Here is a 56,858-nt window from a genome sequence, read left to right on the forward strand (position 1 = left end):
CACTAAGCGCTCATGCGTTATGGTCATCGATGAAGCCAGCATGCTGACATCATCTCACTGTACAAGCTCGTGCACCTGCTGCCCCAGCACGCGCGCGTAGGCGATGAAGCAGCCGCGCGTGAATCGGTGGTGAAGGTGCAGAGAGCCAAGCGCAGAATGGCTGGGTTGCTCCCGATCTTAGAGGCCAAGATTGATGCCTTGGCCTTCAAGTAACAGCGGTATTTATCAGCGCCCGGTGGGAGGAGGAGCTGGAGGGTTCGTAGGGTTGTCACCCTGACTAGTGGGCTGATATCCAGCCCCAGGTTCGGGGCGATTGAACGGTACGCTCTCGACAGGCTGATAGCCTTTATTGAGCGGCCCAGGCTGATATCCTTCGTTACCCGTAACCTGCTTTGGATCAGTCATGCTAGTACCCTCAAAAATGGCATTGGCGAAATTCGATGTGAACTATCTCGGAACCACTGACCAGTACACCTGCGCTGGATTCTACAGCACGCACCAGAGCACCATTCTCGATTATCCATTCCTGCTCAAGGTAAATCTGCTCTGGCGCCGGAGCACTTGAGGCGAACGAGCGCCTCCCATACAGCCCACCCAGCTTACCGCCACCTTTGAGATGCACGATGATCCAGTAGGGTTTGCGCTGCTGGAAGACGAAATCCCAAGGTTTCGCAGTCGGGTGCGGAGCATTCTTCTGAAAGACCTGCCACGATCGCATCCACTTCCACACCAACGCCCAGATCACAGGGCCCACCAGCAGTACCATTACGTAGAACATGCCGTAAAGGAACGGGTGTACCGTCCGCAGCGTGCTTGCCTCTACCGCAAAGATCAACCACAAAAAAAGTGCGTAATTGATGCAGCTATAGGCGATGGCATCGACGACCTGATCCGCTGCATTGCGCACTACCCCTGGAATGAAGAGCTGGTAGCACTTGATGCTGATGAAGCCTGGTATCACGAATGCGATGAACAGAAACAGTTTGTCGGCTTGCCAGATATCCATTATTTCCCCGGTCGAGGTTGTCGATATCTCGTTAGTGTGCCATTACGTAACATCAGCCACAAAGCCGGCTTACGGGGCCCCACGCCCCGCTAACCAATTGACCACACGGGCCACTGAACGAGCCGCCCCGTTGCTCGTCCAGCACCACCAGAGGCAGCCCATGCCACTTGCACGTTGATCCCTTGTATCCTGCCCGATCATTGGCACAGCGAAGCCCTATCAGTGATCAAGTCCCTCCCGCATGATGTCTGTTTAATTCGTAATGTTCGACGCCTTCAGCAGTCCTCACCTGCCCTGCCCCAGGTTCGCCTCACTCATGTCCAGCTCGCCCAGCACCTTGCGTACCACTTCATCACCGACTAGGTGCTTGCGGTGCAGGTTATAGAGTTCCAGGCGCTGGGCACGCAAAGCCTTCAGCCGCAAGCGTCGCTCAAGCTGATCCATCTGCTGTGCAAGAGCACGCGCTTCATCGGTATCGTTGTAGCTCTCAAGCTCCTCACGATACTCGGCCATCAATCGCCCCTTCAGCTCAGTAGCCATAGCAGCTTGGGCAGCATCCGGGGCCGTGCCTGCCTCAACAACCTCCTCCGATTCCAACGCATGAATGGCTGCCTCTGCGGTGCGCTTCCAGGCCTCCTGGGCCTCCTGCTGCAGAGTTTCATCCGGACTCTTGTCCACCCCGCGCAGCAATACAGGCAACGCGATACAGGCCGAAATCAGCGACAGCAGGATTACCCCCGCCGCGATGAAGATCAGCAGATCACGCTCCGGGAACGAGGCACCAGGCGCGATCAGCAGTGGCACCGACATAACACCAGCCAAGGTCACCGCTCCTCGCACACCGCCCAGTGTCAGCAACCAACATGAGCGGGCGGTTGGTACGAGTACCAGTTCGGGTTTGCCCCGCCAGCGGCGAACCACTCCGATTCCTCTCCAAATGCTTTGCACCCAAACGAAGCGCAGCAAGATCAACACTGCGAAGATCGCCAGTACATCCAAGCAGCGATACGCCAGTGTCGGCCACAAGGAAGTCTCGAGACTGACAACCGCCTTGATGATGTCTGGCAACTGCAATCCGAGCAGTAGAAATATGAGTCCGTTAAATGCAAATTCGAGGAGCGACCAGACGCTACGGTTGAGCAGTCGAGTGCTAGTTTGGCGGGGCAGCAGATCGAGCCAGCTCTGCATCATCCCAGCGGCCACCGCCGAGAGTATGCCAGACACGCCAAGGCGTTCAGCCAGGACATAGGCTGCGAACGGCAGCAGAAGCATGAATACTACGTGCGTCGCCGGGTCATCCCATCCCCGTGTGATCATCCACATGCGCAGACGACCAAGCAGCCAGCTTAAAGTAACCCCAACCGCAAGGCCGCCTAGTGCAACCATGACAAATGTCAGGCTCGCATCGGTAAGGGAGAACACGCCAGTAATCGCTGCGGCCAAGGCAAACTTAAACGTGACCAGACCCGATGCATCGTTGAGCAGCGCTTCGCCTTGCAGCATGTTCATGAGAGGCGTTGGCAACCGCCCTTGGGTGATGGCCGACACCGCCACGGCATCCGTCGGAGAAAGTACTGCCGCCAGCGCGAAGGCAACTGGCAGTGGAATGCTCGGCAGAATCCAGTGAATGAAGTACCCGGCGCCGACCACGATGAACAAAACGAGGCCCACAGCCAAGGCCACCACGGGGCCGCGAATGCGCCAGAGCGCGCGCTTGGGAATTCGCCAGCCATCTGCAAAAAGAAGCGGTGGGAGAAAGAGGAATAGGAACAGCTCAGGGTTCAAGGCAACGTGAAAACCCAGGGTCGGCCAGGCCAACAGCGCACCAGCGCCGATCTGTACCAGTGGCAATGGAATGGGGAGCACCCGCCCGACTAGCTTGGAGACGCTCACGAGCATCAGCAGGATTAGGACGGTATAGGCAGACTGCATAGGACAGGGTTCCTCGAATCCGAGTGAAGCGCAGCGAGGTCTTACAGGAAGACATCGCCATTTGAAACAATATGTTAAGGCGTAATCGGGCGAGCTGGCCGCCGCACCATGGTCGGAGCTGGCCACAAGATCTGTAACATTATGTTGCTAGCACTGGCTCAAGATATTGGTGCACCCAAGTACCTAGGCTGTAAGCGCCTTTAGAGCAAAATTTTGCTCGTTGGCAGGTATAACCTGAGAAGGAGCTGTAAAACTCATCTCCGCGTACTTTATAGTCTATGGCGGGTTGACTGGCACCGGGCCATTAATGGCAAGCTGCGACTGCAGTAAAGCGGATCGGCAGCCCAGATCCTGGATGAACCATCACGCCTCACGATCATTGCTAACAGCAGCGCCCAGCGCAGGAATTGCTTTGGTAGCAGGCGTACAAAGGCCCTCCTTCCTACAGTGTTACACCGCTTTTAACCCCGTAAAATCGGGGTTTAACGGCATAGCCTGTCCCTTTGAAAGACGCTATCCTGCCAATGGCAAAAACGGCCCTATTCGAGCCCACTCCGCAGGCCATTAATATAGGCATACTGGTGCGGATTGACGCCCAACGCCCATTCAAAAGGATTTCCGGGTGGATAAGACTCAAGCGAAAATACTCAGTGACAGCCTGCAAGGTATACACGTCGGTGGCTGGCTAGTCGAAGGCTTCTACGGCAACGGTAAGTCGGCGGTTGTGCTTCCTGCAACCAAGGGTAACCAGGCTGGAGCTATCAAGGTCTTTCACCCCGAGCTCATCGAGCGTTACGGCGAAGCAACGCAGCTCGAACGGATCATGCGAGAGCAGGGGCTGGTCAATGCGAGCCATGAAAACCTTGTGCGCATCTACGATGGTGGCAAGTGTCTAGATACGGGACATCTCTACGTGGTCATGGAAAGCCTACCGTTCAAAAACCTACACGACCAGAACGCCAACATTCCGCTCTCCGCCATACCGAACATCATCTCCCAGATCGCGTCAGCTGCGCGGTTTCTGGAAGATCGCGGCCTGGCGCATCGGGACATCAAGCCAGAGAACATCGCGATCTCCGATGACTTTACCCGCGCGGTGCTCCTCGACCTCGGCGTACTGTTGCCGATCGGCTTGTCTGATTTGACTGACGTTGACCAACGATTCTTCATCGGCACCCTTCGGTATAGTTCCCCAGAGTTCCTAATGCGGGAGGAAGAAGACACCATCGAAGGCTGGCGTGCTGTCACCTTCTACCAGATAGGCGCGGTCTTACATGATCTGCTGATGAGGAAAGTGCTTTTCGATGAGCACAGCGAACCGTTCTCGAAGCTAGTAGAGGCCGTAGGTAAAATCACCCCTGAGATCGTTTCCGACGACCCCAAACTCGCCTTTTTGGCCAAATGCTGCCTCACCAAGAGGCCATCCACCCGTCTAGAGCTAGTCGATTGGAACGACTTCACCCCTCAGCAGGAAAACATTGACGAATTGACCGCAGCGATACAACGAATCAGCCACCGGCAGCGGTATCATCAAGAAGCCAAAGTTGCCGAATACGTCGAATCAGAACCGCGTGAACGGGACATCAGGCACTTCCTTGATGATCTGAGTAACAGCTTTCAAACGAGAATTGTCATCTTACTGAACGGCTTGAATGCTTTCCCAGTTCGGGCAACATATTCTGACAAGTGTATGGCGGAGCGTTGCGTTAGAATTTGCCTGCAGTTCGCTCAAGACGACGACCTCGGCCTGACCCACCGGCTGAGCGTTGGCTATCTCATTGAGCTCCTTGACTTCAACAATGGCTCACCCGTGATCAGAGCGAGTGCAGCAGCCGCTCTTTCAATTGACCCGATCACAGCAAACGACCTGAAGCCGTTCAAAAAATTCTACGCCGGAGATGTGGCAGGTCTGCTGGACAGCCCCAACCTGCAGAAAACCTTGGTGGGATTTTTGGAAGCCGCCTACATGTCAATCGAGATGGGTCATGAACCCTCTGTTAAACAACCCATAAAATTGGCCGTTGAATAAAGGAAGTTCAAGGAATGTCTAGCACTTGGTGGAAAGACGCGGACGAGCTGATCGAAGAGCAGTCTAATTTGCTCGACATACCTCCTGAAGCGCACCTTATGATCCAAGGCCCACCTGGTTGCGGCAAAACCAACCTTCTGTTACTGCGTGCCAACCAGCTTTTCTTGGGCGATTATCCAAACTTGTATGTGGTGGTATTCGGATCGCTTCTGAGAACTTTCATTCAGATGGGCGGAACCCAATACAAATTTCCGGCAGATAAGGTAGTCACTCATACCGCCCTGTTCAAAATGATTCTGCAGTCCGAAGAAGCAGACATTGATGATACGGATTTAAGTTTGATGGACGCTCGCCAGAAACGTGCCGACGCCTTGGAACTGCTTATCGCTGATGGCAAGATTGGCGTACAATTCGACGCTCTCCTCCTCGACGAAGCGCAAGATTACACCCCCCAAGAAGTTCGCTTATTGTCAAAATTGTCGAAAATTCTTGTGGCGACAGCTGACAGCCGTCAGAAAATTTATGAAATCGAAGATTGCCTTGAAACACTGGAGAGTTGCATCGAGAGGAAACACATCCTGACCTATCACTTCCGAAACGGTAGGGATATATGCCGTTTGGCTGACGGTATCTACAGCGGATACCCCCAGTATTCACCGATGCAGCCGCACTCCAACTATAACGAAAAAGACTACCCCTCCAAAACCACAACTAGGTCAGGGCTGACATTAGATCAACAGATCGAGGCGATGGCAGATCAGATTGTGGGGCAACAATTCGCATACCCCGATGATCTGATCGGAATTCTGGCCCCGCGAAATGATGAGTTGAACATCATAGAAGCCAGGCTGACAGAAGCGGGGCTTGGTGAATTCCTCACCAGGGCGAATGCCTCCAACCGGTTCGACCCATCACGTAAAATCTGGCTATCAACCCTTACTGCAGCCAAAGGCCTAGAGTTCCGCGCACTGCACATCGCAGGTCTGGATCACCTCCATAAAACAGGCAAGCTGCAAAAACGCCTTATCTTCACTGGCGTAACAAGAGCTAAGACAGCATTGACCCTTTATTGGCATGAAGGAATCCCAGGCTACCTTCAGTCGGCATGTCTTCCATTTGCTACCGACAGAAAGGTCGTGGAAACTAAACAGCTATTTGGGAAATGAATATGTGGAACCTGAGTTTAAACAGAAAAGATTTTATCGAGCTATGGCTTGGCGGGAGTCGCAATACGGTCGCACTAGCAACTGTACAACCAAGCGGCACCGAGCCCGATAATGGTCTAATTAACCTGCAATGGGACTCACGCCCCTCTGCTGAGTTTCATTTTCCAGATCGCCTCATTGCATCTGATGAAGATTTAAAACATATTTTCACAGCCTTGAATTCGACACCTGCTGCTGCAACGCCTGTCAGCGCCTACACCCGCGTGCTCAGCCTTAGAGAACATCGACTCCATGCGTACAAGCGAAAGAGCGCGCCTTTAGAGCTAGCGCCATTCATTGCTATGACAATGGCTGAAGCCGCCCTCCATATCGAAGATAAGTCCAACTGGAGGAACATTAGCCTCTCAAAATGCACCAAAACGCTTTCTTACGCATGGACTTCTGCGCTAGATATATGTGAACCAAATATAATTTCGGACGAGATACCTGTTAAATGGTATCAAACATATATGGCTGTTAATAGTTCAGCCCCCCGCGAATCACTGCGCAAAATTATAACAGCTGCCACCGAAGCTCTTAATAGCTACCTGAGACTCACCAACGGTTCGCGCCCTTCGGGATATCCAGAGACCCTGGCAGAAGCGCTGTACAGGAAGGACAAAAAATCGCTTAACAGCACCTGGCTTGATCTGACCAAACAATATGGGATTGATATTAGCCTCGAAAATTTGATGCTAGCTACCCGCGAAGAGCGAGCATCTTACCTGCAGCAAGCCATTAAGTATTCCATAACCTCTGAAAGCAATAGCTCTACATCTGCACTCTGTGCCTTTATCGCCACTCAAGTAGCACCCGGTTCCTTGGAGCATCTCGATCTACTAAGAAACACTGGCAGACCGGAAATCGTTTTCTGGTACGCAATGTACGCTGCACTGCTTACTCCAGAGGAAATTCTGGGCGCCATGGAAGGCTTGGGCTACAGAATCTATAGACTTATAAAGGCGGCAAATCCCACGAACCATAGCAACATTGCCGATATATGTTATGCAGAACTGAAAGTACTTGAGCGAGGTGGAATGGACGCTTTCTTGAAAAAGACCAGCGCTGCCCGCGAACTGAAAGTCGAGCTAGTCCCCTATGTATGTGTGAATTTTGACTACAGCAGTGCTCAGCAACAAGAATCCCCCTACGAAAGAGGAAGACGCGATCACCTTGAATATGAATATCGCCAGGCTAACCGACTGATAAACGAATATAGAGCTCGGATCGATCAGGCGATGTCCATGCTAAGCGGCAGTACTAACGAAGTACCAGATGGCTATCCAGATCCTTATGGTGGTCGACGCGGGTATCCCAAGAAAAAATCTATCGACCAGTAGCGTATCAGTTTAGCAATCAAGGGTCACAGCCTTCTTCGAAGGCTTGGCCCGAGGTCGTTCATACCGAAACCGACCTGATTGAATAGACTCAAAGGTGAGCCTAAACCTCCACAGCTACTGCGCGTATCAATTAGACTTCACTTTCTGAAAGAAATCAGTTACAAACTTACCGAACGCCACTTTAGACTCACTTTCCAACTTGGCTTTCTCAAGTTCGACTGTAGTCTGATCCTTAGTAAGCACATGATTGCGCTCGGTGTCAGCAAGCTTGGCTACAACCACTCCAACCATCGCGCAGTCCCCAGCTTCTCTTGCCACATTCACCGCTATCTGTTTAGCCTCTATGTTTGTGAGCTCGTTTTGGAAATATTTAACTTCAGCAAGACTAGCCTTGTAGAGGCGCAAGAAAAAATACGCCAAAACTTCAATCAATACAATCAAAGACAATCTTGGCAAATAATGAGAAATTAGAGCCATTAAGTCTGTGCTTCCGACCACCTCAAAGACCAGAGTAGCACCCAGCAAAAGAATGCCTATGGCTGAAATAGCCGCACCAATAGAAAGATTGATACTACCCTTTCGATTTAGATCTCTAATTTCTTGCAGCAGTCTCATTCGGCACTCTTCGAACAACTTCTGAGTCATGTCATTCTTCAAGAGCTTCATTACCTGCGAACTCAGTATCGCATTTGCTTTTTCGGCAACTTCTGCCGCCGAATCACTGAGAAAGTTTCGGCGATACTCACCATCCTCTTTGCTCACACGCATGAAGGCATCAACATCAACCAAACCTTTGACACTTTCAAAGTCTTCGCGCAAGCTCTTCAATTCTTCAACAAGCACAGCCGGAGCTTTCAACTTATACGTCGCCATCTCTGGCCCCAGCATTCCCTTTATAGATAGTGGATTTCGAAGCCTAGTAAGCTCGACCTCTACCTCATCATCTTTAGATAGCTCAAATCCTGTCTGAAGATAATTTATTACTACGAAACCCGCCGCTCCTCCAATCAAAATAATGGCCAGAAAACTAATCGGCAACACAAGAGCGTTTGCTTTGAGCACATCATAAAAATACGTAATTACTGGAATAAGCATAGTGCCCACTAAAGCGGGAAGAAACATACTCACTATACGTCCACGCCGTTTGCGCTCGACGGTGTGTTTTGCCTTCGTCAACAACAAATCAGGTTCTGATGAACTCACTGGTTTCCCATCCAAAATTCATTTATCGATCGCCAAGCATCCAGGCTCAAGCGGCCCCGAATGATAGCGTAATGAGATTACTGGCGACAAATGGCGGCAGCCTTCTGTGCAGATGTCATCCAAGCACGGAGGGGGTAGGAAATTAGTCGTCGCTTGGAGGCAAATGGCCTCGTTAGCCAGGCCATGAGCGCCTCATGCCAGCCAGAGGCTCAGCCAGCGACTGCACAAATTAGTGGCTTAGGTTATCCGGGACGAGCAGCATATAAACCTTGGAGCCCACCGATTTCGCCGCTTATCAAGGGTGCGTACAACAAGATCGACTCCATCACGTTCACCCTCCGCTTAGCACGAAGCCCCCCAGATCATCACAGTTGAGCCCATCCACCTTTCGTCAGTATTGAAGAATGCTTTGTCCAACCCAGTAGCTAGGCCTTTACCGCTACTTCTCGGTTCTTTAAAACAAGGAGTTCCTGAAATAGGGCCTTAAATCTTAGTTTTTCAGGGGTAAACGGGGTTAAGTTCTAACCCCCTCTGTCGTACTCAGCCACAGCTCCAGCAGACACGGCTCGATCTCTAAGCAAATCTAAATGTTCGCCAGACAGCTCTGCCACCCAGCGGCGCCTGCCCTGATGTCATACTGTAAAGAACGAGATCAAGAGGCTGGCTCATGGCGGCACAGAAAATATACTTGCTGACCAAAACCCTCCCCATGCATCATGTCGCCACTTTTACTACCTCAGTCGACGAACTGCGCAGCTATGAGCTTATTCCATTACACAGATGCCCACGGATTGATGGGTATTGTTAAGCATCAGGGCCTATGGGCCACGGACGTTCGTTTTCTAAACGACTCAATGGAGATGCATGCAGGTCTTGAGTTAGTCGAAAGACGCTGCTCAGAAATCAGCGCACAGGTTCGAAACAGCCCTGAACGTGAAGTCAGACTGACTGAAGCTCTATACTGCCTTCTTCCAGAATTCATGTATAAAAATCTAGAGCTAAGGAATGTTTACATAGTTTCGTTTTCCGAAGCCCGTGACAACTTAAGGCAATGGATGTCCTACTGCCCAAAAAACGCCGGTTATGCGATTGAGTTTTCTCGTGAAGCGTTACTAGTTGACAGCTTTTTCGAAGAACAAAAAATGTTGTATGCCGACTAGAAAAAGTGGATTACCACGAGCAAGAGATTGACAAGATAATCTCACCAACAGCAATAATCGATCAAATAAGAAAATCGAAATATGACGTAGAACATGCCACGATCACGACTGTCAGCAATCTTATATTTCATATCTGCGCGGTAAAAGCCCCAGAATTTTATGACGAACGCGAAACCAGACTCATCATTCAATCACAAACAACGAAAGAGCATCCGATTGAGTTCCGTAGCCGCGCGGGACTGATAATCCCATACTTTGAATATCCAGCTCCACGCTCGCTTATCCAGGAAATAACCATTGGGCCAAACGTGAACATGAAACTAGCACGCCAAGGGCTGGAGGACTTCCTCGATGCCCACGCCTTGAAATGCCATATCAAAGAAAGCGATTGCTCACTGCGGGTTTTTTGACCTGTATAGAAGGCCCGGACTGGTGGGGCCTAGGGGCGCGCTCATCCATGTGGGGAGTCTGGAGCTGTGAAGAAGCGATGAGCGATTGTGTCAGCTGTGGGCTTGGATACGTGAAATGCCCGGTGAAGAGTACGCCCACCACTCATTACATTGGCCAAAGCCAGACACTCACTTGCTCACTACTAGTACCTTTTTTTGGGGGGCATAATTCTCGTTTGCATCATTCCCGCTGCCACCGCTGACAAAATGCCCGATGCACCCAGGCGCTCTGCCAAAACGTAGGCCACAAACAGATGAAGTTGCGTAAAGACGTGACCGACAACTGATAACCCCAGTAAATCTCAGCACCTTCCCGATTAATCGCTAAGCCCCAGGCTTAAGCGATCGGGAAGGTGTTCGCCAGGCCGCTACTGCTGTAACCGAGATGTCGGTCGCCATCGAGCAGGTTGCTCGCAACGCCGCCTTCACCTTGGAGCTCACTCAAACTTCTCAACAAAATGCGGTCAATGGCCAACGCTCCATGGAGGAAACGTTGGCATCGCTTTGCAGTTTGGCGAATGAGGTGCTGTCTAGCGCCCAGGAGGTCGAAGGGCTAGCTGATCAGGCGCAGGGTATTGGAGGTCATCAGGACCATTGCCGAGCAAACCAATCTCCTAGCGCTTAACGCGGCTATTGAAGCCGCCCGAGCTGGTGATGCGGGAAGGGGCTTTGCTGTCGTCGCCGATGAAGTCCGTGCACTCGCGCACCGCACATCCCAATCGACAAGAGAAATCGAGGAGATGATAGGAAGTATCCAGATGGGCACCGAGAAGACCGTCAAATCCATGCAGCTCAGTAACGCCCGCTCCCAAGAGGTGCTGATCAAAGCAGAACAGGCAAGCACTGCCTTGGAAAGCATCGTCGAAAACAGCAGTGAGATCAGTCGTCAGAACCTTCAGATCACGACAGCAACCGAAGAGCAGGCTCGTGTCGCACGCGCGGTAGACCAGAACATTCTGACCATACGTAACGTCTCTGTTCAGACCTCGGAGGGGGCGAAGCAGGTCACCGTCGCCCGCCTCCCAATCCCTTGCTGAATTAGCTACGGATTTGCACGCTATGGTTAAGAAATTCCGCACGGACTAGCCACCTAGACTGGCTATCAGTAGCGCGACGCGAAGGAACGACAGATGCGCAATTTTGACTTGAACCTGCTTCGTGCACTGAGGGCTCTCCTGGAAAAGCGGGATGTCCAAGCGGCAGCCATGCACATTGGAGTGCCTTCAACCGCCATGGATGCCATGTTGACCAGATTACGGGAGGCCTTGTGTGACCCCCTGTTGGTTCAAGGTACGCATGGCATTGTGGTGACCGAACGCGCCATCAAAATAGCCGAAGGCGTGGAGCGGATTTTTGGGGAGCTCGACAGGATCATCATGCCTCCACGGCCATAAAGTAAGGTGGCCAGTGAGGCCCTTAATCGGCTTGCTGCAGTCTTAGCCGCCCTCCTTCTTCCGTGCTCTACGGTCAGCAGCATTTCGCAAATGACAGTCTTTGCACACGGCCTGGAGAGCGGCGCCCTGATGGGCTTGTAGCGTGTAGGCGAGAGCGGAATTATCTGCAGGTAAAGTGAAGGGTTCTTCACTCCACCAATCGAAGCTTCGAAATGCCTCTTCGAACTCTGATACCGTCATCCTGAGCATCGCCTGACAGGCTATTTCCTGAAACTCAGGATTCACGTGATCCACTTCGGTTGAAGCAAGCAACCCGCAACGCTCGCAGATCGGAAATGAATGCCTTCGAGCTGCCAAAAAGGGGGCTGATGCCAAACGCAGGGCCGATTCGATCCAGTCGTTCTCATCTCGGGGGGCTAAGCACTGAGTCCAGGAAACCTTATGCCAACCATTCGGATCAAAATTGCCGTAAAAGTCATATCCACCGCCGGGACGGTATGTCATCCGGAATTGGCTTGGACGCAGGTTGTGGACTGAACAGTAGTAATGTTTTTCTGCGATCAAGTCTGAGATGAGGCCATCTTCAAAAACCTCCTCAAGCCTCCGGTCCCTCAGTCTCGAACGGATGTGGTTTCGCAGCTGAGTTTTAGCCATCCCTGCAAAATAGACTGCACCTCGCGGCATTACCTTTCTCCTTCTCCTGATGAATGACTGTAACCGCCACGCCGTTTCCGAAGCACGTGTATAGCACGCGTGAAGTCGCCCTTCGTTATGTCTGCCGCCGGTTAAGCAATGAGACGGTCGGGCTAGTTACGTTGCGTGCTGGAGGTATACATTCCTGATTGGTGAGTCGCAGCATTTGGCTCAGCCCACCCAGTCGGCGGGTACCTTGTCCCCTCCTCCCTTCCAAACCATGCGGCAGATCAACATGGACGATTATTTCACCTTCGCGAAATTTTGGCGCTGTGCATTACAAGTCAATCCGTTCAGCTACCAGAGTGCTTACCGCGGCTCTGAGCATGGCTTTGAGGAAGAGCAATACAACACCGCCGTGCTGGAAAAATGTCTGGCCCTTGATATCAAGGTCGTCGGAATCGCCGACCACGGCAGCGTTAGCAGCGTGGATAGCCTGAGAAAGGTGCTTGAGCCTTGTGGCATCGTCGTATTTCCGGGCTTTGAAATCGCTGCAAATGACAAAACCCACTTTGTATGCCTATTCCCTGAGGGCACGGGTACACAACTGCTTGAACGATACCTTGGAAACCTCGATTTGCTTGATCCGGCGGATGGAGTTCGGCCATCCCGCTTAAGCTCGGAACAACTGGTCGATAAGGTGGATCAGCTTGGTGGCTTTATCTACGCCGCACACTGCACCCAGGACAGCGGATTGCTGAAAAACCGACTAAACCACGTCTGGATGCTTCCAAAACTGCGAGCTGCACAGATACCAGGATCATTAGAAGATCTGGCAGGTGTGGAAAGCGACTTTTACCGTCGGGTACTGAAAAACAAGGATGACGCCTACAAGCGCGAACGTCTGGTAGCTTTAATCAACGCGAAGGACGTTGCCAAACCAGTAGACCTTGAGCAACCGGGAGCTACATGCCTGATCAAGATGACGCGCCCCACATTCGCGGCCTTCAAGGTGGCCTTTCTAGATCCAGCTTCTAGGATCCGGTTGAATTCCGACACGGCGAAGTACCCGGTCGGAAGGGTCCTGAGCATGGCGGTTACAGGCGGCTATCTGGACGGTCTGAAGGTAAATTTCTCTGACCACCTCAATACTGTAATTGGCGGAAGGGGCACCGGAAAATCGACCCTTCTGGAATGCCTCCGCTTCGCTTTGGACTTGGCGCCAAAAGGCAAGCAGGCCTTGAAGCTGCATCAGGAGATCATCAAGGAGAACATTGGACGGTCGGCGGGCCGAGTGGAAGTGGTTGTGGTGTCTTCTGCTCAGAACGGTAAGCAGTACACCGTGTCACGCCGTCACGGCGAGCTACCAGTGGTTCGCGATATCACTGGTGATGTGTCAACCATGATTCCCAGAGAACTGTTGCCGGGCCTGGACATCTACGGACAAAATGAAATCTATGAGCTGGCTCAGGATGAAGCTAGCCGGTTGCAACTGCTTGACCGATTTCTGCCTGAAGATCGCGACTATGAGCAAAAGAGAGCCGACGCACAAAAACGCTTGAAGGAAAATAGGCTTAAAGTTGTGAAGTCTCATTCCGAGGTAGACGACGTCGAATCAGAGCTCAAACGGCTTCCGAATTTGGAGGAGCAGCTACGCGACTACGAGACACTCGGAGTAGCGGAAAAGTTGGCCACGACGTCCTTGCTCGCCAGGGAGCGGGTGATAGTCAACACAGCCAAGGAATCATTGCAAAGCTTCGAAAATGCACTCGCCGATCTCCGTCGAGCCATTCCGGATCTCTCATTTATCGGTGATGAGGCAATTGAAGGAGTGCCCGATAGGGAGGCCTTGGTCACAATGCGGGTAGCCCTGGACTCACTCAAAGGGATCTTTGAAACCCGCATAACCGAAATGGAAAGCGTAGCTGAGGCCACTCAACAACTATTTAAAGCTGAACACGATGCTTGGCTGCTTGCGGTACAGGAGCATGACAAGGAGTTGGAGAAAGAGCTCCGAACACTTCCCGACACAGCGGGGAAATCAGGCCAGGAAATCGGCGCAGCGTACCAGAAGTTGCAACAGGACATCGAAAGTATACGGCCACTTGAAGCCAAGCTTCCAGGGCACCAGCAACAACATGAGGCGCTGGTGCAAGAGCGAAGAAACATCCTGGCGGAGCTTTCTGATTTGCGAACGCTTCGGTTAGCTGCGCTGCAGAAAGCGGCCAAACGGCTAACCCGAAAGCTGGAAGGCAAAATGAAGGTCGAGGTGGTGCCTGAGGCCGACCGCTCACCACTGGTGGCGTACCTTTTGGGATGCAAGCTGGACGGGATTGGAGAGAAACGACTGGCGTGGATTGAGGAGGCTGAAATCATCAGCCCAACCTTACTGGTTGCATCGATCCGAGAAGGCAGCGGATCGCTACAACTGGATTGGGGTCTGACGCCAATGGTCGCTGATGCTCTCGCGAAGCTTCAATCATCTCAAATCATGGAGCTTGAAGCGTTAGAGTTGGAACATCGCGTAGACATCTCACTGAACGTTGCCCACGGAGATGCTGAGCCTGTTTTCCGTCCGCTGAATAAGCTGTCAACCGGTCAGCAGTGCACGGCGATCCTGCATATGTTGCTTCTGGACAACATCGACCCGCTGTTTATGGACCAGCCGGAAGACAACCTTGATAACGCATTCATTGCTGAGAGGATTGTGACAGAGCTAAGGGACGCCAAAACCAACCGGCAATTTCTCTTCGCGACACATAATGCGAATATCCCCGTGTTCGGCGACGCCGAGTGGATCGGAGTGTTCAGCACTGAGGACAACCGCGGGCGCCTTGAACTGGAGGCGCAGGGATCTATTGACGTGGCATACATCCGCGATCAGGTAGCAAGGATATTGGAGGGTGGCCGAGAGGCCTTCATCCAACGCATGGAAAAATACGAGTTTTAGCGGGCGCATAGCTCAGAGATTTCGATAGAAATTCTCCCGGCCTTTAATGGCCGGGAGACGTTTGTTCGATTTCCTCGCCACTTCTGCAGATGGGATCTCGCAGCAGCAAATCAAAGTTCTCGGAATCGCATATGCCATATTTGCAGCAGAAAGCATCAGCCTGGCTGCTGAGTCCACCCGTCACCAAGCGATACCATCAAGCCAATAGATGCCTCTACCTGCTTGGTCTGTAGACCTTGAAGATCCTGCTTCGTCTGGAGTGCATCACGTACATGGGCCACCTGGCCGATGGTGATCTGTGCGCCGTCGACGACCTTGACCGGCAGTTCATTGAGCTGGTCGATGGCGGTTGGGCTGTTGTTCAGTAGCACGGTGAATTCGTTGCGGCCAATTTTCGCCGTGCCCACCGGAATGATCTGGTTCTGCGCGGCCAGCGCATTGGCCACATCCTGAGCGGACAAGCCTTTGGCCGCTAAGGCCTGCGGGTCGAGGTCGAGGGTGATCTGGCGCTCCTTGCCACCCATCGGGGTCGGCATCGACAGGCCGGGCACCGAGGTAAGAGGCAAGCGGATGCTGTTCTGCACCAGGTTCCTCGCGGCCGTAATGCGGGAGCAGCCTATACCGGGATTTCGTCGAGCGACGACTTGCCGAGGGTTTCGTCCGAGGCGCGTTACTAGCCAGCGGACAAACAGACGTCAGCGCACCTCGCTGAGGTCGATAGCCTGCAGGTGCGTCTCGCCTGCTTCAAACCGTGATAACTGAGGTAATAAGCAAGATGGCTAAGGCCGCCGATGTCGTTGTGCAATGCCTGGAAAACGAAGGTGTCGAGTATGTGTTCGGCATTCCTGGTGAGGAAAACCTCGACCTGCTGGAATCCCTGCGCAAGTCGAAGATCAAGCTGGTATTGACCCGCCACGAGCAGTCCGCGGGCTTCATGGCCGCCACCTATGGCCGCCTGACCGGCAAGACCGGCGTCAGCCTGTCGACCCTGGGCCCTGGCGCGACCAACCTGGTGACCGCCAGTGCGTACGCCTAGCTAGCCATCACTTCGCCTGATACCTCGGGTAGCGAGAGAGCTCTATACCCATTCAGAGGAACTAGGGCTGTAGCCGGCGAAATATCTTTAGCAATAACGTCATTGCAGCCGATTATCACGATCATATCTTCGTGGCTCGGGGTTATGCGGGGCGGGCCATCGAGGCCCTCTTGAAACTGTCGCGCAATGGAATAAAATTATGTTATCAAAAGATCCAGAGTGCCCGTGAAGCTATCATGTGAACCAATGACGGGCACCACAAAGAAACATTGCTAGGTAAGATTTCAGCGGTGCCTCCATCTGTCTTTGTTATCGTATCGAAGGTGGGAGCCGCCTAAAAAAGCAGCGAGTCGTCTTGCTGGGCCGGTTGCGGCGCAAGGATTGATCTGAACGCATCTACTCCCGCCTGATAGGTGCAAACTGACCCATCCTCGGAAATGTTCCTCGCCTCCCATGGTGTCGACCTGCAGATCTCCGGGTTCCCAGCCCTATGTTCTACCGTACATGCACCACTGAATGGGCACTGTGTGGACCTGAGAGGGGCTTGTGTCTCAAGATGCGTTTCCTTTAGGTGTTGCTGCACGTAATGAATACACGACTGCAGTACCGCGAACGCCTCGTGCATATCGGCAGACATGGTCACGACGCTCCCTTCGGCGCCCTCCCAACGTATTTCAAGCTCAGCCCCTATTTTTCTTTGAAAAACCACGCGTTCTAACAGATTCGCCGCAATGTTGTTGAAGTTCTTAACGGTCATAGGTTCGTGGAGGAAGGCCAGTTCCAAAAACTGGCGCTGACTGCGTGAATTCAACCCTTTAAGTATCAATTGTTCATAGACTTGCATTCCTTTGGACAGGATTTCCGAACCCGCAAAAATCTTATAGAACAGTGGAATATACCAGTCCCGGAACAGCTTGGAATAGTTCGAAAAACCTTGCAGGATGTCGTTTACGATAGTCGTAAAAAATACAGCGCCAGAGGTGCCTTCTTCATAGCCCTGAAGCTCGCTAAGGGATGTGAGCGCGACCGATGGACTCGGTGCAAGCAAAGCCAGAGTTCCAAGAATCACGCGTTGTTCCGCTGGGACTTCTCCGCCGGCCAGGAATTCAAGAAGAGGCCCAAAGGCCAGATAGGGAAACGCAGGGGTATTTGCATCGACCACAAAGCGTGAAACTCCAGCGCGCATCCTTATATCCCGATCAATCTCATACGCGATGCCTTCGGTAATGAACTCCAGACCGGGTGAGAAGCTAAACTGCAACTCACCGCCATCATCAAAAATCGCTGTCACATCGAATTCGACTTGCTGCTCAGGATCTATAACCACTGCGGGCACTCGCAGTTGGCCGGGATTGACCTGAGAAAACTCCCATCGTGTCACCCTGCGCCATTTATACTCTGGGGGGATATGCTTCACGTAGCCTTTTAATCTGCGCAAGCTATCGAATGTCGCCCGGAGTTTGACGCCTTGTGTACAATGAGTGTCAGATCCCGTGTTATCCTCGACTTTCTGGGCTTGAAGAGGCAGCACCAACAGCAATATGTCTGTCAGGCAGCCCAGACCTACTCTGGTCGTGAGGTTATGAAGGTAGTGGATATATTCGTGCGCATGTAGCGCGACTACCAAGGGCAAAGCCGACTCATCGTCAAGATCCGCGCCTTCTGGAGACAGTTCGTTTAGCGACTCGATATTCAATATAAGTGAATGAAGCCTGAATACCCCGGCGGTACCTGAACGTAAAACTTCTTCTTCATGAAAGTTAAGCATGGGCCCTCCCAGGTCTTTTCTGGTCGCTTAGTCCAAATACGAAAAGACACTACCAGACCCCACATTAATTAGCAAAGGCATCTACCCTATCTCGACCATCCACCGGTGCAGAGAGTCGATAAACCCCTATCTAGGATCACTCCCTAAGAACGCCACTTTTTCGATTGCTTGACCTTGATAAGTGCGCTACGTTTGCCCCAGAACTTTGTAAGTGCTGCCTCGCGTAGCGATCTGCCAGGTCATGGGTCGCCCTTAATGTTCTGGACTTTTTCACGCCAGTGTAACCCGCATCGGCACAGATGACGGTCTCTGTGCCATGCGCCTATAGCTCTGCGTTTTGCGTCGGACTGCTTATAAGCCTTAAGTGGTAAATCCAACCCACTCCCGATTCATATTGAATATATTGAAGTTCCCTTCTCCTGTTTCACACCAAAAACCAACCCAGTTTTTTGATAGATCAAACTGATTAAATGCTCCATCCCCAGTTGCAACCAAAAAACCAACCCATTCCGATGCTGTGTCAAAGATCAGGATTACTTCTTCATCTGCCTTTACGGTGAAGCCTACGGGCTGACAACTTACTGAGAAAATGTATAGCCCTGGGATATTTGAGGTTCTATTCGGGTCTACGCTTGATGTCCTTTTAGGGTCTATAGCCGACCTCAGCTTTGGGTTGATATGTGATCTTCGGAATGGATCAATGTGTGACCTTCTATGAGGATCAATATGGGATCTCTTATTGGGATTGATATGAGATCTCCGGTGAGGATCAATATGACTCCTTCTATTGGGATCAATATGAGACCGCCTCCTAGGATCAATGTGGGATCTCATGTTTGGATTGATATGAGATCGCGAAGCCGGGTCTCGTGCTGAGGGTATTTTCATTTGATTCCTTATCATCCGCCAAGCCTAACTGCAAATAGACACCAACTGGTGTATAACTCCCCGGAAGCTGTGGTGTCTAACATTCCTTGCTCCTCTTGCTATCCGTTTTTATGCTGAAATTTCCAGCGTTCCGATGACCGTATAAGGGAGTTATGCACCATGTATGGACAGCTTCGTTTGCTCCACCAGGTGCGGGAGCAAATTCTCTCACGACACTACTCGATCAGTACGGAGCATGTCTATTGCTAGCGGGTTACGCCGCACGGTAGAAATAGGTCTGCTGAGGTTGCAACATGACGTGCAGATCTCGAAGTGTATGGCAGCGCATTTACCATTACTCAGCGCTAGGCTCCATCTGCGTGGCAGTCCAAAAACGTCCGTTCTTGGCCGTTAGCTGCCCTTCTTGGAAAGCAGCAGTGGGTCGACTCCTGCCGGTCAAGACGTAACCGTGCGCTGGTCACATCCGATGCAAATGGCTGGTCAAGTCGAATGCAAACAGGTGGTCAAATCAGTGCAATTAACCACGAAAGCGCTCGAAAAGGCCTTCGTCAATCATCGCCTTCGCGGCAGAGGTGCCATTGAAGTTGCGTGTCGCGGCCAGTCGCGAGCCCCACGCCTCGGGCAGATTGCAGACCTGCACTGCGTACCATGCGGTTAGTTTTTCTGTCGAACATCTAGCCGATGAATGCTTGCCTCCTGGGCCCTTGCAGCTTGAGCATGTCTACCAGGATGTCTTCGAACTCGAACTGGCTCAGTTCGGAAGCCTCACCGTAATGCCCGCTCATCATCCCTATGGCAGATCGAATAGATCTGAAGGCGACTTGGGGAGAATTGGCCAATTTGCTAGGGGCCCGAGGCTTGAGATGAGCCCCTTGTAAACCACTTTTTTTAACTGTAAACCATAGTGGTTTACAGTTAAAAAAAGTGGTTTACAAGGGGCTCCCCTGAGCTGGTCGCCCGTCATGATCGAGCACATACCATCGCGCTTTTGGATCGGCGTGTAGGGTCTACTGATGCGCAAAATAAAAGGCAGCTCTGAGAGCTGCCATATGGCCTACTCCCCCTTTTTGTCCTTACGGGGTTTAAGGTCCGGATGATCCTTCTGCTTTTCAGGCGTGACTCTCTGCCTTTTGTCCGGTTTGCCATCTACGTTGGTTCGTTTAGGGCCTGACTTGAAGCTGTAGGCGGTCTCTTTTGCGCGTCGGAGCTCTGCAACACCATTGAGCCCCATTACTGATTGCAGCAAATCATCGCTCATGAAGAGACGGCTCGATAGATCACCTTCGCGTAATCGTACTGGCTTTTGGGAATTGGATCGGGATAGTAGAAGGCCCTTCCATCTTGCAGTAGGAACCTCACCCTTCCTTCCTGCTCACTCTGCGCCACCTCTACTAACAGATCCATTGCCCAGTCTTCATTCCCGCTCAACCACGCTGGCGAAACAAGCTGGAGGCTCTCCAACAACGTCCCTTCTACCCCCATTTCCACCCAAGAAGTGAAGGCTGACAAAGAACCTATGAACACCACAGTGCGGGTCTCAAAACCTTCCCCACACTGGATCAAAGTAGCGTGAAACCACGGAGACATCTGAGGCTTCAGCATGACGTGCCACCCACGCTGGCCCGGCTCAAGAAGCGCCGCCAGACCTTTGACTTCCGCCTTGCTGTCGGAAACGAACATAAAAATGCCTCAAAATGAACAGTATACTGTGTAGTGATATACTGTTCAAAACGGCTTCATCGTTCCTTTTGCGGATTGAGCAAATGGAACTGAAAAAGGCTTTTGGGAAGGTATTTCGCTGGTTCCGAACCAGGAGTGCCCTCAGCCAGGATGATTTTTCTGAGGTTAGTGGTAGAACCTACATCAGTACACTGGAACGTGGCATGTACTCTCCTACCATTGAGAGGCTTGAGGCCTTGGCGCCTCTGATGAACATCCATCCAATCACCTTACTGGTATGCACCTACGCTGAAAGAGACGGTATTTCAGCAGAGGATCTCTTAGAGAGGGTACGTGAAGAGGTGGCGGAGGCGCCTTGGACCACTGCAAGAAAGTGCTAACACACGCGTGTCTCAGGCATCGAACGTAGGTGCAAAGCGATGATGCGACCTTTAGATAGCCACCTGAGTTGTTAAGGCTTGCAGCGACACGCTGCATTGGCTCAGATGTCATGCGAGGCTTTTATCGATGCTGTATGGACCCATCCATACAGGATGCGTAAGAGAAGCCGATTTGATGCAGCGCTTCTAATGGAGGCGCAGCCCTTCAGTGTGACCACTGACAGACCTCACCCGAGTGCTTGGATTATCAAGGGTCCGCAGAGGGAGCTAGATGGCAGTTCACCGGGTAAGTCAACAAAGGTAAACCTCAAAATCCTGTGAATCCGTAAGGTTGTTTACCTCCTTGCCCGACCAAGCACCCTTCTGCCGGAAAATTCAGGTAATTAGGTTTACATTTCGGTCAGGCAAATCGCAAATCGAGGCTGTTTACACTCTCCTGAAATGATAGCCCCTCGCCCCATCGGCCGATGGACCAGAATTAAGCTAGCAACCCCATGATCTTGCAGGATTTTTTAGGAAACTTGAGGTGGGCATAGGATGAGCAGGACGAGGTTTACCTGAAAAGCAAGTAAAAACTAAGACGATATTGAAGGCGAATTCCAGTAGCGACCAGACGCTACGGTTGAGCAGGCGGGTGCTGGTCTGGCGCGGCAGCAGGTCGAGCCAGCTCTGCATCATGCCGGCGGCCACCGCCGAGAGGATGCCCGACACCCCAAGGCGCTCGGCCAGCACATAGGCGGCAAACGGCAGCAAGAGCATGAAAACCACGTGGGTGGCCGGGTCATCCCAGCCACGAGCGATCATCCAGGCCCGCAGCCTGCCAATCAGCCAGCTCAGGGCAACACCGACCGCCAGCCCGCCGATGGCAACCAGGACAAAGCTGAAGCTGGCATCGGCCAGTGAAAATACGCCGGTGATTGCCGCTGCCAGCGCGAACTTGAAGGTCACCAGGCCAGAGGCGTCATTCATCAGCGCCTCCCCCTGAAGCATGCGCATCAGCGGAGTGGGAAGGCGGTCCTGGGTGATGGCCGACACTGCCACGGCGTCGGTAGGCGACAACACGGCCGCCAGGGCAAAGGCCACCGCCAGCGGGATGCTAGGCAGCAGCCAATGGATGAAGTAGCCGGCGCCGACCACCGTGAACAGCACCAGCCCCACGGCAAGTGCCACCACCGGCCCGCGGATGCGCCACAGTTCGCGTTTGGGGATGCGCCAGCCGTCGGCAAACAGCAACGGCGGCAGGAACAGGAAAAGGAACAGCTCAGGATCCAGGGCCACATGCAGCCCCAGGGTCGGCCAGGCCAACAGCGCACCGGCACCGATCTGCACCAGCGGCAACGGCAAGGGGATCACCCGCCCGACCAGTTTCGACACGCTTACCAGCGTCAGCAGGATGAGGACGGTATAGGCTGACTGCATCCGTTAAAGCTTCCTTTGTGAACCGAAGTCAATCCAGGGCGAAAAATCGCCACAGAAGCACTATGTTAGCGGGGTGGGGCAATCATGGGCCGCTGCACCAAAGTCGCAGGAGGCGGATGAATATGTAACATGATGATACTGGAGTTGGGCTGGCAGGGCATGGCGTGAGCCTTAACAGGGCCACTGGGACGCCCCCTCCCCCCGAGTGCGCCCATTTAGCCCCACCCGTGGCGCTCAAAGAGTCGTTCCCGCATAATCGCGCGACTGACATTCGGCAATGGAGAGATTGGGGCAGCCTGTGGCCCCAATGCACACAATGACCTACACGCTCTACGGCATCAAAGCCTGCGACACCATGAAAAAAGCGCGCACCTGGCTCGAAGATCAAGCCATCGCCTACGAATTCCACGACTACAAGACTCAAGGCATCGACCGTGACAGCCTGAACCGCTGGTGCGACGAGCACGGCTGGGAGGTGATCCTCAACCGTGCCGGCACCACGTTCCGCAAGCTCGACGATGCCAGCAAGGCCGACCTCGACCAGGCCAAGGCCGTCGAGCTGATGCTGGCCCAGCCGTCGATGATCAAACGCCCGGTGCTCGACCTTGGCGCACGCACCCTGGTCGGTTTCAAACCTGACCTGTACGCCGCTGCGCTGGCCTGAGTCCATCTACGCATCGCACCCTATTTCGCACGAGGTAATCACATGTCCAATACCCTGTTCAGCCTGGCCTTTGGTGTCGGCTCCCAGAACCGCCAGGGCACCTGGCTGGAAGTGTTCTACGCACAGCCACTGCTCAAGCCGAGCGCCGAGCTGGTCGCCGCCGTCGCGCCGATCCTCGGTTATGAAGGTGGCAACCAGGCCATCACCTTCAGCAATGCCCAGGCCGCGCAACTGGCCGAAGCCGTCAAAGGCATCGATGCCGCCCAGGCTGCCCTGCTGACCCGCCTGGCCGAAAGCCACAAGCCGCTGGTCGCCACCCTGCTGGCCGAAGACGCTGCCCTGGCTTCGACCCCAGAGGCCTACCTCAAGCTGCACCTGCTGTCGCACCGCCTGGTCAAGCCGCACGGCGTGAGCCTGGCAGGCATCTTCCCGCTGCTGCCGAACGTCGCCTGGACCAACCGGGGCGCCGTCGACCTGGCCGAGCTGGCCGAGCTGCAACTGGAAGCGCGCCTCAAAGGCGAGCTGCTGGAAGTGTTCTCGGTGGACAAGTTCCCGAAGATGACCGACTACGTGGTCCCGACCGGCGTGCGTATCGCCGACACCGCCCGTGTGCGCCTGGGCGCCTACATCGGCGAAGGCACCACCATCATGCACGAAGGCTTCGTCAACTTTAATGCCGGCACCGAAGGCCCGGGCATGATCGAAGGCCGTGTCTCGGCCGGCGTATTCGTTGGCAAGGGCTCGGACCTAGGCGGCGGCTGCTCGACCATGGGCACCCTGTCCGGTGGCGGCAATATCGTCATCAAGGTCGGTGAAGGCTGCCTGATCGGCGCCAACGCCGGCATCGGTATCCCGCTGGGCGACCGCAACACCGTCGAAGCCGGCCTGTACATCACTGCCGGCACCAAGGTCAACCTGCTCGACGAGAACAATGAGCTGGTCAAAGTGGTCAAGGCGCGCGACCTGGCTGGCCAGACCGACCTGCTGTTCCGCCGCAACTCGCTCAACGGCGCCGTAGAGTGCAAGACGCACAAATCGGCGATCGAACTGAACGAGGCGCTGCACGCCCACAACTGAGAACTCCCGAAGGGTTCGAAGTGTTAAGATCGGGTCTGGCGCACTCACGCCAGACCCGATTTTCATTCCAGGCCCCGTGATCATGTTCCAGCCCTCCCCCTGGCGTGCCGATTTCCCCGCCATCGCCGCCCTGCAACGGCAGCACCAGACCTACCTGGACAGCGCCGCCACCACCCAGAAGCCCCAGGCCCTGCTCGATGCCCTGAGCCACTATTACGGCCACGGCGCAGCCAACGTGCACCGTGCCCAGCACCTGCCCGGCGCGCTGGCGACACAAGCGTTTGAAACCAGCCGCGACAAGGTCGCCGCCTGGCTCAACGCCGCCGAATCGCGGCAGGTCATCTTTACCCACGGCGCCACCTCGGCCCTGAACCTGTTGGCCTATGGCCTGGAACACCGCTTCGAGGCAGGCGACGAAATCGCCGTGAGCGCGCTGGAGCACCACGCCAACCTGCTGCCCTGGCAACAACTGGCGCGGCGGCGCAACCTGCGCCTGGTGGTACTGCCACTGGATGAGCATTGCCGCATCGACCTTGACCAGGCGCTGCAGTTGGTTGGCCCACGTACTCGCGTGCTTGCGGTCAGCCAGTTGTCCAATGTGCTCGGCACCTGGCAGCCGCTGCCAGCGTTACTCGCCCATGCCCGCGCCCAAGGGGCGCTGACTGTGGTCGATGGCGCTCAGGGCGTGGTGCATGGCCGCCACGATGTGCAGCAGCTGGGCTGTGATTTTTATGTATTCTCCAGCCACAAGCTGTATGGCCCGGAAGGCGTCGGCGTACTGTATGGCCGTGCGCAGGCGCTGGAACTGCTGCGCCACTGGCAGTTCGGCGGTGAAATGGTGCAACTGGCTGACTACCAGAGTGCCAGCTTCCGCCCGGCACCGCTGGGCTTCGAGGCAGGCACACCACCGATCGCCGGGGTGATCGGCCTGGGGGCAACGCTCGATTACCTGGCCAGCCTCGATGGCCAGGCCGTCGAGCACCACGAGACCCACCTTCACCATCACCTGCTGCGCGGGCTTGCCGACCGTGAGGGGGTGCGGGTACTGGGCACACCACAGGCTGCCTTGGCCAGCTTTGTCATCGAAGGCGTGCACAATGCCGACATCGCCCACCTGCTGACAGAGCAGGGCATTGCCGTACGTGCCGGCCATCACTGCGCCATGCCACTGCTCAAAGGGCTGGGGCTCGAAGGTGCTATTCGGGTATCACTGGGCCTGTATAACGACAGCGATGATCTGCAACGCTTCTTCGATGCCCTCGATCAAGGCCTGGAGCTGCTGCGATGAACCTGCCAGCACCCGCCCAGGAAGCATTGGAGCGCTTCGGGCACGCCCGCGGCTGGGAGCAGCGTGCACGGCTTCTGATGCAGATGGGTGAGCAACTGGAACCGCTGAGCGATACGCAGAAGTGCGAGCACAACCGCGTTCACGGCTGTGAAAGCCTGGTATGGCTGGTAGCTGAACAGCACGACGGCCAATGGCAGTTCAAGGCAAGCAGTGATGCGCGGTTGTTGCGTGGCCTGCTGGCATTGCTGCTGGTGCGGGTGCAAGGGCTCGACAGCCGCGAGCTGGCGGCGCTTGACCTGCGCGAGTGGTTTACCCGGTTGGGGTTGGAGCGGCAATTGTCGCCCTCGCGCAGCAATGGCTTGCATGCGGTGCTACTGCGGATGACCGAGCTGGTTTCAGCCAACTGAACCCAGCACCGACCGCGCGCCTTACTCGGCCTTGACCCGCTCCGACGGCCGCCGGGCGCCAGCCACCAGCTTTTCCACCGCCTTGCTCGCTGCCACCATGCCAAAGGTCGCGGTCACCATCATCACCGCGCCAAAGCCCCCGGCGCAGTCCAGGCGCACACCCTCACCGACAAAGCTCTTCTGCAGGCACACACTGCCATCGCCCTTGGGGTAGCGCAGTTGTTCGCTGGAGAACACGCATGGCACCCCATAATTGCGGCTGACGTTGCGCGAAAAGTTGTAGTCGCGCCGCAGGGTTGAACGCACCCGCGATGCCAACGGGTCGTTGAAGGTTTTGTTGAGGTCGCCGATCTGAATCTGTGTGGGGTCGATTTGCCCACCTGCTCCGCCGGTAGTAACGATCGCGATCTTGCGCCGCCGGCACCAGGCAATGAGCGCCGCCTTGGCCATCACGCTGTCAATGCAGTCGACAACGCAATCGAGCTGCTCGGTGATGTACTCAGCCATGGTGTCGCGGGTGACGAAGTCAGCCACCGCATGCACCGTACAGGCCGGGTTGATCGCCCGCAGGCGCTCGGCCATCACCTCGACCTTGGGGCGCCCCACCTGCCCTTCCAAGGCATGGGCCTGGCGGTTGGTGTTGCTGACACAGACATCATCCAGGTCGAACAAGGTGATCTCACCCACGCCACTGCGCGCCAGCGCCTCGGCCACCCAGGAGCCCACCCCGCCGATACCGACGACCGCCACATGGGCCTGGTTAAGGCGTTGCAGCCCTTCGTCGCCGTACAGCCGGGCAACGCCTGCAAAGCGTGGATCTTCTGTGCTCATGTTCGTACCCCGAGGCTCATACCGCTAAAACGGCGCGCATTATAGGCCAGCAGCGCGGATGACCTCCATCGTTAGGAAAACACCTACTGATCCTGCTTTAATGTCCTACTACTTCGACAGATATGGACGACAATGTCATCTCGCAAATTCGGCTTGAACCTGGTGATTGTCCTGGCCATCGCCGCACTGTTCACCGGGTTCTGGGCGCTGATCAATCGGCCGGTTTCCGCGCCAGCCTGGCCTGAGCAGATATCAGGTTTCTCGTACTCGCCATTCCGTCTGGGGGAGAGCCCGCAAAAAGGCCAATACCCAAGCGACGCCGAGATGCGCCAAGACCTGGAGCAGATGAACAAGCTGACCGACAGCATCCGTATCTACACCGTCGAAGGCACCCAGGCCGATATCCCGCGGCTGGCAGAGGAGCTTGGGCTTCGCGTCACCCTGGGCATCTGGATCAGCCCGGACCTGGAGCGCAACGAGCGTGAGATCGCCACGGCCATCGAACTGGCCAACACCTCGCGCAGCGTGGTTCGCGTGGTGGTCGGCAACGAAGCGCTGTTCCGCGAAGAGGTCACGCCCGAAGCACTGATCCAGTACCTTGACCGGGTGCGAGCCGCAGTCAAGGTGCCGGTAACCACCAGTGAACAGTGGCACATCTGGAAGGAACACCCGGAACTGGCCAAGCATGTCGACCTGATTGCCGCGCACATCCTGCCCTACTGGGAGTTCGTGCCCATGAAGGATTCCGTGGAGTTCGTCCTCGATCGGGCCCGTGAGCTGAAACAGCAGTTCCCGCGCAAGCCATTGCTGCTCTCGGAAGTCGGCTGGCCGAGCAACGGCCGCATGCGCGGCGGCGCCGACGCCACCCAGGCCGACCAGGCCATCTACCTGCGCACGCTGGTCAACACCCTCAACCGCCGTGGCTACAACTATTTCGTCATCGAAGCCTACGACCAACCCTGGAAAGCCAGTGACGAGGGCTCGGTAGGCGCCTACTGGGGCGTATTCAATGCCGAACGCCAGCAGAAATTCAATTTTGAAGGGCCGGTGGTGGCGATACCGCAATGGCGTGCGCTGGCGGTCGCCTCGGTGGTATTGGCAATGCTCGCCCTCACCGTACTGCTGATCGACGGCTCAGCCTTGCGCCAACGCGGCCGGACGTTCCTCACCTTCATTACCTTCCTCTGTGGGTCAGTGCTGGTGTGGATCGGTTACGACTACAGCCAGCAGTACAGCACCTGGTTCAGCCTGACTGTCGGCGTACTGCTGGCGCTGGGCGCACTCGGCGTGTTCATCGTGCTATTGACCGAAGCGCACGAGTTGGCCGAGGCGGTGTGGATTCACAAACGCCGCCGGGAGTTTCTGCCGGTGCAGGGCGACAGTGCCTACCGGCCCAAAGTCTCGGTGCATGTACCGTGCTACAACGAACCACCAGAGATGGTCAAACAGACGCTCGACGCCTTGGCCGCGCTGGACTATCCGGACTACGAAGTGCTGGTGATCGATAACAACACCAAGGACCCAGCCGTGTGGGAGCCGCTCAAGGCCCACTGCGAAAAGCTCGGCGAGCGCTTCAAGTTCTTCCACGTCGCGCCATTGGCCGGGTTCAAGGGCGGCGCGCTGAACTACCTGCTGCCGCACACCGCCAAGGATGCCGAAGTGATCGCAGTGATCGACTCGGACTACTGCGTGGACCGCAACTGGCTCAAGCACATGGTGCCGCACTTCGCCGACCCGAAGATCGCCGTGGTGCAGTCGCCGCAGGACTACCGCGACCAGCACGAGAGCGCCTTCAAGAAGCTCTGCTACAGCGAGTACAAAGGCTTCTTCCACATCGGCATGGTCACCCGCAACGACCGTGACGCGATCATTCAGCACGGCACCATGACCATGACCCGGCGCAGCGTGCTCGAAGAACTGGGCTGGGCCGAATGGTGCATCTGCGAAGACGCCGAACTGGGCTTGCGGGTGTTCGAAAAAGGCCTGTCGGCCGCCTACGCCCACAACAGCTATGGCAAGGGCCTGATGCCCGACACCTTCATCGACTTCAAGAAGCAGCGTTTCCGCTGGGCCTATGGCGCCATCCAGATCATCAAGCACCACGCCGCCGCCCTGCTGCGCGGCAAGGGCAGCGAGCTGACCCGTGGCCAGCGCTATCATTTCCTGGCTGGCTGGCTGCCATGGGTCGCCGATGGCATGAACATCTTTTTCACTGTCGGCGCCCTGCTCTGGTCGGCGGCGATGATCATCGTGCCGCATCGGGTCGATCCACCCCTGATGATCTTCGCCATCCCGCCCCTGGCGCTGTTCTTCTTCAAGGTAGCCAAGATCATCTTCCTTTATCGCCGAGCGGTCGGGGTCAACCTCAAGGACGCTTTCGCAGCGGCGCTGGCCGGGCTTGCGCTGTCGCATACCATCGCCAAGGCGGTACTGTACGGGTTCTTCACCAGCAGCATGCCGTTCTTCCGCACGCCGAAAAATGCCGATAGCCATGGATTGCTGGTAGCGATTGCCGAAGCGCGCGAAGAACTGTTCATCATGTTGCTGCTGTGGGGCGCGGCAGCCGGGATCTACCTGGTGCAAGGGTTGCCGAGCTCGGACATGCGGTTCTGGGTCGCGATGCTGCTGGTGCAGTCACTGCCATACCTGGCGGCGCTGGTCATGGCTCTGTTGTCGTCGTTGCCCAAGCCCGAGCACAAGATGGCCGAGCCTCAGGAGGCTTGAGGATGCCGGGGCCGCGCAGCGGCCCGATGCCCCGTGCCGACAACCCTTGTTTGATATAAGATAACGCCCCTCGTTTTTCCGCCTTGCCTTGCCCCGGAGTTCCCCATGACGGCCCCAGCCGAGCTCTCGCCTACCCTTCAACTGGCCTGCGACCTGATCCGTCGCCCCTCGGTCACCCCTGTCGACGCCGACTGCCAGGCGCAGATGATGAAGCGCCTGGGCGCCGTGGGCTTTCAGCTCGAACCGATGCGCATCGAGGACGTCGACAACTTCTGGGCCACCCATGGTAACCAGGACGGTCCGGTGCTGTGCTTCGCCGGCCACACCGATGTGGTCCCCACCGGCCCGGTGCAGCAGTGGCAGCATGAGCCGTTCGAGGCGCTGATCGATGCCGACGGCATGCTCTGCGGTCGCGGCGCCGCCGACATGAAGGGCAGCCTGGCCTCCATGGTGGTCGCCAGTGAGCGTTTCGTGCAGGACTACCCGAACCACCGCGGCAGGGTCGCCTTCCTGATCACCAGCGATGAAGAAGGCCCGGCCCATCACGGTACCAAGGCTGTGGTCGAGCGCCTGGTCGCGCGCAACGAGCGCCTGGACTGGTGCATCGTCGGCGAGCCGTCGAGCACTACCCTGCTCGGTGACGTGGTCAAGAACGGCCGCCGTGGCTCGCTCGGCGCCAAACTGACCGTGCGCGGCAAACAAGGCCATGTGGCCTACCCGCACCTGGCGCGCAACCCGATCCACCTGGCCGCGCCGGCGCTGGCAGAGCTGGCCGCCGAACACTGGGATGAAGGCAACGCGTTCTTCCCACCGACCAGCTTCCAGATCTCCAACCTCAACTCCGGTACCGGCGCCACCAATGTGGTACCTGGCGATCTGACCGCGCTGTTCAATTTCCGTTTCTCCACCGAGTCGACGGTCGAAGGCCTGCAAGCGCGAGTATCGGCAATCCTCGACAAGCATGAACTGGACTGGTCGATCGACTGGGCGCTTTCGGGCCTGCCATTCCTGACCGAACCCGGTGAACTGCTCGATGCCGTGTCGGCCAGCATCAAGGGCGTCACCGGCCGTGATACCCAGCCGTCCACCAGCGGTGGTACGTCCGATGGCCGGTTCATCGCCACCATGGGCACCCAGGTCGTTGAACTGGGCCCGGTCAATGCAACGATCCACCAGGTCGACGAGCGCATCCTGGCCAGCGACCTCGACCTGCTGACCGAGATCTACTACCAGACCCTGGTGCGGTTGCTCGCCTGATGCTCGCCTGCCCTATTTGCCATGCGGCCCTGACGCGGCTCGACAACGGTGTGGTGTGCCCGGCCGGCCACCGCTTCGACCGTGCCCGCCAGGGTTACCTGAACCTGCTGCCTGTGCAGCACAAGAACAGCCGTGACCCTGGCGACAATCAGGCCATGGTCGAAGCACGCCGGGATTTCCTCGATGCCGGCCATTACGCGCCCGTGGCCCGCCGCCTGGCCGAGCTGGCCACTGAGCGCCAGCCCGGTGCCTGGCTCGACATCGGCTGCGGCGAAGGCTACTACACCGCGCAGCTCGCACAGGCCCTGCCACAGGCTGACGGCTACGCCCTGGACATCTCGCGCGAAGCCGTCAAACGCGCCTGCCGCCGCGAGCCTTCGGTCACCTGGATGGTCGCCAGCATGGCCCGCGTACCCTTGGCCGATGCCAGTTGCCAGTTCATCGCCAGCGTCTTCAGCCCGCTGGACTGGGCCGAGGCCCAGCGCCTGCTGAGCCCGGGTGGCGGCCTGATGCGGGTGGGCCCGACCAGCGGCCACCTGATGGAGTTGCGCGAAGTGCTCTACGATGAAGTTCGCCCTTATGCCGACGACAAACACCTGGCCCTGGTACCGCAGGGCATGGCCCATGCCCACAGCGAAACCCTGGAGTTCAGGCTGAGCCTGGCTGCACCCAAAGCCCGCGCCGACCTGCTGGCCATGACCCCGCACGGCTGGCGCGCCAGTGCCGAGAAACGCGCGCGGGTGATCGACCAGGCCGAGCCCTTCGACGTCACGGTTTCCATGCGTTATGACTATTTCGTGCGCCAAGACTGAGCACACCCGGAGCCCTTATGCGCCAACCTGATATCGAGATCTACCTGAAGGACGCTGACGTCGACCACAAGCAGATTGCCCAATGGCTCGGCGAAGCGATCGGCCCCTGCAGCGAATGGCAGCAGAAAGGCCAGACCTTCAAATGCAAGGCCGGTAACATTCCGGTCACCTGGTTACCCAAGGCTGTAGGGAAATGGAACAGCCTTTACCTGGAAAGCGACCAGACCCCATGGGACGATGACGTCGCCTGCGCCCGCGCCGCATTCACCGCACTGGGCGTGGAAGTGCGCTGCGCGCCGGGTGGCTGGGTCGAGGAAGATGGCGAGGAAGATGCCGATCGCTGGATCCGCATCAGCGCTGACGGTGAAGAGGAAATCACCTGGCGTACCTCGTGAGCGGCAAGCTTTAAGCGGCAAGCTGCAAGAGGGTTCGCATCAGGCTGCAAGTTACACGGTCAACTTGCAGCTTGAGGCTTGAGGCTTGAGGTTTGGGACTTAGAGCCCTACCACGTCCTCGGCTTGCAGGCCTTTCTGGCCCTGCACGCAGGAGTACTCGACCCGCTGCCCTTCGACCAGGGTACGATGCCCCTCACCGCGGATCGCCCGATAATGGACGAACACATCCGCACCACCTTCGCGCTGAATGAAGCCAAAGCCCTTGGCATCGTTGAACCACTTTACATTCCCAGTCTCACGAGACGACATCTGAACTACTCCGGATTTTTATTGTGAAGATCGCCTTGTAGACACAGGGTTTCCTCCCCGTGCCGACGCCGCTTGCCGAAATATCCTGCAAGTGGCAGGCCGAGTATATGACACAGAACAAATAATTTTCATGACCGCCGCGCCCTTTGCAGGATTTTGCTGAACTTACGCCGATACGGCAGACTAACTGATTGCACACTTACTAAAAATCACACCCAGGGCACACACCCCATGACCCGTTCTCCCCTGCGCCGCCTGATCTTCGGCGCTCTGCGTCGCCTGTTGTACCTGTGGGTGCGCTCCGAGACCATCAATCAGTCCGCCATGAGCCTGCAACTCGACCGCAGCCGCCCGGTGTTCTATGCCCTGCCCTCGCCATCGCTCACCGACCTGGCCGTACTCGACCACGAGTGCACCAAGGCGGGGCTGCCGCGCCCGGTACTGCCGGTAGCTGTGGGCACACTGCACGAGCCGGCCGGTTTCTTCTACCTCACCCCCGACCCGGACTGGCTCGGCCGCCAAGACAAGCGCGGCGCGCCTCCTGCCCTTGAGCGTGTGATTGCAGCAGTCAGCAAGCATGCCGAGGAAGATGCACAGATCATCCCGGTCAGTGTGTTCTGGGGCCAGACGCCTGCAAGCGAATCGAGCCCGTGGAAATTGCTGTTCGCCGACAGCTGGGCGGTAACCGGGCGCCTGCGCCGGCTACTGACCATCCTGATACTGGGGCGCAAGACCCGCGTGCAGTTCTCGGCGCCGATCCAGGTGCGTGACCTGGTGCAGCACAACAAAGGCCATGAGCGCACCGTGCGCATGGCCCAACGCCTGATGCGCGTACACTTTCGCAACCTCAAGACTGCAGTGATCGGCCCGGACATCTCGCACCGGCGCAATCTGGTGAAAGGCCTGGTGCACGCACCACTGGTTCGCCAGGCCATCGGCGAACAAGCCCAACGGGAAAACATTCCCGTGGCCAAGGCTGAAGCACAGGCCCTGCGCTACGGCAACGAGATCGCCTCGGACTACACCTACACCGCGATCCGCTTCCTGGAAGTGGTACTCAGCTGGTTCTGGAACAAGATCTACGACGGTATCAAGGTCAACCACATCGAGCAGGTGCAAGGCATCGCGCCGGGCCACGAAGTTATCTACGTACCGTGCCATCGCAGCCACATCGACTACCTGCTGCTGTCGTACCTATTGTTCCGCAACGGCCTGACGCCACCGCACATTGCTGCCGGCATCAACCTCAACATGCCAGTGATCGGCGGCCTGCTGCGCCGCGGCGGCGCTTTCTTCATGCGCCGCACGTTCAAGGGCAACCCGCTGTACACCGCAGTGTTCAACGAATACCTGCACACCCTGTTCACCAAGGGGTTCCCGGTCGAGTACTTCGTCGAGGGCGGGCGCTCGCGCACCGGGCGCATGCTGCAACCGCGCACGGGGATGCTGGCGATCACCCTGCGCAGCTTCCTGCGCTCATCGCGCACACCGATCGTCTTCGTGCCGGTGTACATCGGCTACGAACGGGTACTGGAAGGCCGCACCTACCTGGGTGAACTGCGTGGCGCCAGCAAGAAGAAAGAGTCGATCTTCGACATATTCAAGGTCATCGGCGCGCTGAAGCAACGCTTCGGCCAGGTCTACGTCAACTTCGGCGAACCGATCCGCCTGGCAGCCTTTCTCGACCAACAGCAACCCGGCTGGCGCGAACAGGCACTTGGCCCGCAGTTCCGTCCGGCCTGGCTGAACGAGACCACCACCCGCCTGGGTGAAACCGTAGCCCGTCACCTCAACGAAGCCGCAGCGGTCAACCCGGTCAACCTGGTAGCCCTGGCACTGCTCTCCACCAGCCGCCTGGCCCTGGACGAAAGTGCCCTGACCCGGGTACTGGACCTGTACCTGGCCCTTTTGCGCAAGGTCCCCTATTCGCAGCACACCACCCTGCCCGAAGGTGACGGCCAGGCGCTGATCGAACATGTCAGGGGCATGAACCTGCTGGCGGAACAAAAAGACGCCCTTGGCCGCATTCTCTACCTGGATGAAGCCAATGCAGTGCTGATGACCTATTACCGCAACAACGTCCTGCACATCTTTGCCTTGCCGGCGTTACTGGCGAGCTTCTTCCACAGCAGCTCACGGATGAGCCGTGAACTGCTCGGGCAGTATGTACACGCGTTGTACCCGTACCTGCAGGCCGAACTGTTCCTGCGCTGGGCACCCGAGCAACTGGACGAGGTGATCGATCAGTGGCTGGCGGCACTGGTCGAACAGGGCCTGCTGCGCCGCGAAAACGATGTGTACGTGCGCCCGGCCCCCAGTTCGCGCCAGTTCGTTTTGCTGACGCTGCTGGCCCGCACCATCACCCAGACCCTGCAGCGCTTCTACATGGCCACCTCGCTGTTGCTCAACAGCGGCCAGAACACCCTCAGCGCCGAAGCACTGGAAGACCTCTGCGTGATGATGGCCCAGCGCCTGTCGATACTGCATGGCCTGAACGCCCCCGAGTTCTTTGACAAGACGCTGTTCCGCCACTTCATCCAGACCTTGGTCGAGCAAGGTGTGCTGCGCCCGGATGGCAACGGCAAACTGGGCTACCACGACAAACTTGGCGAACTCGCCGAAGGGGTGGCCAAGCGTGTGTTGTCGGCAGAGCTGCGCCTTTCGATCCGGCAGGTGGCGCTGCACCGTGAACATGCGCTGGAAGCATCGATCCTCTAAGGCATCATCAACCGGAAAAATCCGTTAAAGTCCTTGGGCTTGGCCACAAGCCAGCCCAAGGACAACGGAGAATCCATGAAAAAGCTCGTTATGCTGTGTTGCGCATCCCTGCTCGCAGCCTGTTCCAGCCACACCCCATCGCCACAGGCCAGCCTGGACGGTGAAGTCTTCTACCTGCAGCGCATTGCCCTGCCGCCCAGCGCCACCTTGAGTGTCGAACTGCAAGACGTGTCGCTGATGGACGCCCCTGCGGTGACCCTGGCCCGCCAGGCCGGCCCGGTCAAAGGCAACGTGCCACTGCCGTTCCACCTCACGTATGACCCAGCCCAGGTCAAGCCTGGCCACCGCTACGCGGTGAGCGCCCGCATCGAGCTGAACGGCAAGCTGCTGTTCATCAACACCGAGCATCATGGGGTCAAACTCGACGGCAGCGATGAGCAGCCAGTACGGATCAAAGTCGATCCGGTGCGCTGATCCCCGCCTACTTCTGTTCAAAAGGAAAGCTTCATGATTCGCTCCTCCCTGCGCTTGACCACCCTGTGCGCCGGCCTGCTGCTGTCGGCCAGCGCGCTGGCCCTGTCACTTGGCGACCTGAGCCAGAAAGACGCCACCGGCGGCCTGAAGGATGCCCTGACCCAAGGGGCGCAGCTCGCCGTCAAGCAACTGAGCACCCCAGGCGGGTTCAGCAATAACCCCGACGTACGCATCGAGTTGCCAGGCAACCTCGGCAAAGCCGCCAAAGCCATGAAGATGTTTGGCAAAGGTGATGAGGTTACCGCCCTGGAAGACAGCATGAACAAGGCCGCTGAAGCGGCGGTGCCGCAGGCCCAGGCGATCCTGGTGGACGCGGTGAAGAACATGAGTGTGACCGACGCCAAGGGCATTCTCAGCGGCGGTGACGACTCGGCCACCCAGTACCTGAACAAGAGCAGCCGGGAGCAGATCCGCGCCAAGTTCCTGCCCATCGTCAAGGCGGCGACCGACAAGGTTGGCGTGGTTCAACAATACAACAGCTTTGCCGGCCAGGCGTCAGCCCTGGGCCTGGGCGATGCCAAGAGTGCCAACGTCGAGAGCTATGTGACCGAAAAAGCCCTCGACGGCCTGTTTGAAATGATCGCCAAACAAGAACAGAGCATTCGTCAGAACCCTGCACAGGCGGCTACCAGCCTGGCCAAGAAGGTATTTGGCGCCCTGTGACCCGCGAAGGGAGGGCGACGCCCTCCCCCGCAGCCTTCAGCCCTTCTTCACCCTGAACCACGCCGCATACAATGCCGGCAGGAACAACAGGGTCAGCGCCGTGGCAACGATCAACCCGCCCATGATCGCCACCGCCATCGGCCCATAGAACACGCTTCTGGACAACGGAATCATCGCCAGCACCGCCGCCAGTGCGGTCAGCACGATCGGCCTGAAGCGTCGCACGGTAGCCTCGATGATCGCCTGCCAACGGTCCAGCCCCGAGGCGATATCCTGCTCGATCTGATCCACCAGGATCACCGAGTTGCGCATGATCATCCCCGCCAGGGCAATGGTGCCAAGCATGGCGACGAAGCCGAACGGCTGGCGGAACACCAACAGGAACAAGGTCACGCCGATCAGCCCCAGTGGCGCCGTGAGGAACACCATCACCGTGCGCGAGAAGCTGCGCAGCTGGATCATCAGCAAGCTGAGCACCACTACGATGAACAACGGCATACCGGCGTTCACCGACTTCTGCCCACGCTCGGAGTCCTCGACTGTGCCGCCCACTTCCAGCAGGTAGCCATCAGGCAGCTTGTCCTTGACCTCCTGCAAGGTCGGGGCAATCTGCCTGACCAGGGTCGCCGGCTGCTGCTTGTCATAGATGTCGGCGCGTACGGTCACCGTCGGCAAGCGGTTACGGTGCCAGATGATGCCTTCCTCGAAGCCATAGTCCAGGGTCGCTACCTGCGATAGCGCAACGCTCTGGCCGTTGTCGGTGGGCAACGCCAGGCTGCCAAGGTTGCCCAGCTCGCCACGTTCTTTCTGCGTGCCGCGCAAAAGAATCTCGATCAGCTCGTTGTCCTCCCGGTACTGGCTCACCGTGGTACCGGTGAGCGAGCTTCGCAGGAAGCTCGACAGGTGCGCGGTGCTTACGCCAAGTGCGCGCGCACGGTCCTGGTCGATCGCCAGGAACACCGCCTTGCTCGGCTCTTCCCAGTCAAGGTGCACGTTCACCACATGCGGGTTCTCGCGCACCTTGTCCGCGACTTCGCGGGCCAGGGCGCGCACCTTCTCGATATGCTCGCCCGTGACCCGGAACTGCACCGGGTAGCCCACGGGCGGGCCGTTTTCCAGGCGGGTGACACGGGCACGCAGGTCAGGGAATTGCTGGTCCACAGTGTTGATCAGCCAACTGCGCAAGCGCTCGCGCTCCTCCATGGACGTGGCCAGCACGACGAACTGGGCAAAACTGGCGGCGGGCAGTTGCTGGTCCAATGGCAGATAGAAACGCGGCGACCCCGTGCCCACGTAGGCCACATAGTTGTCGATGCCATCCTGCTGCTTGAGCAGGGCCTCCAGTTGCTTGACCCGCTCGGTGGTATTGCCCAGCGACGCACCCTCGGCCAGTTTCAGGTCGACCATCAGCTCTGGGCGGCCGGACGCCGGGAAGAACTGCTGCGGCACGAAGCGGAACAACGCAATGCTGCCGACAAAGGCTGCGATAGTCAGCAGGATGACCGTCTTGCGCCTCCGCACGCACCACTCCACCACACGTCGCACACGCTGGTAGAAAGGTGTGGCATAGGGGTCTGGCGCATGCCCACTACCGTCATGACGGGCGGCATGCAGCTTGGCCAGGTCCGGCAGCAACCGTTCACCCAGGTAAGGTACGAACACCACGGCCACCACCCATGAGGTGATCAGCGCGATGGTCACCACCTGGAAGATCGAGCGGGTGTACTCACCCGTACTCGACGCTGCCGTGGCAATCGGCAGGAAGCCGGCAGCGGTAATCAGCGTACCGGTCAGCATCGGGAAGGCCGTACTGGTCCAGGCGTAACTGGCAGCCTTGAACCGATCGAAGCCCTGCTCCATCTTGATCGCCATCATTTCCACGGCAATGATCGCGTCGTCCACCAGCAGGCCCAAGGCCAATACCAGCGCGCCCAGCGAGATCTTGTGCAGGCCGATGCCGAAATAGTGCATGGCGGCAAACGTCATCGCCAGTACCAGGGGTATCGCCAGGGCCACCACCAGACCGGTACGCAGGCCAAGTGAGAAGAAGCTCACCAACAGCACGATGACCAGCGCCTCGACCAGCACCTGGACGAACTCACCCACGCCCGCCTTGACCGCCGCCGGCTGGTCGGAGACCTTGCGCAGCTGCATGCCGGCCGGCAGGTTGCGCGCCAAGCGCTCGAACTCACCTTCCAGTGCCTTGCCCAGCACCAGGATGTCGCCGCCATCTTTCATCGACACGGCCAGGCCGATCGCGTCTTCGCCCATGAAGCGCATGCGCGGCGCAGGCGGGTCATTGAAGCCACGGTAGACCTCGGCGACATCGCCGATACGGAAGGTACGGTCCCCTACCCGAATGGGAAACTGACGAATCTGCTCGACACTGTCGAACTGCCCGCTGACGCGCAGTTGCAAGCGCTCGCTAGGGGTTTCGAAAAAGCCGGCGGTACTCACCGCGTTCTGCTCCCGCAGCGCTTGCTGCACGGCCTCCAGCGGCACGCCCAGGGTGGCCAGCTTGAGGTTGGACAGCTCGATCCAGATTTTTTCGTCCTGCAGGCCGATCAGTTCGACCTTGCCCACGTCCTTGACCCGTTGCAGCTGGATCTGGATGCGGTCGGCGTAGTCCTTCAGTACCGCATAGTCGAAGCCGGTGCCGGTGAGCGCATAAATGTTGCCGAAGGTGGTGCCGAACTCATCATTGAAGAACGGCCCCTGGATTTCCGGGGGCAGGGTGTGGCGGATATCCGCGACCTTCTTGCGGATCTGGTACCACAGCTCGGGGATGTCCTTGGAATGCAGCGAGTCCCGGGCCATGAAGGTCACCTGCGATTCGCCGGGGCGCGAGAACGAGACGATTTTCTCGTACTCGCCGGTTTCCATCAGCTTCTTCTCGATGCGCTCGGTGACCTGGCGCGACACTTCCTCGGCCGTGGCCCCCGGCCACAGGGTACGGATGACCATGGCCTTGAAGGTAAAGGGTGGATCCTCGCTCTGCCCCAGCTTGGTGTAGGACATGGCGCCAATGGCAGCCAGCAGGATCATCAGGAACAGTACGATCTGGCGATTGCGCAGCGCCCAGGCGGAAAGGTTGAAACCCATCGGGACTTACTCCTTGGCCGTCAGGTTCACCACACGGTTGGTACGGTCCACCGGCCGCACCTCCTGCCCTTCGCGCAGCACGTGGCCGCCGGCGGCAACCACCCAGTCGCCAGGGTTCAGGCCTTCAAGTACGGGGACAGTATCACTGCCATAAGGCCCCAGGCGCACGGCGGCACGCTCCAGTCGACGGTCCTGGTTGACTCGCCAGACGTACGCCTGGCCGTTTTCAGCGGTAATCGCCGAGAGAGGTACAGCCAGCGGGATCAGCCCGTCATGGGCGATGAATACCCGTGCGCTCTGCCCAAGATCGGCGGGCACCTTGGCCGAGTTGAACGCGATGCGTGCGGCGAAGGTACGGGAACGGGGGTCGGCTGCGGGCGACAGCTCACGGATACGGCCCTGGAAGCGCTCATTGCGCCGCGACCACAGCTCGACACTGACCTGCTGGCCAACGGCGAAGCGGGCGAACTGCTGCTCCGGCAGGCCGATGACGACTTCGCGTTCACCGTCGGCCGCCAGCGTGAACACCGTCTGCCCGGCAGCCACCACCTGGCCGACCTCGACCTGACGCTTGGCGATCACGCCGGCCTGGGGCGCACGCAACACGGCGTAACCGGCCTGGTTGCCAGCCACGTCGAACTCGGCTTTGGCCTGCTTGAGGCGCGCGAGCCCGGCCCGGTAGAGATTTTCGGCATTGTCGTACAGAGAGTGGCTGACCATCTGCCGATCCAGCAGCTTGCGGTAGCGGTCACGCTCGGCGCGCACCAGCGCCAGGTTGGCCTCGGCGGCCGCCAATTGGGCGCGGTTGGCCTCGAGTTGCAGGCGCACGTCCTGGGGGTCGAGCTCTGCCAGTGGCTGATCGGCCTGGACCCGCTGCCCCTCCTCGACCAGGCGTTTGCTGACCTTGCCAGCGATGCGGAACGCCAGCTCCGGCTCGAAACGCGCTCGCACCTCGCCAGGGTAGCTGTCGGCTGAGGCTTGGGCCGGTTGCGGCTGGACCACCAGCGCCGGGCGCGGAGCAGTGGGCGGGGCGGCTTCCTGCCCGCAGGCCGCCAGCAACAAGGCGGCAGCGGCAGGCAGAGCGAGGCACAAGGCATGACGCAACATGATGAATCCTTTCGCGACGAGCGCATCGAATATTTATACTGTCGAGTATATTAAATCAGGGAACCGAAGCCGGGAAGCCAGCGTCGGAAAGAAAATCAACGTTAACGATGGGCCATTCCCTGAAGCCGGAAGGCAACCGAGCCGGTAAGATGGGGGCCCCTTCAACCAGACACGGATTCCAATGCCCAACGACGCACCCATCGGCCCAGGTCGCCCCAAGGACCTGGCCAAGCGCGAGGCGATCCTCGAAGCGGCCAAGACGCTGTTCCTCAGCCTCGGCTATGCCAACACCAGCATGGATGCGGTCGCTGCGGCGGCAGGTGTTTCAAAACTCACGGTCTATAGCCACTTCAACGATAAACAGACGCTGTTTGGCTCTGCGGTCATGGCTACCTGCCAGAATCAGCTACCCGACCTGATGTTCGAGTACCCCGAGGGCGCGGCCGTCGAACAGGTGTTGCTGAACATTGCCCGGGGCTTCCAGGCGTTGATCAGCAGTGATGAGGCGGTCAAGTTGAGCCGCCTGATCATGGCCCAGGGCAGTCAGGACCCAAGCTTTGGCGAGTTCTTTTACGAAGCCGGGCCGAAACGGGTGCTGGCGGGCATGGAAGGGCTGTTGCGTGGAGTCGCCGAGCGCGGCCTGTTGCGCATCGACAACCCGTTGCACGCGGCCGAGCACTTCTTCTGCCTGGTCAAAGGAGCGCCCGATTACCGGTTGCTGCTGGGGTGTGCAGGGCCATTGGAGGGAGATGAGGCCGAGGCGCATGTGCGCGAGGTGGTGGGGGTGTTCTTGCGGGCGTTCCAACTCTAAACAAATCCGCCAGAGCCTGTTTAACCAACATGACTACCTGGCATTTTTGTCAGTAGTCAACCATGCAATTCTTCAGCAAGCTCGTATTGAATCTGCGAATATGAGCTCGCCCCATGACAGCGCCAAAACTGAAGATTTTTTACAAAGGCAATAAGCTTTCGACGTTATATACAAGCAGTGTTCACCAGACAGTGCTCAGCGCCAATGACCAGAACCTATGCGAAACGACAGGCCTGCCTTCGCAAACAAGCCTCTTGGCCACTGATGCACAAGAGTCAACAGTCAACATTCTCTCAGAAAGCCAGACGACCATCGCCTACGCTCCCTACGGTAATGACAGTCGCCCGTCTGCCAGCCCATTGTTATCTCGATTCACAGGCCAGAGCTGGTTGCCCTCTGCCATAGGCTACATGCTGGGTAATGGTCACCGCCTTTTCAATCCAGGACTGATGCGCTTTCACAGTGCAGATAGCTTGTCGCCATTTGAAAGGGGGGGGATCAATGCTTACGCTTACTGCATGAATGATCCTATTAACAGATCGGATCCTAGCGGCATGTTTTCGATAGTAAAATTCATGACCGGAGGATACAGCGCAAATAAAATCTCTCGTCGCCTGAATCAGCAAAACCCCAACCTCACACGCCGAGAATACAAAATACTTGAAAAACGCATTGCGAGCCAAAAAGTGAAAGGGATGAAGGAGACAAAAGCCCACCAGAGCGAATTTGGAAAAAAAGGTGAGCAAAGAATCCTCAACGCCACCCTCCAAGAAGCCATATTAATGAGTCTTACCCCTGTAACAATCAAGGGCAAAACTCGATACGTCCGCCCGGCAAACCACAGGGAGTCAATCGCCTCGATAAACTCAACATCCTGGGAAGATATAGAAAACAGGTTTGAAAAAATCAAAGCTGCAAGCAGGAGCGACGTTGCCCCTACCTCAGCTACTCTCTCCAGCATGCCAGGTCAGCCGTCGAATACGTGGCCGCGAATCAGGCCAGCATCGCAAAATTTCCTTGATTTCACCGGTAATTACATCGACAAGGAAGTAGATAGACTCCGCAATATCGTGAGTTAGCCTTGAGGCAAGACTCACAAGATGGTTTCGCAGTTGCGATCAAACTTTTAACGTCTTCTTCGGATAAATGTCATACCGGCTCGACTTGCCTTCCAGGCTATGACTCGGCTTCGGCCCGTCGATGATCGGTGCTTTGCGCGGCCGCTTCACCACCACCCGGTGGCTGGCCAGCGCCAGCGCGGCTTCGAGCAAAGCCGGGGCATCCAGGTCATCGCCGACCAATGGCCGGAATACGCGCATTTCCTTTTTCACCAGGGCGCTCTTGTCCCGGTGCGGGAACATGGGGTCAAGGTAGATCACCTGCGGCGCCTCCCCTTCCCAGCTGCGCATACGCTCGATGGCGTTGCCTGTCAGCAGCCGCATGCGGCCGACGATAGGCCCTACCTCGTCATCCGACCGGGCTCGCGTCAGGCCGTCTTCCAGCAAGGCGGCTATCAGCGGCTGGCGCTCGATCAGGGTCATCTGGCAACCCAGGCTGGCCAGCACGAACGCGTCCTTGCCCAAACCCGCCGTGGCATCTAGCACTTGTGGCCGCACGCCTTGGGCGATGCCCACGGCCTTGGCGATCATCTGCCCGTTGCCACCGCCAAACTGGCGCCGATGCGCTGCCTGGCCTTCGACGAAGTCTACCCGCACTGGCCCGGGTGCCTGCGGGCCCAACTGCTGGATCTGCAAGCCATCGGCGCCCACCTGCACAGCGAAACCGGCGGCATCGTCCTGCAGCGGCAGGCCCAGGCGCTCGGCCCATGCCGTAGCCTGTTGCGCATATTCAGCCGACATCGCTTCGACTCTGATACCCGTGCCTTGCTCTTCCATCATCCACACCTGAAAATTCGAACCAAGCCCTTAATGAATCGGCACCATCGGCCGATACAGGCAATATCCCGCTATTCTGCCAGAGCACAACGCGCACGACTGCCATGACAGATACTCTTCCCATCGGCTTGACCTACCTGTCGCCCGTCGGCAACTACGGTCGGCAGAATACCCAGGCACTGGGGGGCGTCAGTCACCTGTGGCAGGATTTCTTTGCCCGCGCCATGGCCGAGCAGCAAGGGGATGAGGCAGACAGCACCCATCAGGCGCTGGCGCAGTACGACAAAATCAGCGGCGAGCCGATTGGCGGGGCCAGGGCCCTGGCCCTGATCGATGCCCAACGCGCCTGCCCCGTGCACGACACCATCGTTGCACCACCCGAGCCTCTGTTCCTGCCCAAGGCTGAGCTGGAAGCCAACCTGCTGGAGCCAGCGCCGGAGCCATTCAGCGCCGCCGAGATGATTCAGCAGCAGCGCCAACTGGACATCAGCAACAGTTGGCTGCGCCCAGTGGTCATGAGCCAGGGTCAGCCGCTTGCCGAGCCAGGCCCTGCGCCCTCCCCGCGCCCGTTGCACCTGCCTATCGCCGAGTTCGAGACGGGCCTGCTCGACCCCGCGCCGGAGCCATTCGACGCAGCGACCATGGCCAAGCAGCAGAACGATCTGGAATTCGACATCCACTGGGCGCGCCCGGTAGTGCTGAACAACGTTCGCATCCACGCCTGAGCTTAACGGCAGATCTGCCACAGCCCCATGTCCAGGTGAAAGTGATTGCGGTGGGCGGCATTGTATTCCGGCCCCAGCACCGTACTGAAGCTCTTACAGGCCGCTTGCTGCACTTGCCGCAGGAATGCCGCCTTTTGCCCGCCTGCCTGCCAGTCCCGCGCCAGCACGATCCGCTGCCCGTCCTGCAGGCGAAAGCCGCTGATATCCAGCGCATTGGCCGTGGCATGCTGACTGAGCCGGCCCTGCTTGCGGTTATAGACGTTGCGGCAGGAGAAGCTGCCCAGATGATCGACCTGCGCCACCGGCTGGCCAAACACCTGCTGCGCTGCAGGTTGCAAGCCATGCTTTTCGAACAGCGCATAGGCCACCGCCAACGGGCAACTGGCCAGGAAGCTGCTACTCAACCGCGCCTGGCCTTGTTCTATACGCCAGACGTTTTGCAACGGGCAATTGGCCGATGCCGGGCTATCGGCCTGCGCCCGATAGCGCAGGCTCGTGGTCGCCAACGCTTGGCGGCACAACTGCGGATCATCACGCAGACGCGAAAGCTTATAGGGCGTCAGCAGGTTCGGCGGCTGACGAACGTCCAGTGCTGCCCACGGATCCCAGGCCTGCGGCAGGCGCCAACCCCACTGCCATAAAAGGCCTGCTACCAGCAGCAGCCCGCACAGCAGCACCAATGCGCGCACCGCGCTTCAGCGCCGGAACAGGTCGTTGAGCTGGGCGAACGGCAACGCCTGCTCACCATAGCTGAACGTACCCTGGTCACGAACTTCCAATGCCGCGCGCTGAAACGCACCGAGCGCCGCACGGGCCAGCGAAGAGCCCACGCTGATGCGGCGTACGCCCAAGTCCTGCAACTGATTGACGCTCAATGGCACACCCGCCAGCCCCATCAGCACATTGACAGGTTTCGGCTCCACCGCCTGTACCACCGCGCGGATCTCTTCGACAGTGCGCAAACCCGGCGCATAGAGCACGTCGGCGCCCGCTTCGGCATAAGCCTGCAGACGCAGGATGGTGTCATCCAGGTCCATTCGCCCGTGCAGCAGGTTTTCCGCGCGGGCGCAGAGCATGAAGGGAAATGGCAGGCTGCGCGCTGCCTGCACTGCAGCCCTCACCCGCTCTACGGCCAGGCCCAGGTCATAGATCGGCGCGTCGCTGCGCCCACTGGCATCTTCGATCGAGCCGCCGACCAACCCTGCTTCAGCGGCACGCAGGATGGCGTGGGCACAGTCTTCAGGCAGGTCACCAAAACCATTTTCCAGGTCGGCGGCAACGGGCAAGGCAGTGGCATCGACGATCATCCCGGCGTTGTCGAGTGTCTCGTCCAGGCTCAGCGCCGCTTCGGCATCCGCTCGCCCAAGGCTGAAGGCAAGGCCTGCACTGGTGGTAGCCAGCGCCTCGAAGCCGAGGCTTGCCAGGAGCTTGGCGGAGCCGGCATCCCACGGGTTGGGGATGACGAACGCGCCATCGCGCTCGTGCAGGGCTTTGAAGGCTTCGGCACGCAGGGTTTGTACATCCATGATCACAACCTCCGGCTGGTCGGTAAGGGTCAAAGTAGCCCCAGTTGTTCGACCTCAGGGGCGCGTGGCAATTCCGGCAAAGCTGCCAACCCCGGCAAGCGCGCCATCAGCCGCTGATGAAAACGCTGAGCCAACGCGGCGGCCAGGCGGTTGTCCGAGGTGTGCAGGAAGATGTACGGGCTACGGCCTTCCTCGATCCAGCTGGCGACCTTTTCAACCCACGGCGAAAGGAACGCTTCATTGGCGTCGAGCTCGGGATGGCCGATAAAACGGACCTGGGGGTGCTGGCTGAAAGCTGCGGGGCGCGGCGCAACCCTGGGCTTCTTGGCTTGCGCGTCGAGCACGGCGGCCTCACGCGAGGTACAGCTGAACAATGCACGCGAGTCCAGGCAGATACGTTCAACACCGCGCTCGTGCAGCAAACGGTTGAGCAGGCGCTCCTCCTCACCCTTGGTGAAAAAAGCCTGGTTACGCACTTCCACCGCCACAAGCACGCCGATTTCATCGAGAAAATGCCCCAGCTCAGCCAGGCGAGCCGGGCCGAACTGAGCCGGCAATTGCAACCAGTACGGAGACACCCGCTGGCCAAGGGGCGCCATCAGCCGGGTGAAGTCCAGTGCGGCTTCCAGCCGCTCGCGCAGGTCGCCTTCATGGCTGACATCACGGGGGAACTTGGCAGTAAAACGAAAGTGCCCAGGCATGACCTGCGCCCACCGCTCGACAGTGCTCGGCGCCGGGCGGGCATAGAAGGTGGTGTTGCCCTCGACTGCATTCAGCACCTGGCTGTAAAGGCCAAGAAAATCGCCGGTGCGGGCGTCAGCGGGATACAGGTAGTCGCGCCAGGCGCTTTCGCTCCATGACGGGCAACCCAGGAAATAAGGCAGGTGGGATGAACTCATCCCTCAAATGTACAGGTCCAGCCCCAGCACTTCCATGTCCCAATCGGTAAAACCGGCAGTACTGAGGTAACTGGCCAGCGCAGTGGCCGTGCGGCGGTCACGGGCACGTGGGAAAACCATGTCTTGCTGGCGGGCCGGCAAGCCACCGGGACGGCGGCGCGGCGCCGCTTCCGGAGCAGCGTCGCCCTCTTCGACGAGCTCGGCATCGTCGATGCTCTCATCGCGCACCGCCGCTTTGCGCGGCGCGCGCTTTACCGGATAGGACTGCGGTGAGAAACCGTCGATACGCATGATGAGCACTCAGGACCAATGATGGCAATTTAGCAGCATCAGGGCTCCATCGCTAATGCTCTAGTGATAACTGGACCACAGTTTGCGACAAAGGTTTTATCGACAGCCGCGATAACCGACGAACAGCCGTCAGCGGGCTTTGGGCGTAGCTACGTTATCGCGCAGGTAAACCGGTTGCGCCTGATCGGCAACGATTGCCTCGCCGCGCGCCCAGGCGAAGCTGGCCAAGCTGAGGATGTCCAGCGCATTGGGCAGCGCCGCAGGGTTGCTGGCACTGGCCTGCACGGCCAGACGCTCGGCGTAGCCCCAGCCGGTGCCGGCCCCGTACCAATCGCCGCTGCTGCCATCAGGCAACGCCACGCGCTCCGGTGGCAGCACCGCTTCCAGGCCTTGCAGGCGCATTTCGCCCTCCACCGCCTTGTAGCAACCCCAGTACACCTCGTCCATGCGTGCATCGATGGCAGCCGCTACCTGCTGCGCGCCATGCTCGCGCAACGCACCCTGGGCCAGCGCGGCCAGGTTGGACACTGGCAGTACCGGGCGCTCCAGGGCGAAAGCCAGGCCTTGCACCACGCCGATGGCGATGCGCACGCCGGTGAAGGCGCCGGGGCCACGGCCGAAGGCAATGGCATCGAGGGCATTGAGCGCCACGCCGGAGTCGCCCAGCAGCTGCTTGATCATCGGCAGCAGCTTCTGCGCATGCATGCGCGGGATCACCTCGTAATGGCTGGTTACCTTGCCATCATGCAGCAGCGCGACGGAACAGGCTTCGGTGGCGGTATCCAGGGCCAGCAGGGTGGTCATCGAACGGGTATCCAGGAACAAGTGAAAAGAGCGGCAGTATAAACGACAACGGCCCGCAAGCGGGCCGTCGTGACGCACGGTGATGAATCAGCTCAGGGCTGCCAGCACTTTGGCGGTGATTGCATCTACCGAACCCACGCCTTCGATGTGGCTGTACTTCGGCTTGCCAGCGTTGGCGGCCGACAGCTTCTGGTAGAAGTCCACCAGCGGCTTGGTCTGGGTGTGGTAGACCGACAGGCGATGACGCACGGTTTCTTCCTTGTCGTCGTCGCGCTGAATCAGGTCTTCGCCAGTAACGTCGTCCTTGCCTTCCACTTTCGGCGGGTTGTACTGAATGTGGTAGGTACGGCCCGAGGCCAGGTGCACGCGGCGGCCCGCCATGCGGCCGACAATCTCTTCGTCGTCGACGGCGATCTCGACCACTGCATCGATGTCGACACCGGCAGCGACCATGGCTTCAGCCTGCGGAATGGTGCGTGGGAAACCGTCGAACAGGCAGCCGTTGGCGCAGTCTGGCTGGGCGATGCGCTCCTTGACCAGGCTGATGATCAGCTCGTCGGAGACCAGCTGGCCGGCATCCATGACTTTCTTGAGCTCCAGGCCCAGCGGGGTACCGGCCTTGACGGCAGCACGCAGCATGTCACCGGTGGAGATCTGTGGGATACCGAACTTCTCGGTGATGAATTTTGCCTGAGTACCTTTACCGGCCCCGGGAGCTCCCAGCAGAATTACGCGCATCTCGTGCTCCTCAAATTTTTTTATGAAATTCAATGGATTCGGCAACCAGGGCCAAGTCCGGAAAATCGGGTATGACCATAAATCGGTCAGAAGGCTGCTCAAGATACACAGCGCCCGTCAGCCAGACAAGCTTCCCAAAGTTGCAGGAATGGGCCATCTGTAGCCAAGGCTGCAGGCGGTTGCGCCCAGCGCAACCACCTTCCCTGCCCTGGTTTGGCCCGCAGGGCGGCCTTGCGCGCGGGCAGCCAGCCGTGGCCTCAGCCTGTGTTGCGCAGGCCTGCGGCAATCCCTGCCACTGTCACCAGCAGGGCCTGCTCCAGCGGGCTGTCCAGAGCGGCTTCACGGCTGCGTGAGCGCGCCAGCAGCTCGGCCTGAAGCTGATGCAGCGGGTCCAGGTAGGTGTTGCGCAGGCTGATGAATTCCAGCGTTTCCGGGCTGTGCGCCAGTAGCACCTGCTGCCCGGTCAGGCCCAATACCACCTGACAGGACTGCGACAATAGGTCGCGCAGATGTGCACCTAAAGGAAGCAACTGCGGTTGCACCAGACGTTCGTCGTAGGCCTCGGCAATCTGCGCATCAGCTTTGGCCAGGACCATCTCCAGCATGTCGATGCGGGTACGGAAGAACGGCCACTGCTCACGCATCTGCGCCAGCAACTCACCCTGCCCCCGTGCCAGTGCATTGCTCAGCGCGCTCTCCCACCCCAACCAGGCCGGCAGCATCAGGCGCGTCTGGGTCCAGCCGAAGATCCATGGAATGGCACGCAGGCTTTCGATGCCACCGGCACGACGCTTGGCCGGGCGGCTGCCCAGCGGCAGGCGCCCCAGCTCCTGCTCGGGTGTGGACTGGCGGAAATACTCGACGAAATCCGGGTTCTCCCGCACCACGCGGCGGTAAGCCTTGACGCCATCGGCGGCCAGTTGGTCCATCAAGGCGCGCCAGGCCGGCTCAGGGGGTGGCGGCGGCAGCAAGGTCGCTTCCAGCACCGCCGCCAGGTACAGGTTGAGGTTCTGCTCGGCGATACCTGGCAAACCAAACTTAAAGCGGATCATCTCGCCTTGCTCGGTGGTGCGAAACCGCCCTGCCACTGACCCCGGTGGTTGCGAGAGGATCGCCGCGTGGGCCGGGCCACCACCGCGGCCGACAGTGCCGCCACGGCCATGGAACAGCAGCAGTTCGACCTGATGCTCACGGCAGATGCGTACCAGATTTTCCTGCGCCCGATATTGGGCCCAGGCCGCGGCGGTGGTCCCGGCATCCTTGGCCGAATCGGAGTAGCCGATCATCACTTCCTGCGGCCCGCGCAAGCCCGCACGATAGCCTGGCAGGCCGAGCAGCCGCTCCATCACAGGGCCCGCGCTGTCCAGATCGGCCAGGGTTTCGAACAGCGGCACCACGCGCATCGGCCTGGTCAGGCCGGCTTCCTTGAGCAGCAACTGCACAGCCAGTACGTCCGATGCAGCGCCCGCCATGGAGATGACATACGAACCGAGCGATGCGCCCGGCGCCGCAGCGATCTCGCGACAGGTGGCAAGCACTTCGGCAGTGTCCGCCTGGGGCATGAAGTGAGCCGGCAGCAATGGCCGGCGGTTTTTCAATTCGGCCTGCAGGAACGCGATACGCTTGTCTTCATCCCAGTGCGCATAGCTGCCCATGCCCAGATAATCGGTGATCTCCGACAGCGCGTCACGGTGTCGGGCGGCATCCTGGCGCACGTCCAGGCGCCCCAGAAACAGGCCAAAAGTCACCGCACGGCGCAGACTGTCGAGCAATGGCCCATCGGCAATCACGCCCATGCCACATTCGTGCAGGGACTGGTAGCACAGCTCCAGCGGCGCGATCAGGTCACGGTTTTCCACCAGCACATCGGCACTGGCCGGCTGGGTAGCGGTGAGCGACGCATGGGCCCAGGCGCGCGTCGCCCGCAAGCGGTCACGCAATTGCTTGAGCACGGCGCGGTAGGGCTCGGGGGTGTCCCCTACCCGCTCGCGCACAGCGCTGTTGGCATGCTGCATGGACAACTCTGCCGCCAGCGCGTCGACATCGCGCAAAAACAGGTCGGCCGCCATCCAGCGTGCCAGCAGCAACACTTCGCGGGTCACTGCGGCGGTCACGTTGGGGTTGCCATCACGATCGCCGCCCATCCACGAGGCAAAGCGCACAGGTGCCGCTTCCAGCGGCAGGCGCAGGCCAGTGGCGTCGAACAGCGCCTTGTCCACCTTGCGCAGGTGGCTGGGGATGGCATGCCACAGGGAATGCTCGATCACCGCGAAGCCCCATTTGGCTTCGTCTACAGGCGTTGGCCGGGTGCGCCGGATTTCTTCTGTGTGCCAGGCCTCAGCGATCAACCGGCGCAGGCGCTCGCGCACTTGCTGGCGCTCGACCGGGGTCAAATCACGATGGTCTTGCACGGCCAACTGGCCGGCAATGGCATCGTACTTCTGGATCAATGTGCGGCGTGCCACTTCGGTGGGATGCGCGGTGAGCACCAGCTGGATATCGAGCTTGGCCAATTGCCTGGCCAAGGCATCGTCCTTGTGCCCGGCCTGCTTCAGACGCGCCAGCAGCTCAGGCAGCACCCGCGCCTCAAAAGGCTCAGGCTGCTCGGCATCACGGCGCCGGATCAACTGGTACTGCTCGGCCATGTTGGCCAGGTTGAGGAACTGGTTGAAGGCACGTGCCACCGGCAACAAGTCTTCTTCAGCCAGGTTCGCCAAGGTAGAACTCAGCTGTTCGCCAGCGCTGCGCCGGTCCGCCTTGGCGCTATGGCGAATGTCCTCGATTTTCTGCAGGAACGCGTCACCGTGCTGCTGGCGAATGGTTTCGCCAAGCAACTCCCCCAACACATGGACATCTTCACGCAAGCGCACATCGATATCAGTCATTGGCCCTCTCTTCGGCGCGGCTCGCCCGCGCTCTGCTCAGGAAACAGCACTGGCCCAAGAGTGCCCACAGCGGGGCCGCCATGGCAAGCCACGACCGGTAAAGCAAACTAAAGTAAAAGTGCAGCAGTCCGATGCAATGCAGCCCTTCCGAGGCGTTTACAGAGGTCATCATGAAAATCCGCGAACTCGCCCAGCACTGGGAACAGAACGCCGCAGGCACCCTGAGCCCGACCGGCCATACCTTGCACCTGGACCTGGAGTCGGAGGCGCGCCTGGCGGCGCTCATCGACATGTACCCCAAGCGCACCGCCGAGGAACTGCTCGGTGAGCTGGTCGCAGCCGCGCTCGAGGAGCTTGAAGCCAGCTTCCCCTACGTGCAGGGCAACAAGGTCATTTCCACCGATGAAGAAGGCGATCCGCTGTACGAAGACATAGGCTCTACACCGCGCTTTCTGGCGCTTTCAAGGCGCCATCTGCACACCCTCAGCAACCCCGGCGACGGCAGCGGAAACTGACGCGCCTGCCTCCCGTTCCGGGCTGCCCTCCAGCCCGGAATACCGCTTCTGACAGTGGAAGTTCCGCTCACACACCACTGACCGATCAGTCAGAAATAGTTGGCATTTTTTTCTGAACTATTCAAAAAACGACCCAGTCACAGCCAATAGCCATCACGCTAAAACCCTGCACACTGTCGTCGTGCACCGTTGAGCTGAAGCACACGGCGATGCCAGGGATTGAGCGATGGGATGGACTGCTACGGACATCGTCGTTATCAGGAGTGATCCAATGGAGCTGACCACCATGAAGACCCGCACTTCGAAACTTTCCTCCACTCATGTGCGCGGGTTCAAGCTGGCCGCGCTGGCCCTGGGCAGTAGCCTGGTCCTGGCCGGCTGTGCGGGCAACCCGCCCACCGAGCAGTATGCCGTCACCCAGTCCGCCGTGAACTCCGCCGTCAGCGCTGGCGGTACCGAGTTCGCCGCCGTTGAAATGAAAGCGGCGCAGGACAAGTTCAAGCAGGCCGAAATCGCCATGCACGACAAGAACTACGAGGACGCCAAGCGTCTGGCCGAGCAGGCCGAATGGGACGCTCGCCTCGCCGAACGCAAGGCCCAGGCGGCCAAGGCCCAGAAGGCCGTGCAGGACGCCCGCCAGGGCGTTCAGGACGTACGTCAGGAAGGCCTGCGTAGCGCTCAGTGAGCGCCGCCCAGCCTGCCTTAGCCTTCGCACTCGATCAAAGGATGAACACTATGCGCAAACACGTCATGATTCCCGCCCTGCTGGCCCTGAGCGTCGGTCTCGCTGCCTGCTCGCACGACCCGAACGCCAACCTGGAGTCGGCCCGCACCAACTTCTCGTCGCTGCAGAGCGACCCGCAGGCGAGCAAAATCGCAGCCCTTGAAACCAAGGACGCACAAGACTGGCTGAACAAGGCCGACAAGGCCTACATGGAGCGTGAGGACAGCAAGAAAGTCGACCAGTTGGCCTACCTGACCAACCAGCGCGTTGAAGTGGCCAAGCAGACCATTGCCCTGCGCTCGGCCGAAAACGAGCTGAAAAACGCCTCGGCGCAACGTGCCCAGGCCAAGCTCGATGCCCGTGACGCGCAGATCGCCAAGCTTCAGGACAGCCTGAACGCCAAGCAGACCGACCGCGGTACGCTGGTGACCTTCGGCGATGTACTGTTCGACTTCAACAAGGCCGAACTCAAAAGCAGCGCCTTGCCCAACGTGACCAAGCTGGCCCAGTTCCTCCAGGAAAACCCTGAGCGCAAGGTCATCGTAGAGGGCTACACCGACAGCGTCGGTTCGGCCAACTACAACCAGACCCTGTCCGAGCGTCGCGCCGGTGCCGTGCGCATGGCGCTGGTACGTGCAGGCGTAGACCCTGCGCGCATCGTCGCTCAAGGCTACGGCAAGGAATACCCGGTTGCTGACAACAGCAGCAACTCGGGCCGTGCGCAAAACCGCCGGGTGGAGGTGACCATCTCCAACGACAACCAGCCCGTAGCGCCGCGTTCGGTGAGCCAGGTGCAGTAAGGCTCACAAGTCGATATAAGAACCCCGCCTTCATGGCGGGGTTCTTCTTTTTCATCGTTGGTTCGAGCGGGTCATTGCACTTGTTGCGGGGTCTGCTCACCCATGCAACGCACCGCACGCTTGCGGTTGTCGACCAGTACCCCGGTAAGGCCCTTTTGCGCTGTGTCGAACAGCACCAGCACACCGTCCACACACTGCGCCACCTGCGGCGCTGGGTCGAGGGAAACCTTGTAGTCCTCACCAGGCACGGTCTTGAGCATGGTGAAATCCTGCAGCAACAACGCATCCTCCGGCTTGGCGAAATGCAGGTAGCCGTAATACCACAGAGCCCCCACCGTCACGATGATGCTGCCGACACCGGTCAGGATCAGCGGGATGGCGTTGCGTTCTTCACTCATTGCTTGTTCTTCTCGTCAGGGTAGTTGGGCACTTCGGCCAGCCGCCGCAGGCCGTTGAAATGGCGGGGGTCATCAAGAAAACGCAGCATCACCTGGCGCCAGACCGGGTCGGCAAAGGTCTGTACATGGCCGCCGCGGGTCAGTTGCAGCACCCGTGGTGGCGGTGCGTGCTGGTACAGGCGAATGCCGTTGTTCATCGGTACCAGGTTGTCGTCGATGCTATGGAAGAACAGCTTGGGTGGGCTGCTCAGGCGCTCGACCGAACGGATCGCGCTGTCACCATCGGGTACCAGCCAGGACAACGGCACCTGCAAGGGCCAGGTCAACCACGATGTGCTCAGCGCAAAGCGCCCGACATCGCGGTAACTGGCCGGCACGCCATCGAACACCAGTGCGCTGAAGCGCAGGCATTGCTCGGGGTGGGCTGCCAGGTAGTGGATGGCCATTGCCCCGCCCAGGCTCTGCCCCAGCAATACCAGGGGTTTGCCCTTGACCTCGGGGGCCTGGTCGAGCCATGCCATGGCCGCTGCGATGTCATTGTAGACCTGTGGCAAGCCGGGCTTGCCCTGGGACAGGCCATAGCCCCGGTAATCGATCATCAGCACCTGATAGCCCTGCTCCGGCAGCCAGTAGCTACCGCCCAGGTGCCCAGCCAGATTGCCGCCATTGCCGTGCAAGTGCAGCACCGTGCCCTTGACCTCGACACCCGCCTTGGCCGGCAGCCACCAGCCATGCAGGCGGACGCCGTCGGCGGTGGTCAGGGTGACATCGCGGTACTGCAGCTTGGCACGCTCGGGCGTGAACGGCTGGCCCGGTTCCGGGTAGAACAACAGGCTGCTGCACCCGCCCAGGCCCAACAGCGCCAAACCCAGGACCAGGCAGCGGCAGCGCTCAAAGAATGTTCGCGTAGTCGGCTTCAATGCGATCAAGGCTCAGGTGGTTGAGGAAGTTGGAGAAGCACATCCAGGCCGACAGCGCATTGAGGTCGCGAAACTGCTCCGGCAGGTACTTGGGCGGTTCCACCAGGCCTTCTTCGACCAGCTGACGCAAGGTACGCATGTCTTCGAGGGTAGTCTTGCCGCAGAACAGCAGCGGAATCTGCTCGAGTTTGCCCTTTCTCACGGCCAACTGAATGTAGTTGTAAACCATGATGAAACCCTTGAGGTAGGACAAATCCTTGGTAAATGGCAGACCATTGGGCACCGAGCCGCGGAACACCCGGCTTGCATTGCTGTAGCTCTGCGCCATTTCAAAGCCCTGGGCGCGGAAAAACTCGAACACCTGGAGGAAATCGGCGCCCTCCTCGACCATATGGATGGCGCGCGTGCGGTTGGTGAGCTTGCGCAGACGGCTGGGGTAAGAGGCAAAGGCGATCACCTCCATGAGAATCGCCAAACCCTCCTGAGTCACCGTCGACGAAGGCGGGCCCTTCGACAGGAAGGTGCAGATCGGCTGGTTGAGGCCGTTGAGCGTGGTGCCCACATGCACCAGCCCCTCGTGCACTTCCAGCGCGCGCACATCACGGCTGTTGAACATGGCGTCAGCGCGCACCTTGATGTAGTCGGCCCCTGCCGCCGCGTCGGCGACGATGCCGTCGGACTCGAACACCCGGATGGTTTCCTCGGCCTCGCCGAACACCTTGTTCAGGCGGCGCTGGAGGATGTCCACGGCCTCCTTGGCAGTCAGGTTTTTCGGCTCGTCCTTGAGGTCACCACGGCCGTCGATGTTGTTCAGGTAATCGGAAAGCATCAGGCCGAGATCGGCCAGCGTCGGGTCGCCAGCGTGGAAAGCATCGGACGCCGCGCCATAGAGTTCCTGGGAGATCAGGCCGAAATCCTCGGTGCCGCGTGCTTCGAGCATGCGCACCACCATGCGGTACTCCTTGCACATGCGCCGCATGATCTGCCCCACCGGGTTGAACTGCCCCAATTGCCGGGTGATGTCGCGCTCGATGCTCTGGAACTCGGCCTTGACCGCACTTGAGTCGAACGACAGCGGCCGCGACTGGTAATAGGCGCGGTCCACTGCAGGCGGCTCTTTGCCCTTGGCCTTCAGAAAGCCCTGGCGGATGTTGTCATCCCACTTGACCGCATCGAGCACACGGATCGGGGTTTGCGCGGTGACGATGCGATCGGACAGTGCGCGTATGGTCTGCTGGTACTCGTCCACCGGGAACTCCTTTCTAGAACAAGGCACCTGTACTGGCCCCTCGCCGGCAAGCCGGCGAGGGCCTGTACGGTCATTTGCCGCTGCGCTGGAAGCGCGCCACCTCGACGAACAGGTCGGAGTTGGCCGGGTCATCCAGATAGGCCAGCACCCGCTCCGACGGGCTGTCGATCAGCACGCCCTCACCGTTGTCCTCCGGTACCTCGGTGTTGCGCCCGGTCAGCTCTTTTTTCTCGACCGCCTGCTGCACCTGTTCCACATCAAGGTTGTAGATCACCAGTTCCTTGCCATCGACGATATCGAAACCGCCAATCAGGAAATGGCCGCCCAGGCGCTTGGGTACACCGGCAGAGAGGTACCAGCGGTTGCCGTGGCGTGACACGGTGAATACGTACTCTTCGGGTTTCTTGCCCTTGGCCGTGGCCACGGCCTTGTAGGCATCGGCGCCGCTGCGGCTGATGGCCAGCTTCAGTGGCTCGCCCCAGGCGTCCTTGCTGCTCCACTTGCCCAGCAGGGCCTTGGGCGCCGCCTGATTGCTCGGCAACGGCTCATGGAAGGTCACCAGACAACCGCCCAGCAGGAGGAATGACAACGTCAACAACACCACACGCCAGGCTTTCATCAGGTTCTCCTTGAAAGTTCGTTCTCGGCTCAGGCCGATGCCAACACCAGGTGCAGGTAACGGGTAAGCATAGCGAGCATCTGCCCATCGGCTTGCGCATCGGCATCCTTGAGCAGGCCCTGATATTCCATCTGCTCGATAATCGCCGTCAACATCTGGGCGTCCTGTTCCGGTTGCTGCGAGCCGACCACCTGCAACAGCTGGCGCGTGCCATGCAGCAGAATCTGCTCGTGGGCGCACACCAGTTCGGCCAGGCGCGGGCACAGCAGCGCTTCCTGGCGGAAGGCCTGCTCGGCCATCAGGAAGTCGCGGCGGTTGACCAACTGACGGGAAACGTAGTCGGCAGTCATCTGCGCCACTTCGTCAGCCAGACGCGCCCTTGATTGCGCACTGCCATCACCCTGGGCAAGCAGCTGGCGCAGCACCACTTCGGTATTGGCCCACAGCTTGGCCATGTAGGCGGCGCTGCGTTCGACGTATTGGGCGAAGGTATCGGTGAGCAGGTCCTCGATATCCTTGAAGTAGTAGGTCGTGGCCGACAGCGGCACACCGGCCTCGGCGGCGACCGCACGGTGGCGCACGCCACGCACGCCATCACGCACGACAATGCGCATGGCAGCGTCGAGGATCAACTGGCGGCGCTGTTCGCTGCCTTGGCGGGCGGTCTTGCGACCCTGGTATTGCACGCTTTCGGCGACG

The 56,858-nt window shown here is 58.6% G+C and carries 50 protein-coding genes and 3 pseudogenes (1 of these 53 running past the window's edge); 27 read left to right on the forward strand and 26 right to left on the reverse strand.

Annotated features, from left to right (window positions below; genetic code table 11):
* Nucleotides 1-415: 415 nt before the first annotated feature.
* Together JOE27_RS10830 and JOE27_RS10835 are read right to left on the reverse strand one after the other, a co-directional pair.
* Entirely contained in the window at nt 416-1,006 is a 591-nt protein-coding gene (locus JOE27_RS10830; protein ID WP_204918703.1) for a DUF6338 family protein, read from the reverse strand.
* A gap of 285 nt (nt 1,007-1,291) precedes the next feature.
* Entirely contained in the window at nt 1,292-2,938 is a 1,647-nt protein-coding gene (locus tag JOE27_RS10835; protein WP_204918705.1) for a Na+/H+ antiporter, read from the reverse strand.
* Nucleotides 2,939-3,560: 622 nt separating this feature from the next.
* Here JOE27_RS10835 and JOE27_RS10840 point away from each other — a divergent pair.
* The 3 genes from JOE27_RS10840 to JOE27_RS10850 are packed head-to-tail and all read left to right on the forward strand — an operon-like array spanning nt 3,561 to nt 7,512.
* Entirely contained in the window at nt 3,561-4,967 is a 1,407-nt protein-coding gene (locus tag JOE27_RS10840; protein WP_204918707.1) for a protein kinase, read from the forward strand.
* A gap of 14 nt (nt 4,968-4,981) precedes the next feature.
* On the forward strand, nt 4,982-6,133 hold the full coding sequence (locus tag JOE27_RS10845) for an ATP-binding domain-containing protein (protein ID WP_204918712.1): 1,152 nt from the start codon (nt 4,982-4,984) through the stop codon (nt 6,131-6,133).
* Complete coding sequence (locus tag JOE27_RS10850; protein WP_204918714.1) at nt 6,130-7,512, forward strand: hypothetical protein; 1,383 nt, start codon at nt 6,130-6,132, stop codon at nt 7,510-7,512. Before JOE27_RS10845 ends, JOE27_RS10850 begins: the two co-directional genes overlap by 4 nt.
* 126 nt (nt 7,513-7,638) lie before the next feature.
* Here JOE27_RS10850 and JOE27_RS10855 read toward each other — a convergent pair whose 3' ends face one another.
* A complete protein-coding gene (locus tag JOE27_RS10855) occupies nt 7,639-8,715 on the reverse strand; it encodes a hypothetical protein (protein ID WP_204918716.1) in 1,077 nt (358 codons plus the stop codon).
* 758 nt (nt 8,716-9,473) lie between these two features.
* Between JOE27_RS10855 and JOE27_RS10860 the strand changes: the two genes are divergently transcribed.
* From JOE27_RS10860 to JOE27_RS10875, 4 genes are all read left to right on the forward strand, one after another.
* Nucleotides 9,474-9,875 carry a hypothetical protein gene (locus JOE27_RS10860; RefSeq protein WP_204918718.1) on the forward strand — a complete coding sequence of 134 codons (402 nt, stop codon included), beginning with the start codon at nt 9,474-9,476 and terminating at the stop codon, nt 9,873-9,875.
* 5 nt (nt 9,876-9,880) lie between these two features.
* Nucleotides 9,881-10,285: a hypothetical protein gene (locus tag JOE27_RS10865; RefSeq protein WP_204918720.1), complete on the forward strand. Its 405-nt coding sequence runs from the start codon at nt 9,881-9,883 to the stop codon at nt 10,283-10,285.
* Between the two features lie 614 nt (nt 10,286-10,899).
* Complete coding sequence (locus JOE27_RS10870; protein WP_239539325.1) at nt 10,900-11,361, forward strand: methyl-accepting chemotaxis protein; 462 nt, start codon at nt 10,900-10,902, stop codon at nt 11,359-11,361.
* 93 nt (nt 11,362-11,454) lie between these two features.
* On the forward strand, nt 11,455-11,718 hold the full coding sequence (locus JOE27_RS10875; protein ID WP_204918722.1) for a LysR family transcriptional regulator: 264 nt from the start codon (nt 11,455-11,457) through the stop codon (nt 11,716-11,718).
* Nucleotides 11,719-11,760: 42 nt separating this feature from the next.
* On the opposite strand, the gene JOE27_RS10880 is transcribed toward JOE27_RS10875, so the two are convergent.
* A complete protein-coding gene (locus JOE27_RS10880; protein WP_204918724.1) occupies nt 11,761-12,402 on the reverse strand; it encodes a hypothetical protein in 642 nt (213 codons plus the stop codon).
* 244 nt (nt 12,403-12,646) lie between these two features.
* On the opposite strand from JOE27_RS10880, the gene JOE27_RS10885 reads away from it, so the two are divergent.
* Complete coding sequence (locus JOE27_RS10885) at nt 12,647-15,301, forward strand: TrlF family AAA-like ATPase (RefSeq protein ID WP_204918726.1); 2,655 nt, start codon at nt 12,647-12,649, stop codon at nt 15,299-15,301.
* Nucleotides 15,302-15,564: 263 nt separating this feature from the next.
* On the opposite strand, the pseudogene JOE27_RS10890 reads toward JOE27_RS10885, so the two are convergent.
* Nucleotides 15,565-15,912, reverse strand: a pseudogene (locus tag JOE27_RS10890) (efflux RND transporter permease subunit); the annotation flags it as partial.
* Between the two features lie 164 nt (nt 15,913-16,076).
* On the opposite strand from JOE27_RS10890, the pseudogene JOE27_RS10895 reads away from it, so the two are divergent.
* Nucleotides 16,077-16,334, forward strand: a pseudogene (locus JOE27_RS10895) (thiamine pyrophosphate-binding protein); the annotation flags it as partial.
* Nucleotides 16,335-16,671: 337 nt separating this feature from the next.
* On the opposite strand, the gene JOE27_RS10900 reads toward JOE27_RS10895, so the two are convergent.
* From JOE27_RS10900 to JOE27_RS10910, 3 genes are all read right to left on the reverse strand, one after another.
* On the reverse strand, nt 16,672-18,105 hold the full coding sequence (locus JOE27_RS10900; protein WP_204918728.1) for a hypothetical protein: 1,434 nt from the start codon (nt 18,103-18,105) through the stop codon (nt 16,672-16,674).
* 1,942 nt (nt 18,106-20,047) lie between these two features.
* Complete coding sequence (locus JOE27_RS10905) at nt 20,048-20,251, reverse strand: hypothetical protein (RefSeq protein WP_204920661.1); 204 nt, start codon at nt 20,249-20,251, stop codon at nt 20,048-20,050.
* Nucleotides 20,248-20,673, reverse strand: a complete 426-nt coding sequence (locus tag JOE27_RS10910; protein ID WP_204918730.1) for a hypothetical protein — start codon at nt 20,671-20,673, stop codon at nt 20,248-20,250. The genes JOE27_RS10905 and JOE27_RS10910 overlap by 4 nt, the downstream gene beginning before the upstream one ends.
* 83 nt (nt 20,674-20,756) lie before the next feature.
* Between JOE27_RS10910 and JOE27_RS10915 the strand changes: the two genes are divergently transcribed.
* Nucleotides 20,757-21,053 carry a helix-turn-helix transcriptional regulator gene (locus JOE27_RS10915; RefSeq protein WP_204918732.1) on the forward strand — a complete coding sequence of 99 codons (297 nt, stop codon included), beginning with the start codon at nt 20,757-20,759 and terminating at the stop codon, nt 21,051-21,053.
* Between the two features lie 579 nt (nt 21,054-21,632).
* Here JOE27_RS10915 and JOE27_RS10920 read toward each other — a convergent pair.
* Nucleotides 21,633-22,472, reverse strand: a pseudogene (locus JOE27_RS10920) (cation:proton antiporter); the annotation flags it as partial.
* A 316-nt stretch (nt 22,473-22,788) separates the two neighbouring features.
* On the opposite strand from JOE27_RS10920, the gene JOE27_RS10925 reads away from it, so the two are divergent.
* The 4 genes from JOE27_RS10925 to JOE27_RS10940 all read left to right on the forward strand — a co-directional run bounded on the left by JOE27_RS10925 (nt 22,789) and on the right by JOE27_RS10940 (nt 25,908).
* A complete protein-coding gene (locus JOE27_RS10925; protein WP_075043977.1) occupies nt 22,789-23,136 on the forward strand; it encodes an ArsC family reductase in 348 nt (115 codons plus the stop codon).
* A gap of 42 nt (nt 23,137-23,178) precedes the next feature.
* Nucleotides 23,179-24,213, forward strand: a complete 1,035-nt coding sequence (dapD, locus tag JOE27_RS10930; RefSeq protein ID WP_204918734.1) for a 2,3,4,5-tetrahydropyridine-2,6-dicarboxylate N-succinyltransferase — start codon at nt 23,179-23,181, stop codon at nt 24,211-24,213.
* 82 nt (nt 24,214-24,295) lie between these two features.
* Nucleotides 24,296-25,501: a cysteine desulfurase gene (locus JOE27_RS10935; RefSeq protein WP_204918736.1), complete on the forward strand. Its 1,206-nt coding sequence runs from the start codon at nt 24,296-24,298 to the stop codon at nt 25,499-25,501.
* A complete protein-coding gene (locus JOE27_RS10940) occupies nt 25,498-25,908 on the forward strand; it encodes a SufE family protein (protein ID WP_204918738.1) in 411 nt (136 codons plus the stop codon). Before JOE27_RS10935 ends, JOE27_RS10940 begins: the two co-directional genes overlap by 4 nt.
* A 21-nt stretch (nt 25,909-25,929) precedes the next feature.
* Here the strand turns inward: JOE27_RS10940 and tcdA are convergent, their stop codons facing one another.
* The gene (gene tcdA / locus JOE27_RS10945; RefSeq protein ID WP_039601802.1) at nt 25,930-26,739 is read right to left on the reverse strand and encodes a tRNA cyclic N6-threonylcarbamoyladenosine(37) synthase TcdA; all 810 of its coding nucleotides are present in this window, start codon (nt 26,737-26,739) and stop codon (nt 25,930-25,932) included.
* 132 nt (nt 26,740-26,871) lie between these two features.
* On the opposite strand from tcdA, the gene JOE27_RS10950 reads away from it, so the two are divergent.
* The 4 genes from JOE27_RS10950 (at nt 26,872) to JOE27_RS10965 (ending at nt 31,927) form a co-directional block, all read left to right on the forward strand.
* Nucleotides 26,872-29,463 carry a glycosyltransferase gene (locus tag JOE27_RS10950; RefSeq protein ID WP_046784325.1) on the forward strand — a complete coding sequence of 864 codons (2,592 nt, stop codon included), beginning with the start codon at nt 26,872-26,874 and terminating at the stop codon, nt 29,461-29,463.
* Nucleotides 29,464-29,568: 105 nt separating this feature from the next.
* Nucleotides 29,569-30,720, forward strand: coding sequence for a succinyl-diaminopimelate desuccinylase (gene dapE / locus JOE27_RS10955; protein WP_119687674.1), 1,152 nt, complete (start codon nt 29,569-29,571; stop codon nt 30,718-30,720).
* Complete coding sequence (locus tag JOE27_RS10960; protein ID WP_196996937.1) at nt 30,720-31,532, forward strand: putative RNA methyltransferase; 813 nt, start codon at nt 30,720-30,722, stop codon at nt 31,530-31,532. The genes dapE and JOE27_RS10960 overlap by 1 nt, the downstream gene beginning before the upstream one ends.
* Before the next feature lie 17 nt (nt 31,533-31,549).
* Nucleotides 31,550-31,927: a hypothetical protein gene (locus JOE27_RS10965; RefSeq protein WP_012315913.1), complete on the forward strand. Its 378-nt coding sequence runs from the start codon at nt 31,550-31,552 to the stop codon at nt 31,925-31,927.
* A 99-nt stretch (nt 31,928-32,026) separates the two neighbouring features.
* Here JOE27_RS10965 and JOE27_RS10970 read toward each other — a convergent pair whose 3' ends face one another.
* Nucleotides 32,027-32,236: a cold-shock protein gene (locus JOE27_RS10970; RefSeq protein ID WP_012315914.1), complete on the reverse strand. Its 210-nt coding sequence runs from the start codon at nt 32,234-32,236 to the stop codon at nt 32,027-32,029.
* Between the two features lie 231 nt (nt 32,237-32,467).
* On the opposite strand from JOE27_RS10970, the gene plsB reads away from it, so the two are divergent.
* The 3 genes from plsB (at nt 32,468) to JOE27_RS10985 (ending at nt 36,151) form a co-directional block, all read left to right on the forward strand.
* Entirely contained in the window at nt 32,468-34,954 is a 2,487-nt protein-coding gene (gene plsB / locus JOE27_RS10975) for a glycerol-3-phosphate 1-O-acyltransferase PlsB (RefSeq protein WP_204918740.1), read from the forward strand.
* A gap of 75 nt (nt 34,955-35,029) precedes the next feature.
* Entirely contained in the window at nt 35,030-35,428 is a 399-nt protein-coding gene (locus JOE27_RS10980) for a YbaY family lipoprotein (protein ID WP_046784329.1), read from the forward strand.
* Between the two features lie 33 nt (nt 35,429-35,461).
* Entirely contained in the window at nt 35,462-36,151 is a 690-nt protein-coding gene (locus JOE27_RS10985) for a DUF4197 domain-containing protein (protein WP_046784330.1), read from the forward strand.
* 36 nt (nt 36,152-36,187) lie between these two features.
* On the opposite strand, the gene JOE27_RS10990 is transcribed toward JOE27_RS10985, so the two are convergent.
* The gene (locus JOE27_RS10990; protein ID WP_174142365.1) at nt 36,188-39,253 is read right to left on the reverse strand and encodes an efflux RND transporter permease subunit; all 3,066 of its coding nucleotides are present in this window, start codon (nt 39,251-39,253) and stop codon (nt 36,188-36,190) included.
* 6 nt (nt 39,254-39,259) lie between these two features.
* Nucleotides 39,260-40,360, reverse strand: a complete 1,101-nt coding sequence (locus JOE27_RS10995) for an efflux RND transporter periplasmic adaptor subunit (RefSeq protein WP_012315919.1) — start codon at nt 40,358-40,360, stop codon at nt 39,260-39,262.
* A gap of 181 nt (nt 40,361-40,541) precedes the next feature.
* Between JOE27_RS10995 and JOE27_RS11000 the strand changes: the two genes are divergently transcribed.
* Nucleotides 40,542-41,171, forward strand: a complete 630-nt coding sequence (locus JOE27_RS11000; RefSeq protein ID WP_046784333.1) for a TetR/AcrR family transcriptional regulator — start codon at nt 40,542-40,544, stop codon at nt 41,169-41,171.
* 113 nt (nt 41,172-41,284) lie between these two features.
* Nucleotides 41,285-42,250 (forward strand): RHS repeat-associated core domain-containing protein, encoded by a 966-nt coding sequence (locus tag JOE27_RS11005; RefSeq protein WP_204918742.1) that lies wholly within the window; start codon nt 41,285-41,287, stop codon nt 42,248-42,250.
* 39 nt (nt 42,251-42,289) lie between these two features.
* Here the strand turns inward: JOE27_RS11005 and JOE27_RS11010 are convergent, their stop codons facing one another.
* On the reverse strand, nt 42,290-43,066 hold the full coding sequence (locus JOE27_RS11010) for a class I SAM-dependent methyltransferase (RefSeq protein WP_204918745.1): 777 nt from the start codon (nt 43,064-43,066) through the stop codon (nt 42,290-42,292).
* 104 nt (nt 43,067-43,170) lie between these two features.
* Between JOE27_RS11010 and JOE27_RS11015 the strand changes: the two genes are divergently transcribed.
* Nucleotides 43,171-43,791 (forward strand): hypothetical protein, encoded by a 621-nt coding sequence (locus JOE27_RS11015; protein WP_046784335.1) that lies wholly within the window; start codon nt 43,171-43,173, stop codon nt 43,789-43,791.
* Nucleotides 43,792-43,793: 2 nt separating this feature from the next.
* On the opposite strand, the gene JOE27_RS11020 is transcribed toward JOE27_RS11015, so the two are convergent.
* From JOE27_RS11020 to ppc, 7 genes are all read right to left on the reverse strand, one after another.
* Nucleotides 43,794-44,480 carry an extensin family protein gene (locus tag JOE27_RS11020; RefSeq protein WP_204918747.1) on the reverse strand — a complete coding sequence of 229 codons (687 nt, stop codon included), beginning with the start codon at nt 44,478-44,480 and terminating at the stop codon, nt 43,794-43,796.
* Nucleotides 44,481-44,486: 6 nt separating this feature from the next.
* Complete coding sequence (locus JOE27_RS11025; protein WP_204918749.1) at nt 44,487-45,317, reverse strand: isocitrate lyase/phosphoenolpyruvate mutase family protein; 831 nt, start codon at nt 45,315-45,317, stop codon at nt 44,487-44,489.
* A 29-nt stretch (nt 45,318-45,346) separates the two neighbouring features.
* Nucleotides 45,347-46,216, reverse strand: a complete 870-nt coding sequence (locus tag JOE27_RS11030; protein WP_204918751.1) for a DUF72 domain-containing protein — start codon at nt 46,214-46,216, stop codon at nt 45,347-45,349.
* Between the two features lie 3 nt (nt 46,217-46,219).
* Nucleotides 46,220-46,507 (reverse strand): hypothetical protein, encoded by a 288-nt coding sequence (locus JOE27_RS11035; protein WP_046784339.1) that lies wholly within the window; start codon nt 46,505-46,507, stop codon nt 46,220-46,222.
* 129 nt (nt 46,508-46,636) lie between these two features.
* Nucleotides 46,637-47,311 (reverse strand): tRNA (adenosine(37)-N6)-threonylcarbamoyltransferase complex dimerization subunit type 1 TsaB, encoded by a 675-nt coding sequence (tsaB, locus tag JOE27_RS11040; RefSeq protein ID WP_046784340.1) that lies wholly within the window; start codon nt 47,309-47,311, stop codon nt 46,637-46,639.
* 87 nt (nt 47,312-47,398) lie between these two features.
* A complete protein-coding gene (adk, locus tag JOE27_RS11045; protein ID WP_012270800.1) occupies nt 47,399-48,049 on the reverse strand; it encodes an adenylate kinase in 651 nt (216 codons plus the stop codon).
* Between the two features lie 257 nt (nt 48,050-48,306).
* Complete coding sequence (gene ppc / locus JOE27_RS11050) at nt 48,307-50,934, reverse strand: phosphoenolpyruvate carboxylase (RefSeq protein WP_204918754.1); 2,628 nt, start codon at nt 50,932-50,934, stop codon at nt 48,307-48,309.
* A gap of 170 nt (nt 50,935-51,104) precedes the next feature.
* Here ppc and JOE27_RS11055 point away from each other — a divergent pair, with 170 nt between their 5' ends.
* From JOE27_RS11055 to JOE27_RS11065, 3 genes are all read left to right on the forward strand, one after another.
* A complete protein-coding gene (locus tag JOE27_RS11055) occupies nt 51,105-51,449 on the forward strand; it encodes a pilin assembly protein (RefSeq protein WP_115274018.1) in 345 nt (114 codons plus the stop codon).
* Between the two features lie 271 nt (nt 51,450-51,720).
* The gene (locus JOE27_RS11060; protein ID WP_012315930.1) at nt 51,721-52,134 is read left to right on the forward strand and encodes a DUF4398 domain-containing protein; all 414 of its coding nucleotides are present in this window, start codon (nt 51,721-51,723) and stop codon (nt 52,132-52,134) included.
* Nucleotides 52,135-52,184: 50 nt separating this feature from the next.
* The gene (locus JOE27_RS11065; RefSeq protein WP_115274017.1) at nt 52,185-52,973 is read left to right on the forward strand and encodes an OmpA family protein; all 789 of its coding nucleotides are present in this window, start codon (nt 52,185-52,187) and stop codon (nt 52,971-52,973) included.
* A 71-nt stretch (nt 52,974-53,044) separates the two neighbouring features.
* Here the strand turns inward: JOE27_RS11065 and JOE27_RS11070 are convergent, their stop codons facing one another.
* The 5 genes from JOE27_RS11070 to JOE27_RS11090 all read right to left on the reverse strand — a co-directional run.
* Nucleotides 53,045-53,371: a hypothetical protein gene (locus tag JOE27_RS11070; protein WP_012315932.1), complete on the reverse strand. Its 327-nt coding sequence runs from the start codon at nt 53,369-53,371 to the stop codon at nt 53,045-53,047.
* Nucleotides 53,368-54,291: an alpha/beta hydrolase gene (locus JOE27_RS11075; protein WP_046784344.1), complete on the reverse strand. Its 924-nt coding sequence runs from the start codon at nt 54,289-54,291 to the stop codon at nt 53,368-53,370. Before JOE27_RS11075 ends, JOE27_RS11070 begins: the two co-directional genes overlap by 4 nt.
* On the reverse strand, nt 54,263-55,540 hold the full coding sequence (locus tag JOE27_RS11080; protein ID WP_039602209.1) for a flavohemoglobin expression-modulating QEGLA motif protein: 1,278 nt from the start codon (nt 55,538-55,540) through the stop codon (nt 54,263-54,265). The genes JOE27_RS11075 and JOE27_RS11080 overlap by 29 nt, the downstream gene beginning before the upstream one ends.
* A gap of 70 nt (nt 55,541-55,610) precedes the next feature.
* Nucleotides 55,611-56,159, reverse strand: a complete 549-nt coding sequence (locus JOE27_RS11085; RefSeq protein ID WP_115274015.1) for a hypothetical protein — start codon at nt 56,157-56,159, stop codon at nt 55,611-55,613.
* Between the two features lie 29 nt (nt 56,160-56,188).
* A protein-coding gene (locus tag JOE27_RS11090; protein WP_046784346.1) for a TetR family transcriptional regulator crosses the window boundary here: on the reverse strand, nt 56,189-56,858 show its 3' portion. It continues 35 nt past the right edge of the window; only the last 670 of its 705 coding nucleotides appear in the window; its start codon lies beyond the right edge, outside the window; its stop codon occupies nt 56,189-56,191.

Source organism: Pseudomonas sp. M5 (genome assembly GCF_016907075.1).
Taxonomy (GTDB): domain Bacteria; phylum Pseudomonadota; class Gammaproteobacteria; order Pseudomonadales; family Pseudomonadaceae; genus Aquipseudomonas; species Aquipseudomonas putida_E.

Bases quoted from the DNA above. Each gene is read 5' to 3' on its own strand.
- JOE27_RS10830 (WP_204918703.1), bottom strand. From the start codon at position 1,006: ATGGATATCTGGCAAGCCGACAAACTGTTTCTGTTCATCGCATTCGTG.
- JOE27_RS10835 (WP_204918705.1), bottom strand. From the start codon at position 2,938: ATGCAGTCTGCCTATACCGTCCTAATCCTGCTGATGCTCGTGAGCGTC.
- JOE27_RS10845 (WP_204918712.1), top strand. From the start codon at position 4,982: ATGTCTAGCACTTGGTGGAAAGACGCGGACGAGCTGATCGAAGAGCAG.
- JOE27_RS10850 (WP_204918714.1), top strand. From the start codon at position 6,130: ATGAATATGTGGAACCTGAGTTTAAACAGAAAAGATTTTATCGAGCTA.
- JOE27_RS10860 (WP_204918718.1), top strand. From the start codon at position 9,474: ATGAGCTTATTCCATTACACAGATGCCCACGGATTGATGGGTATTGTT.
- JOE27_RS10875 (WP_204918722.1), top strand. From the start codon at position 11,455: ATGCGCAATTTTGACTTGAACCTGCTTCGTGCACTGAGGGCTCTCCTG.
- JOE27_RS10880 (WP_204918724.1), bottom strand. From the start codon at position 12,402: ATGCCGCGAGGTGCAGTCTATTTTGCAGGGATGGCTAAAACTCAGCTG.
- JOE27_RS10885 (WP_204918726.1), top strand. From the start codon at position 12,647: ATGGACGATTATTTCACCTTCGCGAAATTTTGGCGCTGTGCATTACAA.
- JOE27_RS10900 (WP_204918728.1), bottom strand. From the start codon at position 18,105: ATGCTTAACTTTCATGAAGAAGAAGTTTTACGTTCAGGTACCGCCGGG.
- JOE27_RS10905 (WP_204920661.1), bottom strand. From the start codon at position 20,251: ATGAGCGATGATTTGCTGCAATCAGTAATGGGGCTCAATGGTGTTGCA.
- JOE27_RS10910 (WP_204918730.1), bottom strand. From the start codon at position 20,673: ATGTTCGTTTCCGACAGCAAGGCGGAAGTCAAAGGTCTGGCGGCGCTT.
- JOE27_RS10915 (WP_204918732.1), top strand. From the start codon at position 20,757: ATGGAACTGAAAAAGGCTTTTGGGAAGGTATTTCGCTGGTTCCGAACC.
- JOE27_RS10925 (WP_075043977.1), top strand. From the start codon at position 22,789: ATGACCTACACGCTCTACGGCATCAAAGCCTGCGACACCATGAAAAAA.
- dapD (WP_204918734.1), top strand. From the start codon at position 23,179: ATGTCCAATACCCTGTTCAGCCTGGCCTTTGGTGTCGGCTCCCAGAAC.
- JOE27_RS10935 (WP_204918736.1), top strand. From the start codon at position 24,296: ATGTTCCAGCCCTCCCCCTGGCGTGCCGATTTCCCCGCCATCGCCGCC.
- JOE27_RS10940 (WP_204918738.1), top strand. From the start codon at position 25,498: ATGAACCTGCCAGCACCCGCCCAGGAAGCATTGGAGCGCTTCGGGCAC.
- tcdA (WP_039601802.1), bottom strand. From the start codon at position 26,739: ATGAGCACAGAAGATCCACGCTTTGCAGGCGTTGCCCGGCTGTACGGC.
- JOE27_RS10950 (WP_046784325.1), top strand. From the start codon at position 26,872: ATGTCATCTCGCAAATTCGGCTTGAACCTGGTGATTGTCCTGGCCATC.
- dapE (WP_119687674.1), top strand. From the start codon at position 29,569: ATGACGGCCCCAGCCGAGCTCTCGCCTACCCTTCAACTGGCCTGCGAC.
- JOE27_RS10960 (WP_196996937.1), top strand. From the start codon at position 30,720: ATGCTCGCCTGCCCTATTTGCCATGCGGCCCTGACGCGGCTCGACAAC.
- JOE27_RS10965 (WP_012315913.1), top strand. From the start codon at position 31,550: ATGCGCCAACCTGATATCGAGATCTACCTGAAGGACGCTGACGTCGAC.
- JOE27_RS10970 (WP_012315914.1), bottom strand. From the start codon at position 32,236: ATGTCGTCTCGTGAGACTGGGAATGTAAAGTGGTTCAACGATGCCAAG.
- plsB (WP_204918740.1), top strand. From the start codon at position 32,468: ATGACCCGTTCTCCCCTGCGCCGCCTGATCTTCGGCGCTCTGCGTCGC.
- JOE27_RS10980 (WP_046784329.1), top strand. From the start codon at position 35,030: ATGAAAAAGCTCGTTATGCTGTGTTGCGCATCCCTGCTCGCAGCCTGT.
- JOE27_RS10985 (WP_046784330.1), top strand. From the start codon at position 35,462: ATGATTCGCTCCTCCCTGCGCTTGACCACCCTGTGCGCCGGCCTGCTG.
- JOE27_RS10990 (WP_174142365.1), bottom strand. From the start codon at position 39,253: ATGGGTTTCAACCTTTCCGCCTGGGCGCTGCGCAATCGCCAGATCGTA.
- JOE27_RS10995 (WP_012315919.1), bottom strand. From the start codon at position 40,360: ATGTTGCGTCATGCCTTGTGCCTCGCTCTGCCTGCCGCTGCCGCCTTG.
- JOE27_RS11000 (WP_046784333.1), top strand. From the start codon at position 40,542: ATGCCCAACGACGCACCCATCGGCCCAGGTCGCCCCAAGGACCTGGCC.
- JOE27_RS11005 (WP_204918742.1), top strand. From the start codon at position 41,285: ATGACAGCGCCAAAACTGAAGATTTTTTACAAAGGCAATAAGCTTTCG.
- JOE27_RS11010 (WP_204918745.1), bottom strand. From the start codon at position 43,066: ATGGAAGAGCAAGGCACGGGTATCAGAGTCGAAGCGATGTCGGCTGAA.
- JOE27_RS11015 (WP_046784335.1), top strand. From the start codon at position 43,171: ATGACAGATACTCTTCCCATCGGCTTGACCTACCTGTCGCCCGTCGGC.
- JOE27_RS11025 (WP_204918749.1), bottom strand. From the start codon at position 45,317: ATGGATGTACAAACCCTGCGTGCCGAAGCCTTCAAAGCCCTGCACGAG.
- JOE27_RS11030 (WP_204918751.1), bottom strand. From the start codon at position 46,216: ATGAGTTCATCCCACCTGCCTTATTTCCTGGGTTGCCCGTCATGGAGC.
- JOE27_RS11035 (WP_046784339.1), bottom strand. From the start codon at position 46,507: ATGCGTATCGACGGTTTCTCACCGCAGTCCTATCCGGTAAAGCGCGCG.
- tsaB (WP_046784340.1), bottom strand. From the start codon at position 47,311: ATGACCACCCTGCTGGCCCTGGATACCGCCACCGAAGCCTGTTCCGTC.
- adk (WP_012270800.1), bottom strand. From the start codon at position 48,049: ATGCGCGTAATTCTGCTGGGAGCTCCCGGGGCCGGTAAAGGTACTCAG.
- ppc (WP_204918754.1), bottom strand. From the start codon at position 50,934: ATGACTGATATCGATGTGCGCTTGCGTGAAGATGTCCATGTGTTGGGG.
- JOE27_RS11055 (WP_115274018.1), top strand. From the start codon at position 51,105: ATGAAAATCCGCGAACTCGCCCAGCACTGGGAACAGAACGCCGCAGGC.
- JOE27_RS11060 (WP_012315930.1), top strand. From the start codon at position 51,721: ATGGAGCTGACCACCATGAAGACCCGCACTTCGAAACTTTCCTCCACT.
- JOE27_RS11065 (WP_115274017.1), top strand. From the start codon at position 52,185: ATGCGCAAACACGTCATGATTCCCGCCCTGCTGGCCCTGAGCGTCGGT.
- JOE27_RS11070 (WP_012315932.1), bottom strand. From the start codon at position 53,371: ATGAGTGAAGAACGCAACGCCATCCCGCTGATCCTGACCGGTGTCGGC.
- JOE27_RS11085 (WP_115274015.1), bottom strand. From the start codon at position 56,159: ATGAAAGCCTGGCGTGTGGTGTTGTTGACGTTGTCATTCCTCCTGCTG.